The following is a 57,141-nucleotide window of genomic DNA, read 5'->3' as shown; positions in this document are numbered from 1 at the left end:
CGACGCCGGCCAGTCGACGTACACCTGCTTGCCAGCGATCTTCTCGGTCAGCGTGGTGAACGTCGGCACGCGCGGCGCGGACGCGGCGATCCAGCCGTCCTCGGTGAGGTCGTTGTCGACGATGTTGATCCGCACGGACGTCGTCTCGGCCGGGAGGTCGCGCAGGTTGATCCGGGTGTCGTTCCAGCCGTTGGTCCCGGCGCCCGGCGGTAGCACGAACTGGCTGCGGACGACCTTCACCCCTTCGCTGGTGTTGACGCCGTAGTCGAGGCTCACCGACGTCGGCCGCCGGGCCGCGCCCGCGGTGGCGACCACGATCTGGCCGTCGGCTGGCTTCTCGGAAAGGGCGTACCAGTCGCTGCGCAGTCGTCCGGCCCGCGTTTCCGGGTCGAGGAAGCTGCTCCACATCGGGACTTCGTCGGGTTTGAAACCGTGCGGCGGTTCGGCCAGCGGATCCTTGTCGTCGATCGCGCGGGTGTGGAACCCGGTCTGCACGCGGCCGTTGTCCTGCTCGGGATCGGGCAGCGGCGGCGGGGTCTGCCCGGCGGGCGGCTCCTCCTTCTTCACCGGGACCGTCCGCTGTTCGGACTGGGCCCGCAGGATGCTGGTCGCGGCGTCGCGTTCCACCATCACGTGGTCGGAGAGGTTGCAGCTCTTGCCGAACAGGTGCCCGAAGTTCGCGGCGCCGAGGCTGTAGGAACCCTGCTGGTTGTGGATCGCCCACGCCATGCTGACGAACTCGCCCGTGGCCATCAGGCCGCAGACGACCACCAGCGAGAGCGAACCGAGCCGCAGCGACCGGCTCCGCCCTTCCTGCGGTCCCGCCTGAAGACCCGGCCGGTGCGCGCGGACGTTCTCCACGAACGCGTACACCCCGGAGATCGCGGCCGCGACCAGCAGGATCGTCGACAGCGGGATCCCGCCGATCGACGGCGCCACGGCGGTCCACTGCACGCCGAGTTTCGAGACGAACCAGTACGAGTTGGGCCCGGTCGCGGCCAGCGCGCCGACGACGAGCAGCCCGGCGAGGAACGCGGCGCGGTTGCGCCTGGACCTCAGCACCGTCGAACTGGTCGCCAGCGCGGTCAACGCCGCCATCGCCGCGCCGACCGCCGCGAACGCGCCGAAGTGGTGCGTCCACTTGGTCGGCGTCAGCGCCAGCAGCAGGAAGAACAACGCGACCGTGCCGATCAGGCGGCGGCTGGGGCCGAGCGCGGCGCCGGGGATGCGGCCGCGGCGCAGCAGCACCACCAGGCAGGTCCCGGTGCACAGCAGCACCAGCAGTACGGGGAACCGGCGTGGCACGGAGCCGTCCGGCAGGCTTTCGAACAGCAGCTGGTAGCGCGCGAGTTCCTGGAACCACGACAGGTTCGGGCCGACCAGGGTGCGGATCCGGGTCGCCTCCTGCACGGTGGCGAAGGTCTGGTCGGCGAACACCACGACCAGCACCAGCAGCCCGGCGGCCAGCACCGGCGCGAGCACCGGCAGCCAGCCGTTCTCGGCACGCTGGCGGACCAGTTTGTACAGCGGGCGCGCGGCGACCAGGAACGGCGCGACCGCGATCAGCCCGGTCGGCGTCGCGGCCAGGGTGAACCCGGCCGCGGTCAGCCCGAGGCACAGCGGAAGCAGACGGCGGGTCACCAGCGCGCGCTCGACGGCGCAGATCGCCAGCAGCGAGCCCAGCGCGGCGACCGGTTCCGGCCGGACACCGTTGTTGAACGGCATCCACCAGACCAGGAAGACCGCGGCGGCGGCCCAGCCCGCGGCGCGGCTCGTGCGGACCTGCGTGCCCAGGCGCGGCATGACCTCGCGGCTGATCAGCAGCCAGCTCAGCACGCCGAGCAGGAACGACGGGAGCCGGATCCACGGCGGCACCGTGCTGACGTGCGCCATCAGCTGGTACACGTGGTAGAACCAGCCGAACGGCGCCTCGGCGACCCCGAACCACCGGTGGTAGTTCGTCAGGTAGCCGGTCTCTTCGGCCACTCTCGACATCGTGAGGATGTAGCCGTCGTCCGAGGTGACCGGCCCGATGAACACCCACGCGCCGAGCGCGATGATCACCGTCGCGTCGCGGGCGGTCAGCCGCCACCAGCCGACCGGCGCCCAGCGGGGCGCGCGGCGGGCGAACCCGGAGTCCATCCGCCACACCGCGATCAGGCAGCCGATGAACGACAGCGCCGCGATGACGCCGATGATCCACTTCCACACGGTCGGCGAAGTCTGGTAGCGGGTGTCCGGGACGACCGAGACGTGCAGACCGGCGATCGGGTCCTTGCCCGCGTTGATCGACGAGTAGATCCCGACCAGCCGCGGCCGGACGTCGCCCTCGGCGTGGAACACGACCGTTTCGGCGACGGTCAGCGTCATCTGGTTCGCGTCCGCCGAGAGCTTGACGTCGCAGTTCTTCTCCGGGAGGGGCTGCTGGACGATCTGCTGGCCCTGGCTGGAGGCGAGCAGCACGCCGTTGTCGATCCGCAGCTGCAGGCCGACGCCCTTGCCCGCGCGCGGGTCGGTGCGGCCGTCGGGCACGGTGGAGAACAACAGCGCCTGGCCCTGCGAGCGCGCGTCCAGCGACCGGATGGTCGTGCACGGCAGATCGACGCGCAGGTCCTGCGCCCAGTACCCGGTCAAGGGCGCGTTGACGGAGCGGGTGTCGCCGCCCGTTGGCCAGACGACCTCCGCTGTGTCCTGCACCACCGGCAGGAAGGGGAAAGCCAACGCGCACAAGGCGGACAGCAACCCCAGCGTGACAGCGATCAGACGCATCGGCGCAACGCTAACGGGTCTGGTCCGAACGGCTTACGCAGGGCTGCCCTTCGCCGTGCCGCTCAACCAGGTTATAGCGCCCTGAACTGTCGTTACGCTGGCCGTTTCCGGTCGCTGCGGCCGCTGGACGACGACCACCGGGAGGCCGAGCCCGCGAGCCGCCGTGAGCTTCGCCGCGGTCATCTCGCCACCGCTGTCCTTGGTGACGAGGACCTCGACGCCGTGCCTCGCCAAGAGCGCGCGCTCCTTCTCCACCGTGTACGGCCCGCGGTCCAGCAGGATTTCGTGACGGCGGGGGAGTGGCGCCTCGGGCGGATCGACGCAGCGGATCAGGAACCAGAGATCCAGCCCGGCGAAGGCGGCGAGCCCTTGACGTCCGCTGGTGAGGAACACGCGTTCGCCGAGCGCCGGGAGCAGCCGCGCGGCGTGGTGGAGGTCGTCGGCCCAGTGCCAGGTGTCGCCGGGCTGTTCGGTCCAGCCGGGCCTGGCGAGCCTGAGCAGCGGTGTTCCCGTTTCCCGCGTCGCGATGGCCGCGTTCGAGCCGATGCGTTCGGCGAAGGGATGCGTGGCGTCGATCACCGCGTCGACGTCGTTCTCGGTCAGCCAGCGCGCGAGACCCGCCGGACCGCCGAAGCCGCCGACGCGGACTTCGCCCTCCGGCAGCTTCGGTCGCGCGACGCGGCCCGCGAGTGAGGACACGACGTGCTCGCCGCGTGCCACCAGTTCCTTCGCGAGCTCGCGCGCCTCGCCGGTTCCGCCCAGGATCAGCAGCTTCATCGCGTCACGGCCGCGCGCCACCGTTCCAGCGTGCGCAGGTTGGCGAGCGTTTCCGCCCAGGTGAGTTCAGGCGCCTGGCGGTCTTCGAGGTGCGCGGCGACGTGGTCGGCTTCGCGAGCGAAGAGGCCTTGAGTCGCTTCGACTTCGATCGCCTCGGGTTCGCCGCCTTCTGGCGTGAGGACGATCTGCGACGTCTTCGGCTTGCGCATTTCGTGGATCCACGCCGGTTTCGGCACGTACAGCTGCCCTTCCGAGCCGTACACGCGGATGTGGTCGTCCTGCGTCAGCTGGAAGCCGCAGGCCAGCTGCGCGAGGATCCCGCCGGGCAGCCGCAGGAGCCCAAACGCGACTTCGTCGACGCCGTTCTCGTCGAGCCTCGCCATCCCGAGCACCTCTTCGGGCTCGACGACGTCCTGCCCGGTCGCCGCCTGCGAGACCAGCCGCGCGAGTGACGTGCAGTAACAGCCGACGTCGAAGATCCCGCCACCGCCCAGCGCGGGATCGGTGAGCCGGGGTACGGCGAAGTGGTAGCTGAAGGTGACGTCCACGGCGCGGACCTCGCCGATGGCACCGCAGGAGATCAGCTCGGCCAGCCGCCGGATCTGCGGATGCAGCCGGTACATGAACGCCTCCATGAGGAAGACGTCGTTCGCGCGGGCGGCTTCGATGACCTTCTCGGCTTCGGCGACGGACATCGTCAGCGGCTTCTCGCACAGGATGTGCTTGCCCGCTTCGGCCGCGCGGATCGCCCATTCGCCGTGCAGCGGATGCGGCGTCGAGATGTAGATCGCGTCGACGTCCGGATCGGCGAGCAGGTCTTCGTAGGCGCCATAGCATTTCGGGATCTCGAAGCGGCTCGCGAACTCGGCCGCCCGGTCACCGGATCGCGCGGCGACGGCTTCGAGGACACCGTGTTCGCTCTCTTCGACGCCCGCCGCGAACTCGGCGGCGATGGTCCCGGCGGCCAGCAGGCCCCAGCGCAGGTTCTTCACAGCGACTCCGGTTGGTTGGCGCGATCGCGGGTGGCCGAGTACAGGAAACTGTCGGGAAACCCTTCGGCGGCAAGGACTTCCCCGACGAAGATCATCGCCGCGCGGCTGATCCCGGCCTCGCGGGACTGCGCCGCGATGGTGCCGAGCGTGCCGCGCAGCACCTGCTCACCGGGCTGGCTCGCCAGCGCCACCACCGCCGCCGGGCAGTCGTCGGTGTAGAACGGCCGCAATTCGTCGACTACTTGCTCGACGCGGTTGATCGCCAGATGCAGCGCGAGGGTGGTGCCGGTGCGCGCGAAGTTCGCCAGCGTTTCCCCCGGTGGCATGGCGGTGGACCGGGCCTGGGCCCGCGTGACGACCAGGCTCTGGCCGACCTCGGGCACGGTCAGTTCACGCTTGAGCAGCGCGGCCGCGGCGGCGAACGCGGGGACGCCCGGCGTGACGTCGTAGGGAACGCCGGCCGCGTCGAGGCGGCGCATCTGCTCGGCGACGGCGCTGTAGATCGACGGATCGCCCGAGCACAGCCGCGCGATCTCGTGGCCCTTCTCGTGGGCCTCGACCATGCACTCGACGATCGCGGGCAGGTCGAGGTTCGCGGTGTCGATGAGCACCGCGTCGTCCGGGCAGTACTCCAAGAGCGCTGTCGGTGTCATGCTCCCGGGGTACAGGCAGGTCTCGCAGCGGCCGAGCAGGTCACGGCCCCGCACGGTGATGAGGTCGGCCGCGCCGGGACCCGCGCCGATGAAGTGCACTGTCAAGGTTTGCTCCGAAAACTCCATTGTGTGACGACCCGCGCCGGGGTCCAGCCGGTGAATCCACCCAGCGGCGCCGCCTGTTCGACGGCGACGCGGATCAACTCCCCGCCGTGCTCGCCGTACGCGCGGGCCAGGGCCTGTTCGGATTCGAGGGTCACGCCGTGCGCCACGATCCGCGCGCCGGTCGCCAGGCAGGCGTCCAGCACACCGGGCACGGTCAACCCGCCACCGAGGAAGATGGCATGCGGCCTGCTCAGCCCTTCGAGGGCTTCCGGTGCCGCTCCGATCACCACGTCGAGTTCCGGTACGCCGAGCGCGTGCGCGTTCCGGGTGATCCTGGCGGCCCGTTCCGGCGACCGCTCGATCGCGATCGCCCGGTTCAGGGGATGCACGCGGGACCACTCGATACCGACGCTGCCCGCACCCGCGCCGACGTCCCACAGCAGTTCGCCGGGTGTCGGCGCGAGCCTGGCCAGCGCGGACGCGCGGAGGTCGCGTTTGGTGAGCTGCCCGTCGTGCTCGAAGGCGTCGTCAGGGAGGCCGGTCAGCGGCAGCGCGGGTCCGTCGGCCTCGATGGCGAACACGGTCAGCGTGCCGGGGCCGACACGCTCGTCCGGACCGCCGAGGTCGGAGAGCGCGGTGACGCGGCTTTTGCCGTAACCGCGGGCTTTGAGCAGGTCAAGGAGGTCTTCGGCGTTCGCGCCGAGGACGAGGATCTTCCGGCCGGGGGTGAGTACGCGGTTCACCCTGCCGATCGCTCGGCCGACGACGGTGACCACTTCGGTCTCCTCCGCCGGCCAGCCGAGTTTCGCGCGGGCGAGCGTGACCGAGGAGAGCGCGGGCAGGACCTCGACGTCGTAGCCGCGCTGGATCAGCGTCGTGCCGATGCCGGACAGCAGGGGATCGCCGCTGGCCAGCACGCAGACACGGCCTTCCCGCTCGGCGAGGAAGGCGTCCAGGCCGGGAAGGAGCGGGCTGGGCCAGGGTTCGCTTTTCATCCCGGCGGGCAGGTACGCGAGCTGACGCGGCGAGCCCACGACCACGTCGGCGCCGAGCAGTGCTTCCTTGGCCCGCTCGGACAGGCCGGGCCAGCCGTCGGCCCCGATCCCGACGACCGTCATGGGTGATTTTTCGCGCACCTCGGTCACGGTAGATGACGGATTTCCTATGCGATGATCGGCCAGAGGTCGTCGACGACAGGAGAGCTGTGAAGCCGTACCCGTTCACCGCCGTTGTGGGGATGCCGGATCTGCGCCTGGCGCTGGTGCTTTCCTCGATCTCGCCCGCGGTCGGCGGAGTCCTGGTGCGCGGGGAGAAGGGCACGGCGAAGTCGACGATGGTGCGCGCGCTGGCCGGTCTGCTGCCCGGTGTCGACGTGGTGGACGCGTGCCGGTTCTCCTGCGACCCCGTCGAGCCCGATCCGGCCTGCCCCGATGGTCCGCACGCCGAAGGTTCGCCCGCGCACCGCCGTCCCGCGCGGCTCGTGGAGCTGCCGGTCGGCGCGGCGGAAGACCGCGTGATCGGTTCGCTGAACCTGGAACGCGCGCTCACGGACGGCGTCACCGATTTCCAGCCCGGTCTCCTCGCGGCCGCGCATCGCGGGCTGCTGTATGTGGACGAGGTCAACCTCCTGCACGACCACCTGGTCGACACGCTGCTCGACGCCGCCGCCATGGGGCGCGCGACCGTCGAGCGCGAGGGTGTCTCGGTGTCGCACGCGGCCCGGTTCGTCCTGATCGGCACGATGAACCCCGAGGAAGGCGAACTACGGCCGCAGCTGCTGGACCGCTTCGGGCTCACCGTCGAGGTCGCGTCGAGCCGGGATCCCGAACTGCGGGTCGAGGTCGTCCGCCGTCGGCTCGCCTACGAGGCGGACCCCGACGGTTTCGCCGGCCAGTACGCCGCGGCCGACGCCGAGCTCGCCGCGGACATCGAAGCGGCACAACGGCTTCTGCCGTCGGTCAAACTGCCGGACGACGCGCTGCGGCAGATCGCGGAGGTCTGCGCGTCCTTCGAGGTCGACGGGATGCGCGCGGATATCGTGACCGCGCGGACCGCGGTCGCGCACGCCGCCTGGGCCGGGCGCACCGAGGTGACCACCGAAGACGTCCGGGTCGCGGCCCGGCTCGCGTTGCCGCATCGCCGTCGCCGCAATCCCTTCGACGCGCCCGGGATCTCCGAGGAGCAGCTGGAACAGGCGTTGCAGGACGCCGAACCGGAAGGCCCCGGTCCGGACGACGACGGCCCCGGTTCCGGTGCCCCTCCTGAGGGCGGCGAGGCTCCGCAGTCGGAGAGCGGCGGCCAGGAACCGTCGGGCGGCGGCAAGAGCGGCGGCGACCAGAAGCCGGTCGGAGCCGGGGAAGCCTTTCGTGCCAGGCGTTTCGAGGTGAAGGGCACCGGTGAAGGCGCCGCCGGACGGCGGTCGAGGGCGATCACCGACAACGGCCGGACCATCGGCGTCCAGCCCGCCGGGACCAAGGACGGGCATCCGCATCTGCTCGCGACCGTGCGCGCGGCCGCGCCACATCAGCGATCCCGCGGCCGCGGTGGCGCCGGACTCGTGGTGCGACCGCAGGATCTCCGGTTCGCGCGGCGGGAAGGGCGCGAGGGCAACCTGGTGCTGTTCTGTGTCGACGCGTCCGGCTCGATGGGCGCGCGGCAGCGGATGCGCGAGGTCAAGACCGCCGTGCTGTCGCTGCTGCTCGACGCCTACCAGCGTCGCGACAAGGTGGGCTTGGTGACCTTCCGCGCCTCCGGTGCCGAACTCGCGCTCCCGCCGACCATCAGCGTCGATGCCGCCGCGTCCCGTTTGGACGGTCTCGCGACCGGCGGCCGTACGCCGCTGGCCGAGGGACTTCTCGAAGCGGTCCGGGTCCTGCGGATCGAAGCCGTCCGTGATCCGTTGCGGCGTCCGCTGCTCGTCGTCGTCACCGACGGCCGCGCGACCAGCGGTGCCGACGCCGTCCAGCGCGCCCGTCAGGCGGCCGGGTTGCTGGCCGGGAACGTGACCTCGATCGTGATGGACTGCGAGAGCGGGAAAATGCGGCTCGGGCTCGCCGCCGAACTGGCGGAACACCTTGGCGCGGAACATGTCCCGGTCGCCGAGGTCGCCGCGGACACCCTCGCGGGCGCCGTCCGTACTCATCTCTCGGGAAGGGCGGCGTAATGCCACAGGGCAAACCGGAAACGGTGCCGAACGACGGGCTCACCACCCGTCAGCGCCGCAATCGCCCGCTGCTCGCCGTGCACACCGGCGAGATGAAGGGCAAGTCCACGGCAGCGTTCGGGATGGCGCTGCGGGCGTGGAACCAGGGCTGGTCGATCGGCGTGTTCCAGTTCGTCAAATCGGCGAAGTGGCGCGTCGGCGAGGAAGCCGCGTTCCGCGCGCTCGGCAAGCTGCACGACGACACCGGACAGGGCGGCGCGGTCGAGTGGCACAAGATGGGCGAAGGCTGGAGCTGGGCGCGCAAGTCCGGTTCCGAAGAGGACCACGCCGCCAACGCCCGTGAGGGCTGGGCCGAGATCAAACGCCGGCTGGCCGCCGAAACCCACGACTTCTACGTCCTCGACGAATTCAGCTACCTGCTCAAATGGGGCTGGCTCGAAGTGGACGACGTCGTCTCGACGCTGACCGGACGCCCCGGGCACCAGCACGTGGTGATCACCGGCCGGTACGCGCCGCCGGAGCTGATCGAGGCGGCGGACCTGGTCACCGAGATGACGAAGGTGAAGCATCCGATGGACGCCGGGCAAAAGGGCCAGCGAGGCATCGAATGGTGAACCGCGTGGTCATCGCCGCGCCTGGATCCGGGCACGGCAAGACCACGATCGCCGCGGGCCTGATGGCGGCGCTGCGGGCGCGGGGGCTGAAGGTCTCCGGGCACAAGGTCGGCCCCGACTTCATCGACCCGAGCTACCACGCCCTCGCCACCGGACGGCCCCCGCGCAACCTCGACCCGTTCCTCCAGGGCGAGGATCGGCTGATCCCGATGCTGCGGCACGGTTCCGCCGGTGCCGACATCGCGGTCATCGAAGGTGTGATGGGCCTGTTCGACGGGGCGCTCGGCACCGAGGGATACGCGTCGACGGCGCATGTGGCGCGGCTGCTGGACGCGCCGGTGGTGCTCGTCGTGGACGCGTCGGCCGCGTCGCGCAGTGTCGCCGCGACCGTGCTCGGGTTCGCGCAGTACGACACCCGCGTCCGGCTCGCCGGCGTCATCCTCAACAAGCTGGGCTCGCAACGGCACGCGGACGAGATCGTCACCGCGCTGGAGGCGACCGGCGTCCCACTGCTGGGAACGTTGTACCGCAACGAAGAGATCCACGCGCCCAGCCGTCACCTCGGCCTGGTCCCGGCGGCGGAACGGGCGAGCGAGTCGGAACGGCTGCTGCCGGAGCTGGCGGCATGGATCAGCGAGGGCGTGGACCTCGGCGCGGTCGTGCAGGTCGCCCGGTCGGCTTCGCGGCTGTCGGGGGAGCCTTGGCGGCCTCCGTTCGCGTATGACGGGCGCCGTAAGGTGGTCGCCGCGGCGGCCGGTCCCGCGTTCACCTTCCGCTACACCGAGGCCGTCGAATTGCTCGCCGCCGCCGGTGTCGATGTCGTCGACGTGGATCCGTTGCAGGACAAGGAACTTCCCGAAGGCTGCGCCGGGCTGTACTTCGGCGGTGGCTTCCCCGAGGTCCACGCAGAAGAACTGTCGGCGAACGTCCCGCTACGGACCGCGGTCGCGCGGGCGGTCGGTGACGGAATGCCCGTCGTGGCGGAGTGCGCTGGACTGCTGTACCTGTGCCAGGACATCGACGGGACGCCGATGACCGGCGTCCTGGACGCCTCGGCCACCATGACGAAACGCGGAAAGCTCGGCTACCGCAAGGCTTTCTCGCCCGCGGACAGCGTGCTCGCCGTCGCGGGGCAACGCGTCACCGGGCACGAATTCCACCGCACGATCATCGAACCCGGCAGCGGCCCGACACCGGCCTGGGGCTGGGATCGCACTCCCGACGGTTTCGCGTCGGCGTCACTGCACGCGTCGTACCTGCACGTCCATTGGGCGGGCTACCCCGAACTCGCCGAACGGTTCGCCGCCGCGGTGCGCGCCCATGGCTGACTACGACCTCTGGCACCACGGCGATCGCGAGGTCGGTGAAGGTCTCGTCGATCTGGCGGTCAACGTCCGCCTCCCGGCGCCACCCGCTTGGCTGCGCGCTGAACTGGCGGCGGCCCTGGGCGATCTCGCCGCCTATCCGGACGTCACCGCCGCTGTGGTGGCGGTGGCGCGGCGACACGCTTTGCCGGAGTCCCAGGTGCTGGTGACCTCCGGCGCGGCCGAAGCCTTCACACTGCTGGCCACGGCGTTGCGGCCGTCGTGTGCGGTGGTCGTGCACCCGCAGTTCACCGAACCCGAGGCCGCTCTGCGCGCGGCCGGTCATCCCGTGCACCGGGTGCTGCTGTCACCCGACGACGGCTTCCGGTTGGGCGGGGTCCCGGAGGAGGCGGACCTGGTCTTCGTCGGGAACCCCACGAACCCGACTTCCGTGCTGCACCCGGCCGCGGACCTGCTCGCGCTGGGCCGCCCCGGCCGGCTGGTCGTCGTCGACGAGGCCTTCCTCGACGCCGTCCCCGGCGAGACCGAAAGCGTTGCGGGACAACCGGGTTTCGCCGTCCTCCGCAGCCTGACGAAGACGTGGGGGATCGCCGGTCTGCGCGCCGGATACGTACTGGCGGACGAGTCCGTTGTGGACAGCCTGCGCGCGGTCCAGCCCCCGTGGTCGGTGTCGTCGCTCGCCGCCGTCGCCGTGGTGGCGTGCTGTCGTCCTGCCGCGCTGGAGGAAGCCGAAAAGCTGGCGGTGGCGGCGGAAGCGGATCGGGAGTACCTGGTTTCGGGCCTGACCGCGCTGGGGGTCGAGGTGCTGGGGGAGCCGCGGGGTCCTTTCGTGCTCGTGCGGCTCCCTGGCGCCGACGGTGTCCGGGAACGGTTGAGGGAGAACGGTTTCGCCGTCCGTCGGGGGGACACCTTCCCGGGGCTGGACGCGCGGTACTTGCGGATCGCGGTGCGGGACCGGGAGACGGTGGACGCGTTCTTGGGTGCGTGGCGGGTCGTGAGTGACGTTTCGGGTTCTAACCCGAAACGCCACTCACGACCCGCGCACGACAGTGGTTGGATGAGCCGGTGAACTTCGCGATCGGCGTCTTCGATCTCTTCGCCTACACCATCCCCGGCGCGCTGTACGTCGCGTTCTTCGGCTATCTCGGGACGAAACTCCACCTCCTGACCGCGGCGAGCATCGGTGGCGTGCCCACCGTGGTGCTGGTCGTCGTGATCGTGCTGCTGAGCTTCCTGCTGGGCTATTTGGCCTATCCGCTGGGTGAGGCGCTGGAGCGGATCGTGCCGCGACGGCGGAGCCGGGACGCGGCGAAGGAGTTCGTCCGCCGGATGCCCGCGGCGAAGGACCGCCCGTTCCTGAAGGAGAACCCGCATCTCCTGCTGTGCGCGCTGCAACTGCAGGACAAGGAGGTCGCGGCCGACGTCTCGCGGGTGCGCGCGTCCGGTCTCATGGTGCGCAACTGCGCGCCGCCGTTGCTGTTCGGCGCCGTCGCCGCGATCGTCGAGATCTTCGCGGGTAAACGTCCGTTCATCGCCGCCGGGATCGCGGTGCTGCTCGTGTTCGCGTCGCTCACCTTGGTCACGCAGGGACGGAAATTCGGTCTCTGGGCCGGGATGAAGACCTTCGAGCTGTGCTTCTGGTTGCCGGACATCGACGAGAAACTGGCGACGGACACGATCGTGCCGCGAGAAAAGTCGTGACTCGCGTGCTCAGACACGGAACTCGCGTGATTGGAAGCCGCACACGAAGTTCGGTCTCCAAGCACGCGAGTCACGTCTCTGAGCACGCGAGATCCGTCTTTCAGAACGACAAAGCCAGCAAGACCCCCGCGACGGCGACCTCGACGCAACCCCCGAGCACGTCCCCGGTGACCCCGCCCAGCCGCTGAACGCACCGCGCCAGCAACGCCGCCGCGGCCAGGTACCCCAACGCCACCGCGGCGAGCCCTTGCCACCACGGGAGTACCAGCGCCGACGCGCCCACGAGCACGGCGAACACCACCGTCGCCGTCCACACCGGCACCGAACCGGCGACGGTCGCGCCCAGTCCTTCCGGCCGGGCCGAGGGGACGCCGCGCGCGCAGCACAGCGAGAGCACCCCGCGTCCGGCGATGACCGCCGTCGCGACCGCCGCGATCCCGTGCCCGGCCGAGATCGCCCCGGCCAGCGCGCCGGTCTGCACGAGCAACGTCAGCACCAGGGTCGCGATCCCGGTCGGCCCGGAATCGCCGCGCCGCATGACGTCCAGCGCCCGCACGCGGTCGTACGAAGCACCGAGCCCGTCCGCCGTGTCCGCGAGCCCGTCCAGATGAAGGCCGCGGCTGCCCAGCGCCACCGCGCCCAACGCGAGTGCCGCCGACGCGAACGCGGGCAGACCGACCAACTCGCCCAGGAAAACGAGCACCGAGGCGACGGCCGCGAGCGGCACGACGGCCAGCGGGGCGAGCACCATCGCGCCGCCCGCCACCCGCCGGTCGATCACCCCCGGCGCCGGCACCCGGACGGTGGTCAGGGTGCCGACGGCCATCTTCAGCGCGTCGGCGATCAAGCCAGATCCGCCAGCAGGCCCATGTCCGCGAGGATCGCCCGCGCCGCCCTCAGCGTCGGCACCGCCTGCACGGCACCGCTGCCCTCGCCGAGCCGCAGCCCGAGGTCGAGGATCGGCTCCAGCCCGAGCGCCTTCAACGCGAACGCCTGCGACGGTTCGGTCGACCGGTGCCCGGCCAGCCACCACCGCTCGGCACCTGGCGCGATCTCGCGGGCGACGAGCGCCGCGGCCCCGGAGAAGACGCCGTCGAGCAGCACCGGAACCCCGCGGACCGCGGCCTGCACGAGAAAGCCCGCCGTCGCGGCGAGACAAGCGCTGCCGAGCGCGGTCAGCACTGCGAAGGGATCCTTCAGCGCTCCGGCCCGCGCCAGCGCGGCCTCGACGACCGCGACCTTCCGCGCGCGACCGTCCTCGTCGATCCCGGTCCCCGTGCCGACGACCTCTTCCGCCGCCAGGCCGAGCACCGAAGCGACCACGGCCGCGCAGATCGTCGTGTTGCCGATCCCCATGTCGCCGGGGATGAGCAGATCCGCGCCGCCGTCGATCTCCTCGTCCGCGATCGCCAGCCCATGGTCGAACGCCGTCCGCGCCTCGCCCTCGGCGAGCGCGTCCTCGACGTCGATCGCACCGGACCCCCGCCGGACCTTGTGCGCGGTGACCTCGGCGGGCACGTCCGCGCCGTCCCAATCCACCGCGATGTCGCACACCCGCACCGTCGCCCCGGACAGCTTGGCCAGCACGCCGACGCCGCTCTTCCCGGCCAGGAACACCCGCACCATCGCCGCGGTGACCTCGCGCGGATACGCCGACATCGCGGAAACCCCGTGGTCCCCGGCGAACACGACCACGCGGACGTCGTCGAGCGGCCGTGGCGGGACGACGCCGTGCGCGGCGCTCAGCCAGGCGGCCAGGTCTTCGAGCCGTCCGAGCGAACCCAGCGGCTTGACCAGGCCGTCCAGTCTGGTGCGCGCCGCGGCTTCGGCGGCGGCGTCCGGGAGGGCGATACGCATGGCAGCTCCTAAGGCAGGTCGAGCATCCGTCCGGCGACGACCAGCACGGTCCGGTCGGACACGGCGGACACCCGGTTGTTCACCGCGCCCAGCACATCACGGAACACGCGTCCGGACACCGTCGCGGGCACCACACCGCTGCCGACCTCGTTGCTGACCGCGATCACCGGCACGTCGGCCTGCTCCCACGCCGCCAGGAAGTCCTCCAGCCGGTCGTCGAGCCGCCGTTCCCAGCCCTTGCGCTGCTCCCAGGCGCCGACCTCGTCGAGCACCCGGCTGATCCACGTGCCGAGACAGTCGATGAGCAGCGGATGCGTGGCCGTGCGCAGCACCGTGGCCAGGTCGGTGGTCTCCACCGTCTTCCAGTGGCCCGGCCGCCGTGCGCGGTGCGCGGCCACCCGGGCGGCCCATTCGGGATCTTCGGCGCTCGGCGGCAGCCCGGGCGCGATGTAGGTCAGGTGCGGGTGGCGGGACGCGAGCCGCTCGGCGTGGTGTGACTTCCCAGAGCGGACGCCGCCCAGTATCAGCACCTTGCCGTCGTCGCGCGAATAGCGGCGAAGTGCCCGCGCGAGGGTCTCCAGGACCTTCGCGAGGCGATGCGTCAGCTTGGTCATACCCCGCATTCTCGTGCACGCGCTACGGTTCGCCACGTGCCACTCCGACAAGCCGCCACCGCAGCCGGACTCGTGACCGGTTACGTCGCCGACGCAGTGTTCGGAGATCCACGGAGGAGGCATCCGGTCGCGGGCTTCGGGCGGGCCGCGCAAGCCCTCGAACAGCGGGTTTACGCCGATTCGAAGGTGCGGGGCGCGGCGTACACCGCCGTCTGCGCGGGCACCGTCACCGGATTGGGGGTCGCGGCCCAGTTCTTGACCCGGAAGCGTCCGTTCGCGCGCTTCGCGCTCACCGCGGCGTCCACTTGGGTGGTTCTGGGCGGCAAGGGGCTCGCGGCCGAGGGCACCCGCATGGCCCGGTTGCTCGACGACGGCGACCTGCCTGCCGCGCGGCAGCGGCTCTCGCATCTGTGCGCCCGCGACGCCACCGGGCTCGACACCGGACAACTCGCGCGGGCGACCACCGAGTCCATCGCCGAGAACACCTCGGACGCGGTCATCGCGCCGCTGCTGTGGGGGGCGGTCGCCGGGATCCCCGGCCTGCTGGGTTACCGCGCGCTGAACACGCTCGACGCGATGGTGGGCTACCGGTCCCCGAAGTACGCCAACTTCGGCTGGGCGTCGGCGAGGACCGACGATCTGGCGAACCTGGTGCCGTCCCGGGTCGGCGCGGCGCTCACCGTGGCGTCGGCGCCACTGGCCGGCGGTTTCGCCAAACCCGCGTTCCGGATCTGGCGGCGCGACGGGAAGCACCATCCGAGCCCCAACGCGGGCCAGGTCGAGGCCGCCTTCGCCGGTGCGCTCGGGATCAGGCTGGGCGGGACGAACAGCTACGGCGGACGCACCGAACGCCGCGGCGTCCTCGGCGACGGCTGCGAGCCGGAACCGGTGGACGTGCGCCGCGCGGTCCGGTTGTCGAGGGCGGTCGGTCTCGCCGCGCTCGCCGTCGCGGTGGCGGTCACGCGGTGAGCGGCCTGCTCGTCGCGGGGACGACGTCGGACGCGGGCAAGAGCCTGGTCACCGCCGCTTTGTGCCGCTGGCTCGCGCGCCGGGGCGTGCGCGTCGCGCCGTTCAAGTCCCAGAACATGTCGAACAACTCGATGGTGTGCGCGGACGGCGCCGAGATCGGCCGCGCGCAATGGCTCCAGGCGCGGGCGGCCCGCGTCGAACCCGAAGCCGCGATGAACCCGGTGCTGCTGAAACCGGGGAGCGATCGCCGCAGCCACGTCGTCGCGCTCGGGAGACCGTTCGGCACGCTGGAAGCGGGGGAGTACGCCACGGGGCGGGAAGGCCTCGCCGAGATCGCCTTCGACACGTTTTCTTCGTTGCGACGACGCTTCGACGTCGTGCTGTGCGAAGGCGCGGGCAGCCCGGCCGAGATCAACCTGCGCGAAGGCGACTACGTCAACATGGGGCTGGCGCGGCGCTTCGGCCTGCCTGTGGTCGTCGTCGGCGACATCGACCGCGGCGGCGTCATGGCCGCGATGTTCGGCACCCTCGCCCTGCTTTCCGCCGAAGACCAGGCGCTGGTTTCGGGCTGGCTGGTCAACAAGTTCCGCGGTGACGCCGGCCTGCTGCGGCCGGGACTGGAGACGCTGGAAAAGCTCACCGGCCGCGAGGTCTTCGGCGTGCTGCCCTGGCTCGACCAGGTGTGGATCGACTCGGAGGACGCGCTCGCAGCCGCGGGCTGGGGCGCTTCGGGTGGGTCGCTCCGGGTCGCCGTCGTGCGTTTTCCGCGTGCCTCCAACGCGACCGACGTCGACGCGCTCGCCGCCGAGCCCGGGGTCTCGGTCGCGCTGACCGCCGATCCGGACACAGTCCTTTCCGCCGACGTGGTGATCCTGCCGGGTTCCCGCGCGACCGTGGACGACCTGGCGTGGCTGCGTGCGCGCGGCCTGGCGGACGCCGTTCGCGCCCGGGCCGGGGCAGGGCGTCCGGTACTGGGCATTTGCGGCGGGTACCAGATGCTGGCCGCCGAAATCGAGGACGACGTCGAATCCGGCGCGGGAACGGTTCCCGGTCTCGGTCTGCTGCCCACCAGCGTCTCGTTCAGCCCGGACAAGGTGCTGGCCCGCCCGACGGGTTCCTGGCGCGGGCAACCCGTGCAGGCGTACGAAATCCACCACGGCACCGTGACCGCCACCGGCCCCGCCGAGTCCTTTTTGGACGGATACCGGCGGGGCGCGGTGTGGGGCACGATGTGGCACGGAGCCTTCGAGAACGACGGTTTCCGCCGCGCCTGGCTGGGCGAGGTCGCGGACTGGTCACCCGCCGCCGGGGCACCGGGTTTCGGCGCGTTGCGGGAGAGCATGCTGGACCGGCTCGCCGACGCCGTCGAGGAACACGTCGACACCGAGGCTCTGCTGCGGCTGATAGAGAAGGGTGCCGACGGCGGCCTGCCGTTCGTGCCGCCCGGCGTCCCCTGACGCATTTAGTCCTCTGAATGCGGTCCTTGCGCACGCAACTACCGCATTCAGAGGACTAAATGCTAGCTAACCCGCACGGTGTCTTTACGCCCCAACGCCTTCTCGGCCAAGGCGCCGAAGGTCAGGCCGAGCGCGGTCCAGAGCACCACCTGCGTCCCGACCGACGCGAGCCGGAACGTCCACAGCGTGGAACCCGGGAACCCGTCGGGGACTTCGTCGATCGACGGCAACAGCGCCGCCGCCACCCCGATCAGCACTACGTACCCGCCCGCGGCGATCAGGCCGCCGCGCCAGGCGCCGAGCTTGTCGGCCAGCTTCCGGCCGAACGCCGCCGCGAGGATGCCGACCAGCAGCGAAAGCGCGACGAAACCGAAGTACAGCGAAGTCCGGCTTCCGATCGTGCCCGCCTGACCGACCGCGGGCGGATTCCCCGGGTACTTCAGGAACGGCACCAGGAACACGACCACGAAGGCGCCACCGGCGAGCAGAGCCGCGGTCACCCGCGGCCGCAAAGTGCCGAGGCGCCCGTAGACGAAGGCGAACGCGAGCGAGAACAGCCCGCCGACGGCGACCCCGTACAGGCCGACGCCGGTCAGCAGACCCACGGTGCTCTGCACACCACGGGTGACGAGCTCTTCCTCGGCCTCGGCCGGGGCGTGTTCATGGGCACCCGGAGCACTGTGCGAATGAGCGGCGGTGCCTTCGAGACCGATGGCGGTATCGACGGAGGGCTCACCGAAGAAGTACGCGAAAAGGGTCGCCAAGACACCAGCGACCAGGCCCGCGAGCATGCCGCGGACCAGCAAGGTCCTCATCATGGGGCGCGTGCCGCCTAGTGGCACGGGAAGGCCAGCAGATGCCGGCCGTCGTGGACGAACTCGTGGACGTACGAGTTCGCGAACACCGACACCGCGCCCTGCTCGGCGCTGATGAAGTACAGCGTGATCAGCGAAAGGAGGATGACGAGCACCGCCCAGGGCAGGATCTCGCGGACGGGGATCCGGACGGGGACGGGTACTGCGGCTACCGCTTCGGACATGGCGGTGGGACCTCCTCGGGCTAGCGCGGCCTCTTCAGGGGTGTCACGACGGCTCCGGGTCTGGCTTCCCCGATGGCTCGGGGTCACAGTGGCGCGACCGCGCGGATTCTCACCGCGTTCCGGGTGCCGTCGTCTGGCCGACCGAGCGTAGGTCGCCACGAAGCGTCCGGTCAATGTGACGGAACCCGATCGGCGCAGGCTCGTGACGTCACGGGCATCCACCGATCGGTTGATGGGGGCTCCACCGTCGCCCGCCTCAGCCGTGGCCACGCGGTTGATTCGGCGGACCCCCGCCGCGCGGCATGGTCTTCGTATGGCAATCATCGAGGTGGAAGACCTCGTCAAACGCTACGGCGACCACACCGCGGTGAACGGGGTCGGTTTCGCCGTCGAGCAGGGCGAGATCTTCGGCATTCTGGGCCCCAACGGGGCAGGCAAGACCACGACGGTCGAGTGCGTCGAGGGGCTGCGCGTCCCGGACGGCGGGACCATCCGGGTCTGCGGGATCGACCCGCGAAGCGAAACCGGCGAGCTGCGGCAGCTGCTCGGCGCGCAACTGCAGGAAAGCGAGTTGCCGGACAAGCTCAAGGTCGGCGAGGCGATGGAGCTGTACGGCTCCTTCTACCGTGAACCGGCCGACTGGCGGGAGCTTCTCGGCATCCTCGACCTGACCGCCAAGATCGACACCCAGTTCCGCAGGTTGTCCGGCGGACAGAAGCAACGGCTGTCGATAGCGCTCGCGCTGATCGGCAACCCGAGGGTGGCGGTGCTCGACGAGCTCACCACCGGCCTGGACCCGCAGGCGCGCCGTGACGCGTGGGGCCTGATCGAGCGCGTCCGCGACCGCGGCGTCACGATCCTGCTGGTCACGCATTTCATGGAGGAAGCCGAACGACTGTGCGACCGGCTCGCGGTGATCGACGCCGGCCGCGTCGTCGCGCTCGACACCCCGGCCGGGCTGGTCGCCGGCGTCGACGACCGGCAACGCATCCGGTTCCGTCCGTCCGCCCCGCTGGACCACTCCGTGCTGACCGCGCTGCCCGAGGTCACCTCGGTCGACCGCGCGGGCGACCAGCTCGTCGTGACCGGCACGGGCAACCTGCTGCTCGCCGTCACCACCGTGCTCGCCCGCAACCAGGTCACCGCGGCCGGCCTGCGGGTCGAGCAGGCGTCGCTGGACGACGCGTTCGTCGCGCTCACCGGCCGCACCATCGACTCCTGAGGAGAACACCATGTCCGCCCTCGCCCGGCTCACCGTCGCCGAGACCAAACTCTTCTTCCGCGAGCCGATGCTCGTGTTCTTCGTGCTCGCGTTCCCGCCGCTCCTGCTCGTCGTCCTCGGCGCGTTCCCCGCGTTGCGAGAACCCAGCGCGGACCTCGGCGGCGCCAGGGCGATCACCCTGTACCTGCCGATCATCGTCACGATGGGGCTCGCCATGTTCGCGCTCAACAGCGTGTCCCAGCTGCTCGCCACCTACCGGGAGAAGGGGGTGCTGCGGCGCATGCGGACCACCCCGGTCAAACCGCACGTCATGCTCGGCGCGCAGCTGCTGATGTCCACGATCATGTCCGTGGCGACGATGCTGGTCGTGCTGGCCATCGGCAGGGTGATGTACGACGTGGGCCTGCCCCGGCAGCTCTTCGCGTACCTGATCGCCTATCTGCTGGCGGCGCTGGCGATGTTCGCGATCGGCCTGCTGGTCGCCTCCGTCGCGCCGACCGGCAAGAGCGCGGGCGCGATCGGGACCCTGCTGTTCTTTCCGATCCTGTTCTTCGCCGGTCTCTGGGTGCCGCGCGCCGAGATGAACGACGTCCTGCGGACGATCAGCGATTTCACTCCGCTGGGTGCGGGCGTGCAATCATTGCAGGACGCCGCCGCCGGTCACTGGCCGCAACCACTGCAGGTGGCGGTCTTGCTGGGGTGGACGATCGTGGCAGGCGGGCTGGCCGCCCGGTACTTCCGCTGGGAGTGAGTCGTGGGCATCGAAGCGGAGCTGCGTGCGGAGTTCGACCGCTGGGAACGGGTCGAGACGAAGGTCTTCAACGTCCTTCCGTACGTCCTGCTGGCGATCGGCGTGCTCATCGCGGTGCTGCTGCCGATCTGGCGGGTGCCGGTACACCTGCCGACAGTGCTCACGTTTTCGGCCGCGATCCTGGCCTGGACCTTCTGGTTCCACACGCTTCATCCGGAATGGCACCGGAACGGCCCGCTGATGGGCCTGTACTACACGGGCCTGATGGTGCTGACGGCCTGCCTGGTCGCGGTCGCGCCGTGGTACGGCCTGTTCGCCTTCATCGGCTACCCCCAGGCGTTCCATTACCTGAAAGGCCGCTGGCGGTACGCCGGGGTCGCCGCCACGTCCGTGATCTCGGCGGTGGCGTACCTGGGCGGGCTGACCGGGATCCGGGACGAGAACATGTGGGCGGCGTGGGCGGCGCTCAGCGTGATCATCACCGTGCTGGCCGGGGCTTTCTCCCGGATCGCCGAGCAGTCGGACCAGCGCAACCTCAAACAGAAGCAGGCGCTCGCCGAGCTGAACGAGGCGAACACCAGGCTGGAGGCGGCGCTGGAGGAGAACGCCGGCCTGCACGCCCAGCTGCTGGTCCAGGCCAGGGAGGCCGGGGTGCTCGACGAGCGGCAGCGGATCGCCAGGGACATCCACGACACCTTGGCCCAGGGCCTGGCAGGCATCCTCACCCAGCTCCAGGCCGCCGAGCAGACCCTGGACGAGCCTCCGGTGCTGCACCGGCACGTGACGAACGCGATGAACCTCGCGAGGGAGAGCCTGACCGAGGCACGCCGGACGGTGCACGCGGTGCAGCCGGAGCCACTCGCCGAGGGCAGGCTCCAGGACGCGATCGGCGAGGTGACCAGGCGCTGGTCGGAGGTGAACCACATCGAGGCGGTGCTGACCACCACCGGCGACCCCCGGCCGATGCACGCCGATGTCGAGGTGACGCTGCTCCGGGCCGCGCAGGAAGCACTGGCCAACGTGGCCAAGCACGCGAAGGCGGGCCGAGTCGGCCTGACCCTGTCGTACATGGAGGATCTGGTGACGCTCGACGTGCGTGACGACGGTGTGGGCTTCGAACCCACCGCCAAGCGCGCCAACGGTTCCGCCGACGGAGGGTTCGGGCTGACCGGTATGCGGCAGCGCGTGCAGCGCCTCGCCGGCCGCCTCGACATCGAGTCGGAGCCGGGCGGGGGCACCGCGATCTCGGCGTCCGTACCGGCGATCCCGGCCGGAGCGGAGCGGTGATCTCGCTGCTGATCGTCGACGACCATCCCGTGGTACGGGACGGGCTGCGGGGCATGTTCAGCGCAGACCCGCGCTTCGATGTCCTCGGCGAGGCCGGGGACGGCGAGGAGGCCATCACCGCCGGGGTGAAGCTCCGTCCCGACGTGATCCTCATGGATCTGCGGATGCCCCGGATCGACGGCGTCACCGCCATCGAGGAGCTGGCGAAACGCGGGGTGACTTCGCGGATCCTCGTGCTCACCACCTACGACACGGACAGCGACGTGCTGCCCGCCATCCAGGCCGGTGCCACCGGCTACCTGCTGAAGGACGCGCCGAGGGAAGAACTGTTCCGCGCGGTGGAGGCGGCCGCGCAGGGGAAGGCGATGCTTTCTCCCGCCGTCGCGACCCGGTTGATGGGCCAGATGCGGCAGCCGACTTCAGGCCCGCTCTCACACCGTGAACTGGAAGTCCTGGAACTGATCGCCCAGGGCTCGACGAATCGTGAGGCCGCGAAGAGGCTGTTCATCAGCGAAGCGACGGTGAAGACCCACCTGCTGCACGTGTACGCGAAACTCGGCGTCAAGGACCGGGCGGCGGCCGTGGCCACGGCGTTCTCCCAGGGGTACCTGACACCGCGCGGCTGATGGCGCGGCGTCGGCGGAATCCTTGCGGTCCGCGGCGGGGCGCATGCCAAAATCCAGCTATGACACCTGCGGTGGCGGCACTCGATGTCGGCGGAACGTCCATCAAGGCGGCCCTGTACGACGCGGACCTGAAAGACCTCGCCAGCCTGCGCGAGCCGACGGCCCGCGGAGCGGACGGCGAGGCGCTCGCGGACCAGGTCGCGCGGATCGTGGAAACGCTGGGCAAGCAGGCGGGGACCGGGACGCCGGACGCCGTCGGCGTGGTCATCCCCGGCATCGTCGACGAAGTCGGGCGAGTGGCCCGGTTCTCGGCGAACCTCGACTTCCGGAACGTGCCGTTCGGCGAGATGCTCGACCGCAGGCTGGGGCTGCCGTTCGCGTTCGGGCACGACGTCCGCGCCGGCGGGCTCGCGGAGTTCCGCGTCGGCGCGGGCAAGGGCTGCACCGACGCCGCCTTCATCCCGGTCGGCACCGGGATCGCGGCCGCGCTCCAGCTCGACGGGAAGCTGTACGCCGCGGGCGGGCAAGGCGGCGAGATCGGGCATATCGACGTCGGCCACCGGCTGCCGTGCGGGTGCGGCGCGACGGGATGTCTCGAGGCGATCTCCTCCGCTTCGGCCATCGCCCGCCGCTACAGCGAGCACACCGGGCGGCCCGCCGACGGCGCCGAGCAGGTGGTCGACGCCGCCCGGCACGGCGACGAGGCCGCGATCTCCGTGGTCAACGACGCGCTCGAAGGGCTCGGCCACGGCATCAAGACCCTGGTCACGCTGTTGGCGCCCGAAGTCGTCGTCCTCGGTGGCGGCCTGTTCACCGCGGGCGACTACGTCCTCGAACCCGTACGCGCGTGGCTGGCGGCGAACCTGCAGTTCCAGCGGATGCCCGAACTGCGGATCGCACAGCTCGGCGACGAGGCGGGCAGGCTCGGCGCGGCACTGCTGGCGCTGGACCGGCTCAAGCCTTGACCACGCGCACGCCTTCCTCCTCGAAGGCGTGCACCCGCTCCGGATCCGCGCGGCCATCGGTGACGAGAACGTCGACGTCGGTGGTCGCGCAGATCTTCGCGAAGGCGTGACCGCCGAGTTTCCCGCTGTCGGCGAGCACGACGACCTGCCGGGCACGGGCGGCCATCAGCCGGTTCGTGCTCGCGTCGCCCTCGTGATGCGCCTGCGCGCCGTGCACCGGGTCGAAGGCGTCCACCCCGAGGAACACCAGATCCAGCGAGATCTGGTCGAGGAACAGGTGTGACAGCGGCCCGGACAGGTCGAACGACTGCTGCCGCGCGACCCCGCCGGTCACCACGATCTTGATATTGGGCCGGACGGCGAGTTCGTGGGCGATGTTGAGCGCGTTCGTCACCACGGTGAGCGACGGCCCTCCGGTCGGCTCGCCCATGTCCGGCCGGGTCGCGAGCGCGCGGCCCACTTCGGTGCTCGTGGTGCCGCCGTTGAGGCCGACCACCATGCCGGGGTCGACCATTCTGGCCGCGGCGGCGGAAATCCGTTGCTGTTCGGGCGCGTTGCGCGCCGCCTTGTGCCGCAACGGAAGGTCGTAGGCGACGTTGCTCGCCACGGCGCCGCCGCGGGTGCGGACCACGAGATTGCGCCCGGCCAGGTGATCGAGGTCCCGGCGGATCGTCGCGGGGGAGACACCGAGTTCGCCCGCCGAAACCTCGACGTCGACTTTTTCCCGCTCTCCCACCATGTCCAATAATGCCGTGAGTCGTTCATGCCGATTCATCCCCAGCTCCCTCCCCGAAGCCCGATGTCGCTTACCGCACCGGACAAAGTACTACGCGTCGCGAAAGGGGCAGGCTCGGGACGCCGGGGAGAAAGCTAAATGGGCGGGCGCCGGCCACCCCCAGTGTGACCGGCGCCCGCCCGGCGGCCGGTACGCCCAGGACCGGCCCGTTTCGCAGGCTATCTCCGCCGACTCCAAACTGATATCCGCTTTACGCCCGTTTCGGTGACGTTTAGCGGATAACCCGATCAGCCCTTGCCGCCGAGCCCGCGCAGGAACGCGAGCGACGGCATGAAGAAGTAGTCGCCGCCCTTCAGTGTCACCGACTGCGGGATCGGATCCGCGGTCACCGTGCGGTCGCCCGCCCATTCCGTGGTGTAGACGGATTCCGGCCGCGGGCCCTGGCCGATGACCGGGTCGAGGCCCGGCGGCTTGACCCCGGCGGGCGGGATCGGGAACCCCGGGTTGTTCGACCAGGTCGCCTGGGTGAACTCGAACTGGTTGCCCAGCACCGAATTGAACGCCATGAACAGCAGCCCGACGCCGCCGCTGGGCCGGGCCGACGGTGGCAGGTCGGCGTTCGGATCGTCGGCTCGTTCGCCGTAGGGCACGCCCCGTCGCGCCATCAGGTGCAGGCGTTCCTGCGGCGGCTGTTCCGCGCCTCCGCTGCCGCGCGGGTTCGTCTTCCGGATATGGGCCTGGAAGGGGCATTTGGCGCCGGCGGCGTCACTTCCGTAGTCGAAGTTGTTCGGTACCGGACTTTCCGCACCCTCTTCCCGTTGCGTGGTCAGCGGGGTGCCGTCTTCGAAACGGCCGACGATCATCGCGCCCGCCCGTTCCCGGTTTTCGCCGACGAGGCCCAATTGATCCGCCAAATCCTCCTCGGACTGCTTGAATCGCCGCACATTCTGTTCCAGTTTGCGGAAAACGAAGTAGCTGCCGAAATGCACTCCTGGATCGGGGGCGGCGTGATCCGGGACGAGCACCTGGTTCAGCGGAGCGGTCGGATCCCAGACTCCGATGCCGTCCGTTTCCGTCTTTTCCGCGTGGATGTCCTCGACCAGGAAGAGCGGCTGGCTCCGGCCGTCGACGTAGCCGAAATGTTCGATTCCGTTCCCGTTGGCGTTCACCCGCCCGAGTCCGGTTTCCTCGGCGACGACGGAAACCGTCGACGGAATCAGTGCCAGAACCTCGTTCCGGCGCGCGGTCATCGGAGCGTCCTCGGCGTCGCCGATGATGACGACCGCGTGGATCTCGTCGTGGTATCCACCGTCGAACGTGGAGCGCGGCGGGTCGTTCAGCTTCTCGCGGGTCTCCTGCGCACGCATGCCGAGACGGAACGATGCGTCTTGCGGCACCTCGATTTTCAGGAACCGGTAGCCGGCCGCGGTCAGTCCGGTGCCGACGTAGGGCGCCCCCTTCACCCCTTCGGTTTTGAAGCGCTCGACCTCGGTCAGGTGGGTCTTCGCGGACTTCATCAGCGGGACGAGCGACGCGAGGAACTTCATCGCGTCCTGGACCTCCGAAAAACGGAGGAACAGTGCGGAAAAATTGTCGCGAGCGTGTGCTTTGAGGATGTTCGGCTGTAGTTCGTCGAGCATCTTCGCGGCGTCGCCGGTCGCGGTCTTCCATTCCAAGGGCATGGTCAGATCGACGGACATGGCAAGGAACCCCCTCCTTGAGAACCCGTCCGGCGGCCCCGGCAGGTCTGATGCCGGTCGCCGTGCGGGTCTTACCCTTGATACAACCGATACCGAAAGCTCGCTGTCATCACCCGTAACTACACTCTTTCGGCGGTTCTTTCACTCGAAAGGACCAGTGTGCCGATCACGCCCCGCATTTAGTCCTCTGCATGCGGTGGTTGCGCACGCAACTACCGCATTCAGAGGACTAAACGCGAGAGGGAGTAACACGCGTGAAGGCCCCTTCCCCTTGGGTTCAGCCGAGGGAAGGGGGCCTTCACGCGCTAAAAGCGGCCTAGGTGAGCGGCCGGTCGGTCGGCGCGATCGGGGCGGGCAGCACGTCTCGCCCGGTGAGGAACGCGTCCACCCCGGCCGCGGCGGAGCGGCCTTCGGCGATCGCCCACACGATGAGCGACTGGCCGCGGCCCATGTCGCCCGCCACGAACACGTTGTCGACGCTGGTCTTGAAGGACTTGTCGCGGGCGACGTTGCCGCGCTGGTCGAGTTCGACGTCGAGCGACTCCAGCAGGCCTTCCCGCTCCGGGCCGACGAAGCCCATCGCGAGCAGCACCAGCTGCGCGGGCAGTTCGCGTTCCGTTCCGGGAACCGGGACGAACTTGCCGCCCTCGTTGCGCACCTCGACCAGCTTCAGCGCGCGCACGCGCCCGCCGGCGTCGGCCAGGAACTCCTGGGTGTTGACCGAGTACAGCCGCTCGCCACCCTCTTCGTGCGCGGAAGAGACGCGGTAGATCATCGGGTACGTCGGCCACGGGTGCGCGTCCGACCGCGAAAGCGGCGGCTTCGGCATGATCTCCAGCTGCGTCACCGACTTCGCGCCCTGGCGGTGCGACGTCCCGACGCAGTCCGCGCCGGTGTCGCCACCGCCGATGACCACGACGTCGAGGCCTTCGGCGTTGATCGGCGAGACGTCCAGCTCTCCGGCGGCGACCCGGTTGGCGTGCGGCAAGAACTCCATCGCTTGGTGGATACCGGCGTGCTCGCGGCCGGGGATCGGCAGGTCGCGCCACGCGGTCGCGCCGCCGGCGAGGACCACGGCGTCGTAGGACGACTTGAGCTCCTCGACGGTGAGGTCGACGCCGACGTTCACCGAGGTCCGGAACTCCGTGCCCTCGGCCCGCATCTGGTCGAGGCGCCGGTCGAGCCGGTGCTTCTCCATCTTGAATTCGGGGATGCCGTAGCGCAGCAGCCCGCCGATCTTGTCGGCCCGCTCGAAGACCACGACGCTGTGGCCCGCGCGCGTGAGCTGCTGCGCCGCGGCGAGTCCCGACGGGCCGGATCCGACCACCGCCACCTTCTTGCCGGTCTTGACGACCGGCGATTCCGGCGTGACCCAGCCTTCTTCGAAGGCCCGGTCGATGATCGAGATCTCGACCCGCTTGATGGTGACGGGATCGTCGTTGATCCCGAGCACACACGCCGTCTCGCACGGCGCCGGGCAGAGGGTCCCGGTGAACTCCGGGAAATTGTTGGTCGCGTGCAACCGCTCGGCCGCGTCGCGCCAATCGTCACGCCAGGTCAGCGTGTTCCACTCGGGGATGAGGTTCCCGAGCGGGCAGCCCTGGTGACAGAACGGGATGCCGCAGTCCATGCAGCGTCCGGCCTGCTTCTGCAGCTTCGACGTCGCGAAGTCCTCGTACACCTCGCGCCAGTCCATCAGGCGCAGGTCGACGGGACGGCTCTTGGGCGTCTCGCGAGTGGTGGTCAGAAAGCCCTTGGGGTCAGCCATGTGCGGCCTCCATGATCGCCTCGTTCACGTCACGCCCGTCGCGCTCGGCCTCAGCCTGCGCCGCGAGCACGCGCTTGTAGTCCTTCGGCATGACCTTGCCGAACCGGTCGACGGCGGCGTCCCAATCGGCGAGCAGCGCACGCGCGACCGCGGACTCCGTTTCGTCGTAATGCTTTTCGAGCGCCTCGCGCAGGAAGTCCACATCGGACGAATCCAGCGGGTCGACGTCGACCATCTCCGGGTTGATCCGGTGCGCGGGCAGGTCCAGCACGTAGGCGACGCCGCCCGACATCCCGGCCGCGAAGTTGCGGCCCACGCTGCCGAGCACGACGACACGGCCGCCGGTCATGTACTCGCAGCCGTGGTCGCCGACGCCCTCGACGACGGCCAGCGCGCCCGAGTTTCGCACGCAGAACCGCTCGCCGACCTTGCCGCGGATGAAGATCTCGCCGCTGGTCGCGCCGTAGCCGATCACGTTGCCCGCGATGATGTGCTCTTCGGCGTTGTACCGCGCCACCTTCGGCGGCCGCACGATGAGCCGTCCACCGGAGAGGCCCTTGCCGACGTAGTCGTTGCCGTCACCGTAGAGCCGCAGCGTGATGCCCTTGGGCACGAACGCGCCGAACGACTGACCGGCGGTCCCGGTGAAGGTGACGTCGATCGTGTTGTCCGGCAGGCCTTCGCCGCCCCACCGCTTGGTGAGCTCGTGGCCGAGCATGGTGCCCACGGTCCGGTTCACGTTGCGGACCGGCAACTCCAGCCGCACCTTGTCCCCGGAGGACAGCGCGCCCTCGGCGAGCTGGATCAGCGTGTTGTCGAGCGCCTTCTCCAGCCCGTGGTCCTGCACCGTCTGCTGGTGCCGCAGTCCGGCCGGGGCCATGTCGGGCACGTGGAAGATCGGCGACAGGTCGAGCCCGGCGGCCTTCCAGTGGTCGATCGCCTTGCGCTTGTCGAGCATCTCCGCGTGGCCGACGGCCTCGGCGATGGACCGGAAACCCAGCTCAGCCAGGTACTCCCGGACCTCCTGGGCGATGAACTCGAAGAAGTTCACCACGTACTCCGCCTTGCCGCTGAACTTCTCACGCAGCGTGGGGTTCTGCGTCGCGACACCGACCGGGCAGGTGTCGAGGTGACACACCCGCATCATGATGCAGCCGGAGACCACCAGCGGCGCGGTCGCGAAACCGAACTCCTCTGCGCCGAGCAGCGCGGCGATGACGACGTCACGGCCGGTCTTGAGCTGGCCGTCGGTCTGCACGACGATGCGGTCACGCAGCCGGTTGGCCAGCAGCGTCTGCTGCGTCTCGGCGAGCCCGAGTTCCCAGGGGCCGCCCGCGTGCTTGATCGACGACAGCGGGGAAGCACCCGTGCCACCGTCGTGCCCGGAGATGAGTACGACGTCCGCGTGCGCCTTGGACACACCGGCCGCGACCGTGCCGACGCCGACCTCGGACACGAGCTTCACGTGGATACGCGCGGCCGGGTTGGCGTTCTTGAGGTCGTGGATCAGCTGGGCGAGATCCTCGATCGAGTAGATGTCGTGGTGCGGCGGCGGCGAGATCAGCCCGACACCCGCCGTGGAGTGCCGCGTCTTCGCGATCCACGGGTACACCTTCGCGCCGGGCAGCTGGCCGCCTTCGCCGGGCTTCGCGCCCTGCGCCATCTTGATCTGGATGTCGTCGGCGTTGACCAGGTACTCGCTCGTGACGCCGAACCGGCCGCTCGCGACCTGCTTGACCGCGCTGCGGCGCTCGGGGTCGTAGAGCCGCTCCGGATCCTCGCCGCCCTCACCGGTGTTCGACTTGCCGCCGAGGCGGTTCATCGCGATGGCCAGGGTTTCGTGCATCTCCGCCGAAATCGAGCCGTAGGAGATCGCGCCGGTGGCGAACCGCTTGACGATCTCGGAGACCGGTTCGACCTCCTCGATCGGCACGGCGGGCCGCTGCCCGATCTTGAAGTCGAACAGCCCGCGCAGCGTGTACAGCTTCTGAGCCTGGTCGTCGACGGCCTTCGTGTACTCCTTGAAGACCTCGTACTTCCCGGCACGGGTGGAGTGCTGCAGCTTGAACACCGTCTGCGGGTTGAACAGATGCGGCTCGCCCTCGCGGCGCCACTGATAGTCCGAGCCGGTCTCCAGCTCGCGGTGGTTCGCGCGGAAACCGTCGCGCGGGAACGCCCGGCGGTGCCGCTCGGCGACTTCCAGCGCGAGCGTGTCGAAGCCGACGCCGCCGAGCCGGGAAGTGGTGCCGGTGAAGCAGTTCTGGATGACCTCGTCGCCGAGCCCGACCGCTTCGAAGATCTGCGCGCCGGTGTAGGAGGCCACTGTGGACACTCCCATTTTCGACATCGTCTTGCGGACGCCCTTGCCCAGTGCCTTGATCAGGTTCGCGGTCGCCTGTTTCGCGGTGACGCCGGGGATCAGGCCCTGGTCGGCCATCTCCTCGACGGTCGCCATCGCCAGGTACGGGTTCACCGCCGCGACGCCGTAGCCGATCAGCAGCGCGATGTGGTGCACCTCGCGCGCGTCGCCGGCCTCGACGATGAGGCCGACCTGCGTACGGGTCTTCTCGCGCACCAGGTGGTGGTGCACCGCGCCGGTGAGCAGCAGCGACGGGATACCCGCGTGGTCCTCGTCGATGCCGCGGTCGGAGAGCACGATCAGCCGCGCGCCCTCGGCGATGGCCGCGGACACCTCGGCCCGGATCTCGTCGAGCCGCCGCAGGAGCGCCTCGCCGCCGCCGTGGACGTCGTAGGTGCCGTGCACGGTGACGGCCTGGAACTCTGGCAGATCGCCGTCGTCGTTGACGTGCACGAGTTTGGCGAACTCGTCGTTGTCCAGCACCGGGAAGGGCAGCACGATCCGGCGGCACGACGACGCGTCGGCCGTCAGCAGGTTCGGCTGCGCGCCGAGCTGGGTGCCGAGCGCGGTGACCAGTTCCTCGCGGATCGCGTCCAGCGGCGGGTTGGTCACCTGGGCGAAGAGCTGGATGAAGTAGTCGAAGATCAGCCGCGGGCGGCTGGACAGCGACGCGATGGGGGAGTCGTTGCCCATCGAGCCGATCGGCTCCGCGCCGGTGCGGGCCATCGGCTGGAGCAGGACGTCGAGTTCTTCTTCGGTGTAGCCGAAAGCCTGCTGGCGGCGCACGAGCGCGGCGTGCGGCGGGATCTCGCGCTCACGTTCGGGAAGCCCGTCGAGCGGGAGCAGCCCGTCCTCGACCCATTCGTCGTACGGGTGCTCGGTGGCGAGCCGGTCCTTGATCTCCTCGTCCTCGACGATCCGGCCGGCGGCCGTGTCCACGAGGAACATGCGGCCCGGCTCCAACCGTCCTTTCCGGACGATCGTGGACTGCTCCAGTTCCAGCACGCCGACCTCGCTGGCGAGGACGACGAGGCCGTCTTCGGTGACCCAGTACCGGGCGGGGCGCAGGCCGTTGCGGTCGAGCACCGCGCCGATCTGGGTGCCGTCGGTGAAGGAGACCAGCGCCGGGCCGTCCCACGGTTCCATCAGCGTCGAGTGGAACTCGTAGAACGCGCGGCGCGCGGGGTCCATCTCCTGATGGTTCTCCCAGGCCTCCGGGATCATCATCAGCACCGCGTGCGGCAGCGGGCGTCCGCCGAGGTGGAGCAGCTCCAGCACCTCGTCGAAGGACGCCGAGTCGCTCGCGCCGCGGGTGATGATCGGGTAGATCCGCTTGAGATCACCCGGGATCAGGTCGGATTCGAGCAGCGCCTCACGCGCGTCCATCCAGTTCCGGTTGCCGCGCAGGGTGTTGATCTCGCCGTTGTGGGCGACGTACCGGTACGGGTGCGCCAGCGGCCACGACGGGAAGGTGTTGGTGGAGAAGCGGGAGTGCACCAGGCCGATGGCGCTGGTGACGCGCTCGTCGGTGAGGTCGGCGAAGAACTTCTCGACCTGCGGCTCGGTGAGCATTCCTTTGTAGACGATCGTGCGCGAGGACAGGCTCGGGAAGTAGACGTCGTCCTCGACGAGCGCGTGCTCGGCGCGTTTGCGCACCACGAACGCGGCGCGTTCCAGGGCGAGGCCCTCCAGCGCGTCCTGTCCGGCAAGGAACAGCTGGCTGAAATACGGCATGGTCTCGGCCGCGCCGGTGCCGACGTGTTCGGTGTGGACGGGAAGGTCACGCCAGCCGAGGACGCGCATGCCCTCTTCGGCGGCGACGCGCTCGATGGTCGTCATCGCCCGGCCACGGGCGTTTTCTTCCTGTGGAAGGAAAGCCGTGCCGACGGCGTACGCGCCGGGCTCGGGAAGGTCGAAGCCGACGACGTCGCGATAGAACTCGTCGGGGACCTGGATGAGGATCCCGGCACCGTCGCCGGTCTCCGGGTCGGCGCCGCGAGCCCCGCGATGTTCCAGGTTCCGCAGCGCGATCAGCGCTTTGGCGACGATGCCGTGATCGCGTTTACCGGAGAGATCGGCGACGAACGCGACACCGCAGGCGTCGTGCTCGAACTCCGGGTCATACAGGCCTTCGGGGGCCTTGCTGCCCTTGTAGCTGGCATGGTGGGTCACGGCTGGCCGCCTCCCAAGGCGTCGGCGCGACCGGTACCACTCCGTTCGGGTGGTTCGTGCGTGAACCAGTTAACGGAGTGGTCCGGGACCGCGATGGTCAGTCGAGAGGGAACGATCCCGCCCGCGGAAACGGGGGCAGGCCTCGTAGAGCCGCACTGCACTGGGCGGCCGATGCGCATATCGGTACTGCTGTGCACGTGGGTGCCGTCTGGCCACTGTGGTGGGCGGCTGACGGGTACACGTGTTACTCCCGGGTTCGCCGGTCTTATGACGATAGTGTGAAATCGCTGTTATCGACATACGTCGCTTGGTCGGGGTGGGAAATGCCACGCGGGCGTTGACTTCAAACATCATCTGCCCACTGGCTGGAATGACATGTCCACTGAGTGGAGCATCAGCACGTTGACCTGCGCTTATGACTGACAGACTCGTCCAGAAGTGTGACCTGGGTCGCTCGGGAGAGTGGGTTGCGCCGGTGTTGCGATGACCCCGGGTGACCGCCGAATCGCCCGAACGGCAGAGCGACCCGGCCGGTTTGAGAGGCTTGGCCGATGGCGGATCGTTATCTCACCGTGGCGGGCACCGGGGTCCACGAGATCGAAATCCGGCGGTCGCGCTTCCTCTGCGCGCTCGCCCCGGTCACCTCGGAAGAGGCCGCCCGCGAGGTGATCGCCGCCAGGAAGAAGGCCGATCCGGCGGCCCGGCACCACTGTCACGCGTTCGTGTTAGGCGCCGACGGCAGGACTCAACGTTCGAGTGACGACGGCGAGCCCGCGGGCACGGCGGGCACCCCGATGCTCGAGGTGCTCCGCCGCCGGGAGCTGACCGACACCGTCGCGGTGGTGACCCGCTACTTCGGTGGGGTGCTGCTCGGGGCCGGCGGCCTGATCCGCGCGTACGGGCAAGCCGTTTCGGAGGCCGTCGACGTCATCGGCGTCCGGGAGTACCGGCGGCTGCGGCTGGTGGAGGTCGTCGTCGACTACGACCGGGCCGGACGGCTGGAGAACGACATCCGCTCGTCGCCGTACCTGCTGCACGCGACCCGCTTCGAAGACGTCGCGCACTTCGACGTCGGACTCGCGCCCGACCAGGGAGACACGTTCCACGCCTGGCTCGCCGACCTCACCGGCGGGGAGGCCCTCGCCGAGGAGATCGGCGAAACCTGGCTGCCCACCTCGTGAGTGGTAAGGACGGTTCTAACCGTCCTTACCACTCACGAGGCCGACGCGGGCCCGCCACTCCTCCAGCGTGATCGCGTACTCGACCTCGCCCTCCTCCGTGCCGGGGATCGGGTTGTCGAAGTGCTCGTGATAGGTCCGGACGTGCCGCATCCCGATCTTCTCCATGACCCGCCGGGACCCGAGGTTCACCGCCATGGTCGCCGCCCAGATCCGCCGGGCGCCGAATTCGGTGAACCCCTTCTCAACGATCGCCAGCGAACCCTCGGTCGCATACCCCTTGCCCCAGGACGACCGGTTCAGCCGGTAACCCAGCTCGGGATCATCGGTGTGGTGACCGCGCAACGGTCGGAAATGGAACCAGCCCAGGAAATCCCCGCTCGATTTCTCGATCGCCGCCCAGAACCCGTAACCGGGGAAACGCTCGTAGTAACCGATAAAGGCGGGAAGGTCGTGGTTTTCGATCTCCGCCCGGTCGGCGGGTTCGCCCCCATTGAGGTAGCGCATGACTTCGGGGTCGTCGTAGAGCGCGAACAGAGGGTCGACGTCGGTGTCGGTGAACTGTCGCAGCAGGAGCCGCTCGGTCTCCAGAAAGACACGCATCGGCAAAGCGTGGCGACGGCGAGCCGCCCTGGCAACCCGATTACGCGGCCGCTTCGGGGCCCGCGAGGTCGTCCAGCGCCGCCGCCCCGGCCTCGGTGAGCAGGGCGGGAACGCGCTCGCCCCATCGGCCGTCCCTGGCGGGCGCCACCAGGCCGAGATGGGCGAGGCGATGCGCGGTGTGCTGGTCGCAGCAGGCGAGGCCGTCGACGAACAGGTCCGGCTCGCGGCTGCAGCTGATCTCGGCGTGGCCCTCGGCCACGGCTCTCAGGGTGGCCCGCTCACGATGGTTGAGGTCCGTCCGAAGGTCCATGGCGTGCCTCCTTTCCGTCCCGCACTGACCAGTTAAACCCATAGCCCCGACAGTTTCCGTCTCCTTGGCTGCGAAGTCCGGGATTTCGGGCGGACTGAAGGGCGGCGAGTCGTCCACTAAGGGGTATCACCCGGTATTCGCGGCGGAAGCGGTTCCAGTTCGGTCTTGCGCAGATGCCGGAAAATGATCGAACTGCGGAAGCCGATGATCTCCTTGCGCTTCGCCAAGCGATCCACGAGGAATGCGTGGAGCTGATCGACGTCCTGTGCGGCGACGTGGATCAGGAAATCGTCGCTGCCGGCGGTGACGAAGACCGAAAGGACTTCCGGCAATTCCGCGACCGAACGCTGGAAGGAGTCGATCACCTCCCGGCTCAAGGGCCGCACCTGCGCCGAGACCATCGCCTGGACGCCGCGGTTGAGGCTGCGCAGGTCGATGTCGGCGTGATAGCCGCGGATGACTCCGCGCTCCCGCAGCAGCCGCGTCCGTTCCAGGCAGGTCGACGGCGCGACGCCGACCTTGCGGGCGATGTCGCGGTTCGACTGCCGCGCATCCGCCTGGAGTTCCCGGATGATCGCCGAATCAAGTTCGTCCACGCCCACTCCTTGACCTCGTTCGCCGAATAACGTTCGGCAACTCCCCTGTAAGCCTGGGAATCAGCCTAGCTTCAGCGCAATCAGCCGACTAAATGCGTGGGAGGAAGCGAGATGTCCGTACAGGAGTTGGTCGTCCGGAGGGGACAGCGGTCCGGAGTGACCACGATGGTGGCCGTGCATTCGAGCGCCCTCGGCCCGGCCGTCGGCGGCTGCCGGTTCAAGGTCTATCCGCGTGTCCACGACGCGATCGACGACGTCCTGCGGCTGTCCGCGGCGATGACGCGCAAATGCGCGGTCGCGGGCTTGGACTTCGGCGGCGGCAAGAGTGTCGTCGCCCTCGACGCCGTGCCGACCGACGAGCTGCGGCGCGAGATCCTGCTCGACCACGCCGACCTCATCGAGTCACTCGACGGTGCGTATCTCGCCGGGCCCGACGTCGGAACCGGTCCGGAGGACATGCTCGTGCTGAGCGAGCGGACCCCGCACGTCTTCTGCCTGCCCGAGGAGCACGGTGGCACCGGTTCATCGAGCGGGCCGACCGCTGTCGGAGTGCTCGCCGCCCTGCGAGCGGGCGCTCGGGCGGTCTTCGGTGACGACGACATGGAAGACCGCAAGGTGGTCATCAGCGGCTACGGCTCGGTCGGCGCCCACCTGGCCGCCACGCTGGCCACGCGGGGCGCCGAGGTCGTCGTGTCCGATGTGGACGAACGACGCCTCGCCGCGGCCCGCGCACAAGGCCTGAAGCCGGTGAGGCCGGATCAGGTGCTCGGCATCGACGCCGACGTCCTGATCCCCGCGGCCGTGGGCGGGGTCTTCGGCCAGGGAACCGAGGTCGCCGCGCCGCTCGTCGTCGGCCCGGCCAACAACCAGCTCACCGACGACACGGTGGCCGACGACCTCGCCGCCCGGGGTGTCCTGTGGATCCCCGATTTCGTCGCGAGTGCAGGGGGAGTCGTCTACACGCTCGGCCGTGAGAAGGGGAATCTCACCCACGCCGAGGCGCTCGCCCGCGTCGAAACCCTGGAGGAGACCACGCGAAGGATTCTCGACGCCGCTTCGGCCAACGGCACCACACCGTTGGCCGAAGCGGACGCACTCGCCGAAGCGAGACTCACTTCTGGTGCGGAGCCACGTACTCTTTCGCCTCGGGAGCCTCGAACAGCGGCTTGACGTAGCGGACCCCGCCCTCGGCCGACGCGTCCGGTGTCGCCGCGTACACCTGGCGTGTCGCCGGGGTACCCGCCTTCGAGAAGTCCAGCGCCGCCACCAGGTCACCCGTGCTCGCCGACGTGGTCTGCTTCAACGCCGCGGCGATGCCGTCCCGCGTGAGGTCCTTGTTCTCGCAAGCCTTTTTGAGCACCGTGCCCCAGACTTCGCCGACCGCGTAGCCGTAGGGGATCCCGCCGTTCGGTGTCTCCTTGTACGCCGCCTTGTACTTCGTCGCGACGTCCTTGGCCTTGGGGATGTCGGCGGAGAACGGCACGCTGCTGGCGACGATCGTCAGCTTGTCCAGCGCGTTCGCCGCCGGGCTCTTCAGCAGCACCGGGTCGAACACCGGGTTGTTGCCGAGCACGGGGACGTTGAGCCCGAGCGCCTTGTTCGCCGCGAGGGCGGAACCGGTCTGCGCCGGCGTGGTGGTCAGGACGATGGCCTTGACGCCGTCGCCCTTGAGCCCGGTGACGATGTTGGTGAGGTCGTTGTCCGTGGAGGTCACCTTGACCTCCTTGACCGTCAGATTGTGCTTCTTCGCGTAGAACTGCGAGCCGCGCAGGCCGTTCTTGCCGTACTCGCCGTCGATGTAGACGTGCCCGATCGTGTCGCCGTCCTTCACCAGACCCTGTTCCTGGAAGTACGACAGCCCGTCGATGATCTCCAGGTCGTAGGTCGTCCCGACGATCATCACGTACTGGTTGTCGAGCAGTTCCGAAGACCACGACGCGGGCGCGGCGACGGTCTTGTCCGACGCGATGTTCTGCTTCAGCGCGGCCACCACGGGCGAGCCGAGCAACTGCACGAAGCCGAGGACCTTCGGCTCGATCTGCGGATACAGCGTCTTCGCCGTGTCCGCCTTGTAGCCGTGGTCGACGGTCTCCAGTTTGACCTGACGGCCGCAGGCCCCGCCCGCGGCGTTGAAGTCCTTGGCCCACAACTCGTTCCCCTGTGTGATGCCGAGCCCGAGGTTCTTGAACACCCCGGTCTTGTCGGTCATCACGCCAAGGGTGATCTCCGACGCCGTCACTCCTTTGTCGGTCTTGACGCCCGAACCGTCCGCCCCCGAGGACCCCGAGTCGCCCGCCTTCGTGCTGCACGCCGAGAGGGCGAGGACCGCCGCCAGCGCGACGGCCGGATATGTGTGCTTCATTTGTCTTGCTCCTCCGGGAGATGAGGTTTCCTTGCTGACGTGATCCGGCGACCGATCGCGGCGAGCCCGCCCGGTTCGAAGAGCACCACGAGGATGATCGCGGCGCCGTAGACGAACGAGCTGACCAGGATCGGGGTCAGTGCGCCGTCGCCGGTTCCGGAGAACCAGCCGAGATCGGCGGAGTACAGCGAAAGCACCTGCGGCAGCCCGTTGACGATCAGCGCGCCCACCAGCGCGCCGGGCACCGAGCCGAGTCCCCCGATGATCACCATGGCCAGGAAGGCGATGGAGATGTTGATGCCGTACGTGCCGAACTCGCTCTCGTCGGGTTTGAGGATGTCGAACCACAGCACGGTCATCGCGCCCGCGAGCCCCGCGTACGCCGACGAGACGGCGAAAGCGCCGGCCTTGGCGCGCGTGACACTGACGCCCATCACGGACGCCGCGGCCTCGTTGTCCCGCACCGCGCGCCACGACCGGCCGACGCGGCTGCGCACCGCCGCCTTGGCGACCACGAACGCGAGCACGGTCAGCAGCAGGAACAGGTACCAGAGCCGTTCCGCCTGCCGGATCGGCACGCCCATCAGCTCGATTTCGGGGCCGTCGTTGGTGAACGGGAAACCGAACAGCGAGAACGGTTCGGGGCTGCGCCCGGTCGACGTCCCGCCGGTCAGTGTCTCGGCAGACTGTCCGAAGTAGAGCCCGAGGAACACCAGCGAAAGCGACGCGACACCGAGATAGATCCCGCGCAGCCGTCCGGAAACCGGCGCGAACGCCAAGCCGAGCAGCGCGGCGATGACCACCGCGCCGACCAGCGAAAGCCCGGGATCGAGGCCGAGCCCGAACACGCGCTCGTCGTCGACCGGTCCGGAAAGGACGGTGTACCCGGTCGCGCCCGCCAGCAGGAAGAACGCGTGCGCCAGGGACAACTGCCCGGCCTGCCCGACCAGCATGGTCAGCCCGATCGCGCCGACCCCGCCGATCATCATGTACTGCCCGGCCTTCAGCCAGGCGGCGTCGAGGTACAGCGGGATCGCGAGCAGGACGACGAGCAGCGCGATCCAGGCCAGCGCCTTGAGCAGCCGTCCCCGGTCGCGTTTCGCGGGCGGTGTCGGCGGGGCGGCGGGCGGGGCTTTCACGGCGGTGTCAGACACGGGTGCTCTCCCTCGTCCCGAACAACCCCGACGGCCGCACCACCAGGACCACGAGCATCACCAGGAAGACCGCGCTCTTGGAAAAGTCGAACGACACGTACTGCGCCGAAAGCGCCTCGACCAGCCCGACGACCAGGCCGCCCACCACCGCGCCCGCCGTCGAGTCCAGCCCGCCGAGGATGGCCGCGGGGAACGCCGCGAGCGCGATGGAGTGCGTGCCGCGGGACAGGCCCGCGCCGGAGAAGTCCTGCGTGGCGATGAAGAGCACCGCGACCCCGGCGAGCACGCCGGCGACCACCCACGCCGTCGCCGTCACCCGGGAACTGCGGATCCCCATCAGTGCGGCGGCTTCGCGGTTCTCGGCCTGTGCCCGCATCGCGACGCCCCAGTTGGAGTACTTGAACGCCAAGGTGAACGCGGTGATCAGCACGACGGCGACGAGCAGCGCCACCAGATGCGTGCGGAACAGGGTGATCCCGCCGATCTGGAACGGCTGCGCGTCCCAGGCGTCGCCGAGGAACGGCAGCGTGACGCCGAGGCGCCGCACGATCTCCTCGGTGATGATCACGTCCACGCCGATCGTCAGCAGCGCCAGGCTGTTCGCGTCCGCGTGCCGCGAGCGGGACAGCAGGAACCGTTCCAGCAGGAGCGCGAGCAGACCGGCCGACACGATGCCGACCAGTGAGGCGCCCGCCCAGCCGAGCGATTCGCGGGTCACGACGACCAGGTAACCGCCGAAGAGCACCAGTGAGCCGTGCGCGAAGTTGACCACTTCGGTTGCCTTGAAGATGATCACGAAACCCAGCGCCAGCAACGCGAACACCGCGCCCTTGCCGAGTCCGTTGACCACGAGTTGCAGGAAAGTGTTCACGCCGTGGCCTCCGTGCCGAGATATGCCCTGATCACGTCCGGATCCGACTGGACCTCGGCCGGTGTGCCGTCGGCGATACGCCTGCCGAAGTCCAGGACGGTGACCCGGTCCGCGATGCCCATCACCAGTCCCATGTCGTGTTCCACCAGGAGAATCGAGATGCCGAGCTCGTCGCGGACGTCGCGGATCGTCCCGGCCAGCTCGGCGGTCTCGGTCGCGTTCATGCCCGCCGCGGGTTCGTCGAGCAGCAGCAGGACGGGTTCGACGGCGAGCGCGCGGGCGAGGTCGACGCGTTTCACCGCGCCGTAGGGCAGCGCGCCGACCGGGAGATCCACCAGCGCGCCGATCCCGAGGAAGTCGCAGATCTCCCGCACCCGCGCGGAATGCCGTCGTTCGGCGCGGACCGTCCACGGCAGCCGGAGCCCGCAGGCGAGGAAGCCGCCCTTGGTCAGCGCGTGCCGTCCGAGCATTACGTTGTCGAGCACGGTCGAGCCGGGAGAGAGGGCGGCGTTCTGGAACGACCGGCCGACGCCGAGGCCCGCCAGCCGGTGCGGCGGGAGTCCGGAAAGGACGGCGTCGCCGAGTCGGATTCTGCCGGTGTTCGCCCGGTAAAGCCCGCTGATCACGTTGAAACAGCTGGATTTGCCGGCGCCGTTCGGCCCGATGAGCGCGTGCAGCGAACCGGAACCGACGGTGAAAGAGACGTCGTCGAGCGCCCTGATCCCGCCGAAGCGCAGGGTCACGCTCTCGACCTGCAGCTCGGGCGGCGTCATCCGGCCCACCTCGACAGGCTCCGGCCCGCGAGCTGCTTGCGGGCGTCGGCGGCTTCGGCTTCGGCGGTGGCCTGCGATTCGGCGTGACCGCCGAGGTAGAGCCGCTGGACCTCCTCGCTCGCGGCGAGTTCGGCCGTCGTCCCGGCGAGCGCGACCCGGCCCACCTCCAGGACGATCGCGTGATCGGCGACGCGCAACGCCATCACGGCGTTCTGCTCGACCAGCACCACGGCGGTGCCCTGTTCGTGGATCTCGCGGATGATGTCGCCGATCCGCTCGACGATCTTCGGCGCGAGACCGAGCGAAGGTTCGTCGAGCAACAGGAGCCGCGGGCCGGACATCAGCGCGCGGCCGATCGCGAGCATCTGCTGTTCGCCGCCGGAGAGCAGGCCCGCGCGCTGTTTGGCCCGTTCGGACAGGACCGGGAAGAGCTCGTCGACGCGTTTGCGCGCGGCGGCGCGCTGCCCGGGGGAGCGGGCGCCGATCCCGCCCGCGCGCAGGTTCTCCTCGACCGTCATCCGCGCGAAGACCTGACGGCCCTCGGGGACGCCGACCACGCCGAGACCGACGATGCGGGCCGGGTCCAGTTTGGTCAGTGGTTTGCCGTCGTAGCGCACCTCGCCGGCGGAAACCGAGCCGCGGTGCATACGCAGCGTGCCGGAAACCGTACGCAGGAGGGTCGATTTCCCGGCGCCGTTGCTGCCGAGGACGGCCAGTACTCCATCAGGTGAAACGTCGAGGTCGACCCCGTGCAGTGCGGCCACCGATCGGCCGTACCGCACTTGAAGATCACGGACACTCAGCAAGCCGCCTCCTCCATCCGTGTGACCCGAGTCACGATCGGTGGCGGTCATCCTGCGTGGGCACCCTCCGCCGCGTTACCCCCACCTGGAGACCCACACGGCTACAAAACGGACACAGCGCGTTTCGTCCTCTGAATGCGGTACTTGCACGCGCAACTACCGCATTCAGAGGACTAAATGCGTCAGAGCAGGCCGGCTTCGGAGGCCTTCCCGATGGCCTCGACGCGGTTCCTGGCGCCGAGTTTGTGCAGCGCGGACTGCAAATAGGTCTTCACGGTGTTCCGCGCCAGGCCGGTCGATTCCGCGATCTCCGGATTCGTCTGCCCCTGTGCCGCCAGCCGCAGGACCTCGTACTCACGCCGCGTCAGGCCGCTGCGCGCGAGCGCGTCGGACCGCTGGCCGTCGTCGGGGAAGATGCGCGGATCGACGACGCGCTCACCCTTGAGCACCTGCCGCAGCGCCGCCACCAGATCCGTCCCTGCGACGTCCTTGAGCAGGCAGCCGTGCGCCCCGGAGTCCAGCGCGGCCCGCACACCCTGATGGTCGCCGTGCGCGGTGAACACCACGATCCGCGCGGCCGGGTGCACGCGCCGGAGCTCCGCGATGACCTCGGGCGCGAGCATGTCCGGCAGCCGCAGGTCCAGCAGGATCAGCGCCGGCTTCAGCTCACCCGCCCGCCGGATCGCGGACCGGCCGGTCTCGGCCGAGCCGACCACGGTCATCGCCGGGTCGTAGCGCAGCAGCAGGCTCACCCCGTCGCGGACCACCGGATGGTCGTCCACGACGAGGACCGTCACCGGCGACGGCACGGTTCCGGCACCCAGGCGCGCAGCGTGCACCCGTCGTCCTCGTCGCGGACCAGGCTGACCCGGCCGCCGAGCCGCGCGGCGCGCTCGGCCAGCGCGCGCAGGCCCATCCCGGTCCCCGGCTCGGGCTCCTCGTCTTCGGAGCGATGCCCGGTCCCGTCGTCGGCGACGACCACCTGCACGCCGTCGTCGCTGGGCAGCAGGCTGACCACGACGGACAGCGCGTCGGCGTGTTTCTCCACGTTGAGCAGGCCTTCCCGGACGGCCGCCACCAGCAGGCCGGTGCGTTCGGCGTCCAGCCGCGGCACCGGGGCGAGCTGGACGAAGCGCGCCGGGACGCCGCAGCGGGCCTGGAACGAGCGGCAGTGCTCGGCCAGTTCCACCGGCAGCGCCCGCTCCGGACTCGACTCCGACAGCGCCAGCAGCGACTCGCGCAGCGCCCTCGACGCGGCCGACACGTCGCCCTCCAGCCGCCGCAGCCGCGATTCGAGCGCCGGGTTGTCGCTGATGTCCTCGTGCAGGTTCCGGACCTGGACGCCGATGGAGAACAGCAGCGCGCCGACCGAATCGTGCAGCGCGCTCTGCATCCGGAGCCGCTCGGCGGACAGCGCGGTCTCCCGGTCGGACTCGGCGACCGACGCCAGTTTCAGCGCCCGGCCGGCCTCGGTGGCGATGTCTTCGAGGGACTCGACCGCGTCGTCGCCGAAGTCGCGGCGCTCGCGCATGGCGGCGTACGCGATGGCGACGGTCTCCGTGCCGCTGACGATCGGGACGGCGATCATCGCGGCGAGGCCCTCACCGCGTACCTGCGCGTCGAACTGGTGGGTGATGCTCGGCGAGTTGACGTAGTCGTTGACCCTCACCGGCTTGCCCAGCGCGAGCACTCGCCCGCCGATGCCCTGGCCGATGGGCACGGCGAGGTCCTGCAGCGCGTCCGTGCGGGTGCCCGACATCCACCGGATCACCGCCTGTTCGGGCCCGGTCAGCTCGGCGACGAAGCCGGAATGGGTGCCGATCGACTCGCGGATCAGGCGCGCGGTGCCGTTGAGCGCCGCGACCCGGTCGAGGGTGGCGAGCAGCTCTTCGCGCTCGCGAAGAAGCCCGCCGAGCACCGCGCCGTGCTCGGCGGCGAGGTCTTCAGCGGCGTGCCGTCTCGCCGTCACGCGCTCACGATCGCATATCCGACGTGGTTTCCGACACACCCGTCCGGAGAGGTTCGCCGATGCGTTCTCGCCCGCGGTTGTCTTGAATGGACCCGTGGAGATCCTGGCCGACGCCGCGACACTGGCGCTGTACACGACCGACGCCTCCAACTACCGGCACGTGCCGAAGGGGGTGGTGCTGCCGCGGAGCGTCGACGAGGTGATCGCGGCCGTCGCCGCCTGCCGGGAGGCCGGGCTGCCGGTGATCGCCCGCGGCGGCGGCACCAGCGTCGCGGGCAACTCGTGCGGGCCGGGCGTCGTGATCGACACGTCACGCCACTTCGGCGGCGTCCTCGACCTCGATCCGGAGGCACACACGGCGAGGGTCGCCCCCGGAACCGTCCTCGACGACCTCCAGCGGCTCGCCGCGCCGCACGGCCTCCGGTTCGGCCCCGACCCGTCGACGCACTCGCGCTGCACGATCGGCGGGATGATCGGCAACAACGCCTGCGGATCGCATTCGGTGGCCTGGGGTCGCACGGTCGACGTCGTCCGGGAGCTGGACGTGCTGCTCTACGACGGCACCCGGCTCACCGTCGGGCCGACCTCGCCGTCCGAAGTGGACGTGCGGGCGGCCATGCCCGGCACGGAAGGCCGGGTCTTCTCGGAGCTGCGCGCGCTCGTCCACGACAACCTGGCGTTACTGCGGACCGAGCTGTCCTCGTTCAGCAGGCGGGTGTCCGGGTACGGGCTGGAGCACCTGTTGCCGGAGAACGGCTTCGACGTCGCCAAGGCGCTCGTCGGCAGCGAGGGCACGTGCGTCACGGTGCTGGAGGCGACGGTTTCCCTCGCCGAGGTGCCGCGCCGCAAGGTGCTCGCGGTGCTCGGCTTCGAGTCCGACATCGCCGCGGCCGACGCGGTCCCGGCGATCCTGCCGTGGTCGCCGCTGACCGTCGAGGGCGTCGACGCGGACCTCGTCGCCCTGCTGGAGCCCGGCCGCGCCGACGGGCTTCCGCCGGGCGGCGCGTGGCTGTTCGTCGAGATGGCCGATCCGGAAAAGGCGCGCGGGCTGATCGACGGGCTCCGCGGCGCGCTGACCGGATCCGCGCTGCTGGACGACGCGGCCGCGCAGAAGCGGCTGTGGCGGATCCGGGAGGAGGGCGCCGGTCTCGCGACGCGGCTGGCCGGGGGCGAGGAGGCCTGGCCCGGCTGGGAGGACGCGGCCGTCCCGCCCGCGCGTTTGGGTGCCTACTTGCGGGAGTTCAAGCAGCTCATGCGCGAGCACGGCCGCAAGAGCGTCGTCTACGGCCACTACGGCGAGGGCTGCCTGCACCTGCGGCTGGACTTCGATCTGCTGTCGTCGCGAGGGATCGCCGGGTTCCGGTCGTTCCTCGAAGAGGCGGCGGACCTGGTCGCCGCGCACGGCGGTTCGCTCTCCGGGGAACACGGCGACGGACAGGCCCGCTCGGAACTGCTGACCCGCATGTACAGCCCCGAAATCCTCGCGCTTTTCGCGCGGTTCAAGGGAATCTTCGATCCGGCGGGCATGATGAACCCGGGCATCCTGGTGAACCCCAGGCCGGTCGACGCCGATCTCCGCGTCCGGCGCGCGCCACTGGAACTCGAAGACGTCACCGCGCTCGCGTACCCGGAGGACCGGGGGAGCTTCGGGCAGGCGATGCGGCGCTGCGTCGGCGTCGGGAAATGCCGCAACACCACCGGACCGGGCGTGATGTGCCCGAGCTACCGCGCCACGCGGGAGGAGAAGCACTCGACGCGGGGACGCGCGCATCTGCTCGCCGAAATGGTGAACGGCGAACTGATCACCGACGGCTGGCGCTCGGAAGAAGTCGCCGAGGCGCTGGATCTCTGCCTGTCGTGCAAGGGATGCCTGTCCGATTGCCCGGTCGACGTCGACATGGCGACGTACAAGGCGGAATTCCTGCACCAGCACCACAAGGGACGGCTGCGCCCGGCGTCGCACTACTCGATGGGCTGGCTGCCGCTGTGGCTGCGCGCGGCGTCGCTGGCGCCCCGGCTGGCGAACACGATGTCGCGCCGGTTCTCCAGGCTGCTGAAGAAATTCGGTGGGATCGCGCCGGAACGGGACCTGCCGACGTTCGCGAGGGTGCCGTTCACGCGGCGCCGCGACGATCTCAAACGCTGGGCGACCGGTTCGCGGCCCGTGGTGCTGTGGCCCGACTCCTTCAACAACTACCTCACCCCGGACGTCCTCGACGCGGCGGCCGAGGTGCTCACCGCCGCCGGTTACGACGTCGTCCTGCCCGATCGCGGCGTCTGCTGCGGACTGACCCTGGTGTCCACCGGACAGCTCGACGCGGCGAAGAAGGTGTTGCGCCGCACACTTTCCGTACTCGAACCGTACCTGCGCTCCGGCTACCTGGTGGCCGGTCTGGAGCCGAGCTGCACGGCTCTTTTCCGCGGTGATCTCCCGGCGCTCCTGTCCGGCGACCCGGTCGCGGAACTGCTCGCCGAACGGACCAGGACCTTCGCCGAACTCGTCGAGGACTCGCCGCTCGAATTCCGGTCGCTGGACGTCGAAGTGCTCAGCCAGGTGCACTGCCACCAGCACGCCGTGCTCGGCTTCGACCCCGACGAGGCCGCGATGCGCGCCGCGGGTATCCACAATTCCACAATGGACTCCGGATGCTGTGGACTGGCGGGCAACTTCGGCTTCGAACGCGGGCATTACGACGTTTCCGTCGCCTGCGCCGAAGACCGCATGCTGCCCGCGATCCGTGCCGCGGCCGAGGGCACCGAAGTGGTCGCGGACGGCTTCAGTTGCCGGACGCAGATCGAGCAGCTCGACGGACGGCGGGCGCTGCACCTGGCGGAACTGTTGAGGCGTGCGTTGCCGTAGCCGCTCGTGAGTGGTATGGACGGTTCTGGCCGTCCTTACCACTCACGAGACGTGACAGTTGCTTCCGCATCATGACCAGGTCGCCCCAGCACGACTTCTCGTCGATCGGTTCGACCGAGCAAGTGGCGGCCACCGGGCCGAACAGGTTCTCGGACTTGGCGAAGGTCCGCCCGGTGAGGCTGTGCCCGCGGTCGACCATCGCCTGGCGTCCGCCGCTGTCGATCCGCGGCCCGGAAGCCGTACCGGTGACGTGGGCTACCACCAAGCCCGGCTGAGGCTCTCCAGAGTCGGTTCCTCCGGCGCCGGAAGAACCCTGAAGTACCAAGTGAAATTGCTGTAGACGTGCAAAAGCGCGTACGCCAGGCAGCGCCGGGAGAATTCCTCGTCCGGCTCGACGCCGTATCCGGCCAGTAGCCGCCGCAGGAAGTCCTTGTTCCCGCCCGAAACGAACAGGCCGACGGCGACGAAGTCGTACTCGGCCGCACCCCGCATCGCCGGTTCGAAATCGAAGAGCCCGGTCAGCCGCGGGTGTTCGCCGTCATGGGCGACGATGAGGTGGTCACGCATGAATTCGGTGTGCAGCGGGACGACCGGCGGGCTGCCCAGATCGACGGAGTCGAGGAACGCCGGAATCCGGCTGATCCAGGCCTCGTCGAGGCCGGTCCGGCGGTGATGCTCGACGACCTTCGCGCGCTGCCCGGCGACGAACGCGGCCCAGTCCGGCGGACCGAGGACGTCGAGCCGCGGGTCGTGCAGCGAATGCAGGGCGGCCAGCGCCTCGCCGAGTTCTGGAGCGAGCCGGTGCTTGTCCTCTGTGGACAGTTTCGGCCAAGCGTCCTTCAGTGCTTCGCCGCGCAGGCGCTCCATGAGCACGTAGCCCCAGCCGTCCCGCTCGCCGGCGTCGTGCACGGCGGGGGTCGGGATCGGCAGCTTCCCGTGCAGGACCTCGAGCATCGTCCGCTCGGTCGGGAGTTCGTCGCGATGCACCGGCGGGAACAGCTTGAGCACCAGATCTTCGCCGACGGCGTAGACCGGGAGCGAGCCTTCGGTGAACGGGACGGCTTCGCCGAGGCCGAGCGACCCGGTCAGCGACGTCACCGCCGGAAGAAGGTCTTGCCTGGTCAGCGCGTCGAACTCGGCTTCGGTGCCGGCGGGCGGGAACGGGATCACGGCACGACCGTAGAGCAGTGAGCCGTGGACGGCGACGTAGTTACCCGCTGCGCTCCAGCAGCGTCCGCGCCGCGCCGAGCACCAGACGGCAGACGTCGTCGGGATCCGCGCTGGCCAGTGGTTCCTTGCCGGTGATGTCGCGGACCAGGCCGATCCCGAGCAGCCAGGCGAGGACGAGGTCCGCCCGCAGGTCCGCGTCTTCGGCGTCGGTCAGCGTGGCGAGCACCTTGGCGTACTCCTCGCCTAGCTGCCGCCGGACCGCGGCGGCGGCGCTGTCGTGCCCCGTCGAGCGCAGGTACGCGTCGAGGGTGCGGTCGCGGCCGGTGTCGGATTCCAGCATGCTGCGCAACGCCGTCCCGAGCAGTTCGTCCGGTGGGGTGGTGGCGATCTGCTCGCGTCCGCCGCGCGCCAGGACCTCCTCGAACAGCGCGTCCTTCGAACCGAAGTAGCGGAACAGCAAGGCCTGATTGACTCCGGCGAGTTTCGCGATGTCGCGCACGGTCGTCCGGTCGAAACCGCGTTCGGCGAAGAGAGCCGCCGCCGCGTCGAGCAGGGCAGCCCTGGTCGCGGCCGCGTCGCGCTTGCGGACCTGCGGTTCTTCCGTCATCGCCAAAGGCTAGCCGTACGTCGCACGGTAGGCGCATTGACGCTCACCGTGATCATGGTTAGCGTTGTAAGCAGTTGCTTACAAACCGCCGAGCCGGGGGGTTTCCGGACAAATGACCACCACAGACACCGAATTCGTCTCCTATCCCTTCAACGAAGACGCCGGGCTCGAACTCAACGAGGCGTACGCGGCGGCCCGCGCCACCAAGGGCATGCTCCGGGTCCGTCTTCCGCACGGTGAGCCGGCGTGGCTGGCCACCCGGTACGCCGACGCGCGGTTCGTGCTGGGCGACCGGCGCTTCTCCCGCGCGATGGCGGCGGAACGGGACGAGCCGCGGATGGCGCCGGGCAGGCGGCCCGGCGGGATCCTGAGCATGGACCCGCCGGATCACACCCGGCTGCGCACGCTGGTCGCGAAGGCGTTCACCATGCGCCGCGTCGAACTGCTGCGGCCGCGCGTCGCCGAGCTGGCGTCGGGCCTGATCCAGGACATGAAGGCCAAGGGGCAGCCCGCCGACCTGGTCGAGGACTACGCGCTGCCGATCCCGGTCGCGGTGATCTGCGAGCTGCTCGGTGTCCCGGTCGAGGACCGGCCGAAGTTCCGCGTGTGGAGCGACGCCGCGCTGTCGACCAGCCCGCTGACCACCGAAGAGATGATGGCCAACCAGGACGAGCTGCGGGCGTACATGCACGTGCTCGTCGAGCAGCATCGCGCCGAGCCGCAGGACGACCTGATGACCGCGCTGATCGAGGCGCGCGACGTCCGCGACAGGCTCAGCGAGCTGGAACTGGTCGACATGTGCATCGGCATCCTGATCGCCGGGCACGAGACCACCGCCAGCCAGATCCCCAACTTCGTCTACGCCCTGCTCGAACAGCCGGACCGGCTCGTCCGCCTCCGCGCGGACCTGGACCTGATCCCGGCCGCGGTCGAGGAACTGCTGCGGTTCATCCCCCTGGGTGCCGGGGCGGGGTTCGCCCGCTACGCCACCGAAGACATCCAGGTGGGTGACGTGCTCGTGAAGGAAGGCGAGCCGGTGATGGTCGCGATCGGTGCCGCGAACCGGGACGCGCTCCAGTTCACGTCGGCGGACACCCTCGAATTCGGCAGGGAGTCCAATCCTCACCTCGGTTTCGGGCACGGCGTGCACCACTGTCTCGGCGCCCCGCTGGCGAGGCTGGAACTGCAGGAGGCCTTGCGGGCGTTGCTGCGAGATCTCCCCGGACTGCACCTCGACGGCGATATCGTGTGGAAGACGCAGATGCTGGTGCGGGGGCCCCGCTCCATGCCGATCGGATGGTGAGCATGAGCTGGAAAGTCGACGTCGATGGCGATACGTGCATCGGCTCGGGGATGTGCGCCGCGCTGAAGCCGGAGGTCTTCGCGCTCGAAGGCGCCACGGCGACGGTGGTCACGGGAGAGGTGGAGCCGGACGAGACGGTGCTCGACGCGGCGGATTCATGCCCCGCGATGGCCATCGAGGTGACGGAAAAGGGTGAGGTGATCGGGCCGCGGCCCTGATGACCGCTCTTTAATGCGTGGCGGTCGTCGGTGAAGAGGCGTACGACGACAGGGTGAGCGATGACGGCTTGACCCTCCGCACCCTGACCACCGACGACCTGCCCGCGTTCGCCACGATGCTCGCGCGAGCGTTCCTCACCGACGACACGGAAGGCATGCGGTTCCGCGAAGCGCTGGTCTTCGAACCCGAGCGTTCACACGGCGTCTTCGACGGCGACGACCTCATCGGGACAGGGGAACTGCTCACCCGCAAGATCACCGTTCCCGGTGCCGGGCAGACGCCGCTCGCCGCGGTGACGTCGGTCGCCGTCGCGCCGGGGCACCGCAGGCGGGGCGCGCTCACGCGGGTCATGCGGGCGCAGCTGCACGGCCTGCACGAAGACGGCGGTGAACCGATCGCCGCCCTGTGGGCCTCCGAAGCGACCATCTACCCCCGCTTCGGCTACGGGCTCGCGGCGCAGTTCCATCGCGCGAAGGTGCGCGCGAAGTCCGCCTTCCGGCCCGGCGTCGAACTCGAAACCGAGCGGGTGCGGGAAATCACCCGTGCGGAGGCGATCCCGCTGATCAAAGCGATCTACGAGAATGAGGCGCCGCTTCGGGTCGGCGCGCTCGACCGGCCCGAATCGGCATGGAACTTCAACCTCGACGACCGCGAGGTCCGGCACAAGGGCTCGTCGGGGATGAAGTTCGCCGTCCTGCCGGACGGTTACGCGATCTACCGGGTGAAGAGCGATTGGGACGAGGAAGGTCCGTGCGGGACGCTGAGCCTGCAGGAACTCGTCGCGACCACGCCGCGGACGTACGCGACCTTGTACCGCTTCCTGCTCGACTATGACCTGATCGGCACGATAGAGCTGAACGCGGCGCTCGACGAGCCGCTCGTCCATCTGCTCGCCGACCCCCGAAAGATGACCAGGTCGGCCGGTGACTCCTTGTGGCTCCGGCTGGTCGACGTCGACCGTGGCCTCGTCACCCGGCGCTACGGAGTTCCGGTGGATCTGGTGTTCGGCGTCCGCGACACCTTCTGTCCTTGGAACACCGGGAACTGGCGGCTCGTCACCGATGCCGTCGGGAACGCCGAGGTGACGCGCGTGGAGGACGCGCCGGATCTCGAGCTGGGCGTGGACGACCTCGGCGCGATCTTCCTCGGTGGCACCAGGCCCAGCACGCTGGCCGCCGCGGGCCGGATCAAGGAGCGGGCCGCCGGCGCGGTTTCCCGGGCGACGGCCGCGTTCGCCACCGACCGCGAGCCGTCCTGTCTCGAATCCTTCTAGCCGGCATTACCTGGCGGGTAATCGACTTCGCGTGGTCGCTCTTGCCAAGGTGACCTGGTGCGAAAGATCAAGAGATTCCTTGGTGTGGCGGCGGTTCTCCTCGGGGCGACGGTGATGGGAAGCGGGGCGGCGGTGGCTGAGACGACCGAGGACTGCTCGATGCCGAAGCAACTCGCAGACCTGGTCGAAGGCGCGGTGTCGCCGTCCGCCTGCGCCTTCATCACCGAACAGACCGAATTCGGGGCGATGCGTTCGGACACCCCCGAAGCGCGGGAAGCCCGCGTTCGTTTGTACGGCACCATTTTCGCCGCCGACGGCACGCTCGCGGAATCGGGCAGCGCCGCGCCGATCCAAGGCAGGGCGAATATCGAGAACAACCTGCGCACCCTGCTCGGCGCGTTCCCGACGTTCCGGTTCACCCCGGTGAAGATCGTGGTGAACGGCGACGCCGTCTTCTACGAGGCGGCCAACGAAGCGGTGATCCACGGCCGGATGGTGCGGTACCCGGCCGTCTACCGGGTGGTGCTCGAAGACGGCGAGGTCACCCAAGGCCGTCGCTATCACGATCGGACGGAATGGTTCCGTCCGGTCGAAAACGACGGCCTTCGTGAGCTTTTCGCCGGTATCGGCGACAACTGTCCTCGACCGGGCCCGGCCTTCGCCGGCCCGGGGCTGACCGCGCCGGTGACGGACCCGGTGTGCCATCTCGCCTACCTCGGCAGGCTTTCGGGCGCGATGACCGACGTCCGGCTGGTACCCGATCAGGCGGCGGCGGGTCCGCACACGAAGTTCCAGGAGTACCGCGGGACCGTGCGGGCGAAGGGGCGGACGATCGACTTCGGAATGGTCGTGGGCACCGGATCCGGCCCTCTCCGCTACTACTTCGACACGCTCCCGCTGAGCTACGACGACGCGGAAACGGCCGCTCTGTTCACCAAGCTGCTCACGGGCGCAGCACCCCCTGCTCCGTGACGACCGCGGTGACCAGCTCGAACGGCGTCACGTCGAAGGCCGGGTTGAACACCTCGGCGCCTTCGGGAGCGACCTTCGTGCCACCGAAACCCAGGACCTCGCCGGGATCGCGCTCCTCGATCACGATCCCGGCGCCGTCCGGCATCGCGTTGTCCACAGTGGACGATGGGGCGACGACCACGAACGGGACTCCGTGGTGCTTCGCCGCGATCGCCAGCCCGTAGGTGCCGATCTTGTTGGCGACGTCGCCGTTGGCGGCGATCCGGTCGGCGCCGACGAGCACGCAGTCGACCAGGCCGCGGCTCATCGCGGCGGCGGCCGCGCCGTCGGGCTGGATCCGGTACGGGACACCGGCTTCGGCCAGTTCCCACGCGGTCAGGCGGGCGCCCTGCAGCAGCGGCCTGGTTTCGTCGACCAGCACGGACTCGACCAGGCCACGTGCCTGAAGATGCCAGACGACGCCGAGCGCGCTGCCCCAGGCGACCGTGGCGAGGTGGCCGGCGTTGCAGTGGCTGAGCAGCCGCAACGGCCGCCGCCCGCAGTGTTCGAGCACCACGCCGGCCGCCAGCCGGGAGGCTTCGTGATTGATCCGCTCGTCCTCGTCGAGGATCGCCAGCGCTTCGGCGAGGACGGCTTCCGGTCCGTCCGGGAGCTTCGCGAGGGCGCGGGAGACACCCCAGCTCAGGTTGACCGCCGTCGGCCGGGCCTGGGCGACGCGGTGCGCCTCGGCCTCGACGTCGCCCCCGGCGCGGGCCGCGAGCACGACACCGAGCGCCCCCGCCGCGCCGAGCGCCGGTGCCCCGCGCACCGCCAGCCGCTGGATGGCGTCGACGAGTTCGCCGACCGTGCGCAGTTCGAGCACGCGATACTCGGCGGGAAGGACGGTCTGGTCGATGATCGTGACCGCGCCACCGGTCCAGTCGATCGTTCTGCGCATGGCTCTCCCGTGAAATCCGGTTGTCCCGTCGCGACCGCCTCGGTGAGGATGCGGCTCGTGACCATTCAACGCCACCATCCGCCCGGTCTGCACCCCACGCCCACCTACCACCACGTGACCATCGTCGAAGGACGGCGGGACATCCACCTCGCCGGCCAGTGCCCGCTCGCCGATGACGGCAAGGTCGTCGAGGGCGGCGTGCTCGCCCAGGTCGACCAGGTCGTCGCGAACACCGCCGCCGCGCTCGCCTTCGCCAAGGCGACCCCGGCCGACGTCGTGCGCACGGTGATCTACGTGGTCACGCCGGACGCCGACGTGCTCTCGGCCGTGTGGGACCGGTTCGTCGAGTCGGAGATCGGGGAGGCCTTCACCACCGCGAGCACCCTGCTCGGCGTCGCGCAGCTCGGGTATCCCGGGCAGCTCGTCGAGCTCGACGTCACAGCCGCCACGGCCTGATCTCGCCGGCTTTGCGAAGTTCCGTGAAGGGCCCCTTCTTTACCCTCAGGGTAGTCAAGGAGGCCTTCACGGACCGCTGCCTTCGTCAGGTGATGATCGTGACGACAGGCTCTCCGGCCTTCGCGGCCCCGGCGAAGAAGGTCACCAGTTCGTCGTAGTACCCGCGCACGTAATCCAGCGCGTCGGGCTCGTCCCAGATCGACGGGTAGACCCCCTCGGCCTCGAGATCCGACAGCTCGACGCCTTGCGAGAGCCGATCGAACCCGGTCCGCGCCATCTCCGCCGAGATCGTCCGCACTTCCTCCGCGCTGAAATGCCGCGGCGGCCCGTCACTGTCCGCTTCCCCCAGCAAAGTCCCGCCCAGTACGAAATCGACTTCGAACCCGGCGCGCCCCGCCAGGAACCACAGCGCGTTCCACGCCTTGTCGATGTCCACCGCCCGCTCGGTTCCGGCGGCCTTTTCGGCATACGCCCAGTACCGCTCGGGCTCCTCGGTCAGTTCACGCAACTCGTCCGGCGTGACCCGCAGGTACGCCCCGCACATGCCCATCGGTCAGAGACCCGCCATCAGGTCGGTCTCGGTGATGCCCGGCCCCTGCCCGGCGCGGATGAACCACTCGACGCCGAACGCCTGCGCGAAGGCCTCGTCGGGCATCGCGAGGAAGAACGAATCCTCACTGATCTGGCTGGCGTGCGCGCGCATCGCGGCACGTTTGTACGGCAGGTACGCGGTGACGTCGACCCTCGCCGTCAGTACGGCTTCCGGCTTGCCGAACTCGGAACCGTCTTCGAAATCGGGAAGATCCTCCGCCTTCATCTGCCCGGTCCGCACCGCCTCCTCCATGCCGCGGCGCATCTCGTCACTGTTGCTGGTCGCCTCGTAGACCCGCGGCGTGCCCGCCAGCTCGGCCGCCCGCATCCCGACGCGATGCACCTGGATGTGATCCGGATGCCCGTAGCCGCCGTTGTCGTCGTAGACGGTCAGGACGTCGGCCTGCTCCTCGCGCAGGATCGCGGCCAGGCGCTGCGCGGCCTCCTCGACGTCGGCCTGCCAGAAGGTGCCGGGCACGTCGTTGCGCGGCTCGCCCATCATGCCGGAATCGGTGTACCCCAGGAACTCCACCCGCTTGGCCCCCAGGACCTCGGCGGAAGCGTGCGTCTCCTGCACGCGGCGCTGCCACAGCTCCTCTCCGTCGTCGAGGAAACCGTCCGGCACCTCGCCGACCTCCCCCCTGGTCGCGACGACGAGCACGACACGGTGACCTTCCTCGAAGGCTTTGCGCATGACGCCGCCCGCGACGATGCACTCGTCGTCGGGGTGGGCGTGAAAACTCACCAATGTGGCCATGGTGGTGAAACTACCGGGAGGCACCGACATATTCCGGAGATCGCCGGCCATCTGTGGTGCGGATCCGGCCGTCGGCGCGAGCTCACGCGGGGAAGGTCCGCCCGAGGAACTCCAGCGTCAGCGCCCAAGCCGCCGCGGCGGGCTCCGGCTGATGGAACATCGGCGCCACATGGTTGTGGAACGCGTGCCCCGCGCCCTCGTGGATGTGGATCTCCGCCCCGTCGTGGGAAGCCACCGCCTCGGCCAGCTTCCGCACCCCCTCGACGGGAATGTAGGGATCCGCGCCACCGAACTGGAACTGGATCGGGCAGGTGATCTCGTCCAGGAAGGGAAGTTGCTCCGGAACGCGCGAGCCGTAGTACGAAACCGCGACGTCCGGGTCGCCCTCGGCGGCGGCCGCGAAGGCCATCGAACCGCCGAGGCAGAAGCCGAAGACGCCCGCGCGGCCCTCGGTTTCGGGCAGCCCGCGCAGCGTCGCGAGTGTCGCGAGCACGTCACCGACGGCGCGTGCCGGGTCGAGTTGGCCGGCGACGGCCATCGAGGCCGAGATCCCGGCTTCGTCGTGCGTGGCCGACCAGCCGGGGGAGATCCGCCAGAACAGTTCGGGCACGGCGACGACGTAGCCGAGGGCTGCCAGGTCGGCGGCGACCGACTTGAGGTAGTCGTCGAGACCGAAGATCTCCTGGATCAGCACCAGACCCGGGCCGGAGCCGGATTCGGGCAGCCAGAGCGGGGCGTCGAACGAGCCGTCGGCGACGGTGACCTTGGTCATCGGGTTCCTTCCAGTGCGCGCACGAGGCAGTCCGCCACCAGGGCGGCCTGTGTGCCGTCGGGGTCGAGGTCGGGATCGAAGATGGTCAGCTCCAGCCCGGTGGCGCCGGGGATGGCGAGCAGGCCGCGGAGCAGTTCGACGAGCTTGTCCGGGCTGAGCCCGCCGGGATCGGGACTGTCCACAGCGGACACGAATTCCGGATCGAGCGTGTCGATGTCGATGTGGATCCAGAAACCGTCCAGCGGCGCGAAGATCTCGCGGGCGGCGGCGAGCGCGCCGCCGGTGCCGGACGCCATGATCTCCTGGCTCGTGACGACGCGAAGCCCGGCTTCCCGCGCCTCGGCGGACTCCTCCGCACGGACTCCGAGCACGAGGACGTCTTCGTCCCGGACGTAAGGACCCAGACCGTCCACATCGGCCAGTTCCGGCTGGCCACGGCCGGTGACGACGGCGAGGGCCTCACCGCCGACCGAGGCGACGTGGTCGGAATTGCCGAGATGCCGGAAGTCGTCGTGCCCGTCGAAGTAGACGATGCCGAAGCGTCCTTCGCGACGCAGAGTCAGCATGGCGGCGAGCGCGATCGAACAGTCGCCGCCGAGTACCACCGGGAAGCCGCCGTCCGCGCGGATCTTCGCCAGCCGTCCGGCGAGGGCCGCGGTGTAGGTCGCGATCCCGGCCGCGTTGCGCACGCCGCTGCCGGGCGACCAAGCGGGCAGATACCGCGGCGGGGTGACGACCCCGCCGTCCCTCGCGCCCAAACGGGTGAGCAGGCCGTGGTCACGCAGCGCGCCTGGAGCCTTGTAGCAGCCGGGGACCACACCTTCGGCGGGCGGGCGCAGTCCGAGATTGGACGGTGCGTCGAGCAGTACGAAATTCCCCATGCCCCCACCGTAGTAGTGACGCCTGGTGCGACGCCGTCCGTCCCTTTAGGTTGAAGGGGACGGACAGAGGAGGCTCAATGGCGGAGCGGACGAAATACATCCTCGACGAAGCGGACATGCCGACCAGGTGGTACAACGTCGTCCCGGATCTGCCGGAGCCGCCACCGCCGCCGTTGCATCCGGGCACCCGTGAACCGGTCGGCCCGGACGATCTCGCGCCCCTGTTCCCGCAGGCGCTCATCGCCCAGGAAGTCAGCACCGAACGATACATCGACATCCCGGAAGAGGTCCTCGACGTCTACCGGCTCTGGCGGCCGTCGCCGCTGTTCCGCGCGAGGCGGCTGGAGAAGGCGCTCGGCACTCCCGCTCGCATCTACTACAAGTACGAGGGTGTCAGCCCGGTCGGCTCGCACAAACCCAACACCGCGGTCCCGCAGGCGTTCTACAACGCGGCGGAGGGTGTCACGAGGCTGACCACGGAAACCGGCGCCGGGCAGTGGGGGAGCGCGCTCGCGTTCGCGTGCGCCACTTTCGGGCTCGAGTGTGAGGTGTGGCAAGTCCGCGCCTCGTTCGACCAGAAGCCGTATCGCAAGCTGATGATGGAGACCTTCGGCGCGACGGTGCATCCGAGCCCGTCCGAGCTGACCGAATCCGGCCGTGCGATCTTGGCCGCGGACCCGGACTCGACCGGGAGCCTCGGCATCGCGATCAGCGAGGCGGTCGAGCAGGCGGCGCGGGCGGAGAACACGCGTTACGCGCTCGGCAGCGTGCTCAACCACGTGCTGCTGCACCAGACGATCATCGGCGAAGAGGCGCTCAAGCAGTTCGAACTGGCCGGGGACACCCCGGACGTCCTCGTCGGCTGCACCGGCGGCGGATCCAACTTCGGCGGGCTCGCCTTCCCGTTCCTGCGCGAAAAACTCGCCGGGCGGATGGACCCGGTGATCCGCGCGGTCGAACCGGCCGCCTGCCCGACCCTCACCCGTGGGAAGTACGCGTACGACTTCGGGGACACCGCCGGGTTGACGCCGTTGCTGAAGATGCACACGCTCGGCCACGACTTCATCCCCGACCCGATCCACGCCGGCGGCCTGCGCTACCACGGGATGTCGCCGCTGATCTCGCATATCTACGAACTCGGGCTGATCGACGCGGTCGCCATCGGGCAGGAGGACTGCTTCGCGGCAGGCGTGCGGTTCGCCCGCGCGGAGGGCATCATCCCCGCGCCCGAGCCGACTCACGCGCTCGCCGCGTGCATCCAGGAAGCGTTGCGGTGCAAGGAAACCGGGGATGAGAAGGTGATTCTTACCGCGCTGTGCGGGCACGCGCACCTCGACCTCCCGGCGTACGGCGCGTACCTGGCGGGCGACATCTCCGACCACGCGCTGTCCGACGAGGTTCTCGAGAAGTCCCTCGCCGGCCTCCCTTAGTCCTCACGCGGATGTCATGAAAGGGTCGTTCCTGACGTTTTTCGTCCTGAACGACCCTTTCCTGACACTCGAAAGTGAGTCAGCCGGTCACCTCGTGGCCCGACGTGAGCCGACCGTGTCCTGATTGTCCACAAGAGACACTATTCCACGCTGGAATGCCCGGTTCATGTATATGTGTACCTTTCGTGACTGAGGTCGTGAGTGATGAAGAGCGTTGGAACCCAATGCCACGGAGCTTAAGGTGATCTTGGATGGAGCCGACTGCGCCTCTCAGTGTCCACCAAGGACATTTTCGCTGACTCAATGTCTGATTGATGCCCGGATGGTCGATTTCACGAGGGGGTCGTGGGTGGCGTTTCGGGTTAGAACCCGAAACGCCACTCACGACCAACCCGACCCACGACCAGGGCCTTCACCCATCTGCCGACCTCGCCCAAGATCAACTTAAGCTACGTGACCTTGCGTTGGAACCCTCTTTATCACTCACGACAGTGAAGAAACCGCGAACTGTCCAAGTGGAGCACTGTCATCTCAGGTGTGTCCCCTGTGGACAGTCGAGCAGGCGTGTCAGGTCTCTTAGGGGTCCTAACAGAATGAGTGGGCTTTGAGTCGGCGCCAGCAGATAATGGCGCAGCCGATGGTGAGGAAGGCTTCGTGGAGGTCGTCGCGGACC

Annotated in this window: 53 protein-coding genes (1 of these 53 only partly in view); 22 read left to right on the top strand and 31 right to left on the bottom strand. The window is 69.6% G+C overall.

Annotated elements, in window-relative coordinates:
- The 5 genes in view from AC069H_RS34115 to cbiE are tightly spaced (at most 33 nt apart) and all read right to left on the bottom strand, a layout consistent with a single transcriptional unit that may run on beyond the window.
- Nucleotides 1–2,769, bottom strand: partial view of an arabinosyltransferase domain-containing protein gene (locus AC069H_RS34115; protein WP_478235075.1) — the 5' portion only. It extends 336 nt beyond the left edge of the window; the window shows 2,769 of its 3,105 coding nt (coding positions 1–2,769); its start codon is at nt 2,767–2,769; the stop codon falls past the left edge of the window.
- Between the two features lie 33 nt (nt 2,770–2,802).
- Nucleotides 2,803–3,546 carry a cobalt-precorrin-6A reductase gene (locus AC069H_RS34110; protein ID WP_478235146.1) on the bottom strand — a complete coding sequence of 248 codons (744 nt, stop codon included), beginning with the start codon at nt 3,544–3,546 and terminating at the stop codon, nt 2,803–2,805.
- Nucleotides 3,543–4,538 carry a Gfo/Idh/MocA family protein gene (locus AC069H_RS34105; protein WP_478235074.1) on the bottom strand — a complete coding sequence of 332 codons (996 nt, stop codon included), beginning with the start codon at nt 4,536–4,538 and terminating at the stop codon, nt 3,543–3,545. Before AC069H_RS34105 ends, AC069H_RS34110 begins: the two co-directional genes overlap by 4 nt.
- Nucleotides 4,535–5,296 carry a precorrin-4 C(11)-methyltransferase gene (cobM, locus tag AC069H_RS34100; protein WP_478235073.1) on the bottom strand — a complete coding sequence of 254 codons (762 nt, stop codon included), beginning with the start codon at nt 5,294–5,296 and terminating at the stop codon, nt 4,535–4,537. Before cobM ends, AC069H_RS34105 begins: the two co-directional genes overlap by 4 nt.
- Entirely contained in the window at nt 5,293–6,441 is a 1,149-nt protein-coding gene (gene cbiE, locus AC069H_RS34095) for a precorrin-6y C5,15-methyltransferase (decarboxylating) subunit CbiE (protein WP_478235072.1), read from the bottom strand. Before cbiE ends, cobM begins: the two co-directional genes overlap by 4 nt.
- A gap of 59 nt (nt 6,442–6,500) precedes the next feature.
- Here cbiE and AC069H_RS34090 point away from each other — a divergent pair, with 59 nt between their 5' ends.
- From AC069H_RS34090 to AC069H_RS34070, 5 genes are read left to right on the top strand one after another with little or no spacing between them, the layout of a single operon-like run.
- A complete protein-coding gene (locus AC069H_RS34090) occupies nt 6,501–8,459 on the top strand; it encodes a putative cobaltochelatase (protein ID WP_478235071.1) in 1,959 nt (652 codons plus the stop codon).
- Nucleotides 8,459–9,073: a cob(I)yrinic acid a,c-diamide adenosyltransferase gene (gene cobO, locus AC069H_RS34085; RefSeq protein ID WP_478226535.1), complete on the top strand. Its 615-nt coding sequence runs from the start codon at nt 8,459–8,461 to the stop codon at nt 9,071–9,073. Before AC069H_RS34090 ends, cobO begins: the two co-directional genes overlap by 1 nt.
- Nucleotides 9,067–10,401, top strand: a complete 1,335-nt coding sequence (locus AC069H_RS34080; protein WP_478235070.1) for a cobyrinate a,c-diamide synthase — start codon at nt 9,067–9,069, stop codon at nt 10,399–10,401. The genes cobO and AC069H_RS34080 overlap by 7 nt, the downstream gene beginning before the upstream one ends.
- Entirely contained in the window at nt 10,394–11,467 is a 1,074-nt protein-coding gene (cobC, locus tag AC069H_RS34075; RefSeq protein WP_478235069.1) for an Rv2231c family pyridoxal phosphate-dependent protein CobC, read from the top strand. The genes AC069H_RS34080 and cobC overlap by 8 nt, the downstream gene beginning before the upstream one ends.
- Complete coding sequence (locus AC069H_RS34070; RefSeq protein WP_478235068.1) at nt 11,464–12,099, top strand: hypothetical protein; 636 nt, start codon at nt 11,464–11,466, stop codon at nt 12,097–12,099. Before cobC ends, AC069H_RS34070 begins: the two co-directional genes overlap by 4 nt.
- A 100-nt stretch (nt 12,100–12,199) precedes the next feature.
- On the opposite strand, the gene AC069H_RS34065 is transcribed toward AC069H_RS34070, so the two are convergent.
- Genes AC069H_RS34065 through AC069H_RS34055 form a run of 3 tightly spaced genes read right to left on the bottom strand, consistent with a single transcriptional unit; the run spans nt 12,200 to nt 14,570 of the window.
- Entirely contained in the window at nt 12,200–12,946 is a 747-nt protein-coding gene (locus AC069H_RS34065; protein WP_478235067.1) for an adenosylcobinamide-GDP ribazoletransferase, read from the bottom strand.
- Nucleotides 12,943–13,956 carry a nicotinate-nucleotide--dimethylbenzimidazole phosphoribosyltransferase gene (cobT, locus tag AC069H_RS34060; RefSeq protein ID WP_478235066.1) on the bottom strand — a complete coding sequence of 338 codons (1,014 nt, stop codon included), beginning with the start codon at nt 13,954–13,956 and terminating at the stop codon, nt 12,943–12,945. Before cobT ends, AC069H_RS34065 begins: the two co-directional genes overlap by 4 nt.
- Nucleotides 13,957–13,964: 8 nt before the next feature.
- Nucleotides 13,965–14,570, bottom strand: coding sequence for a bifunctional adenosylcobinamide kinase/adenosylcobinamide-phosphate guanylyltransferase (locus AC069H_RS34055; RefSeq protein WP_478235065.1), 606 nt, complete (start codon nt 14,568–14,570; stop codon nt 13,965–13,967).
- A 36-nt stretch (nt 14,571–14,606) separates the two neighbouring features.
- Between AC069H_RS34055 and AC069H_RS34050 the strand changes: the two genes are divergently transcribed.
- Together AC069H_RS34050 and AC069H_RS34045 are read left to right on the top strand one after the other, a co-directional pair.
- Nucleotides 14,607–15,539 (top strand): cobalamin biosynthesis protein, encoded by a 933-nt coding sequence (locus AC069H_RS34050; protein WP_478235064.1) that lies wholly within the window; start codon nt 14,607–14,609, stop codon nt 15,537–15,539.
- Entirely contained in the window at nt 15,536–16,996 is a 1,461-nt protein-coding gene (locus AC069H_RS34045; protein ID WP_478235063.1) for a cobyric acid synthase, read from the top strand. Before AC069H_RS34050 ends, AC069H_RS34045 begins: the two co-directional genes overlap by 4 nt.
- A 62-nt stretch (nt 16,997–17,058) precedes the next feature.
- Here AC069H_RS34045 and AC069H_RS34040 read toward each other — a convergent pair whose 3' ends face one another.
- Together AC069H_RS34040 and AC069H_RS34035 are read right to left on the bottom strand one after the other, a co-directional pair.
- Complete coding sequence (locus AC069H_RS34040) at nt 17,059–17,814, bottom strand: CbtA family protein (RefSeq protein WP_478235062.1); 756 nt, start codon at nt 17,812–17,814, stop codon at nt 17,059–17,061.
- A 14-nt stretch (nt 17,815–17,828) separates the two neighbouring features.
- Nucleotides 17,829–18,035: a CbtB domain-containing protein gene (locus AC069H_RS34035; RefSeq protein WP_005162643.1), complete on the bottom strand. Its 207-nt coding sequence runs from the start codon at nt 18,033–18,035 to the stop codon at nt 17,829–17,831.
- A 313-nt stretch (nt 18,036–18,348) separates the two neighbouring features.
- Between AC069H_RS34035 and AC069H_RS34030 the strand changes: the two genes are divergently transcribed.
- The 5 genes from AC069H_RS34030 to AC069H_RS34010 all read left to right on the top strand — a co-directional run bounded on the left by AC069H_RS34030 (nt 18,349) and on the right by AC069H_RS34010 (nt 22,886).
- Nucleotides 18,349–19,257 (top strand): ABC transporter ATP-binding protein, encoded by a 909-nt coding sequence (locus AC069H_RS34030; protein WP_478235061.1) that lies wholly within the window; start codon nt 18,349–18,351, stop codon nt 19,255–19,257.
- A 10-nt stretch (nt 19,258–19,267) separates the two neighbouring features.
- Nucleotides 19,268–20,008 carry an ABC transporter permease gene (locus AC069H_RS34025; RefSeq protein ID WP_478235060.1) on the top strand — a complete coding sequence of 247 codons (741 nt, stop codon included), beginning with the start codon at nt 19,268–19,270 and terminating at the stop codon, nt 20,006–20,008.
- 3 nt (nt 20,009–20,011) lie between these two features.
- Nucleotides 20,012–21,295: a sensor histidine kinase gene (locus AC069H_RS34020; RefSeq protein WP_478235059.1), complete on the top strand. Its 1,284-nt coding sequence runs from the start codon at nt 20,012–20,014 to the stop codon at nt 21,293–21,295.
- Nucleotides 21,292–21,921, top strand: a complete 630-nt coding sequence (locus tag AC069H_RS34015; RefSeq protein ID WP_478226523.1) for a response regulator — start codon at nt 21,292–21,294, stop codon at nt 21,919–21,921. The genes AC069H_RS34020 and AC069H_RS34015 overlap by 4 nt, the downstream gene beginning before the upstream one ends.
- Nucleotides 21,922–21,992: 71 nt before the next feature.
- Complete coding sequence (locus tag AC069H_RS34010) at nt 21,993–22,886, top strand: ROK family protein (protein WP_478226670.1); 894 nt, start codon at nt 21,993–21,995, stop codon at nt 22,884–22,886.
- Here the strand turns inward: AC069H_RS34010 and AC069H_RS34005 are convergent.
- The 4 genes from AC069H_RS34005 to gltB all read right to left on the bottom strand — a co-directional run bounded on the left by AC069H_RS34005 (nt 22,876) and on the right by gltB (nt 31,621).
- Nucleotides 22,876–23,661 (bottom strand): DeoR/GlpR family DNA-binding transcription regulator, encoded by a 786-nt coding sequence (locus AC069H_RS34005; RefSeq protein WP_034312927.1) that lies wholly within the window; start codon nt 23,659–23,661, stop codon nt 22,876–22,878. The genes AC069H_RS34010 and AC069H_RS34005 overlap by 11 nt on opposite strands.
- A gap of 248 nt (nt 23,662–23,909) precedes the next feature.
- Nucleotides 23,910–25,322: a Dyp-type peroxidase gene (locus tag AC069H_RS34000; RefSeq protein ID WP_478235058.1), complete on the bottom strand. Its 1,413-nt coding sequence runs from the start codon at nt 25,320–25,322 to the stop codon at nt 23,910–23,912.
- A 316-nt stretch (nt 25,323–25,638) separates the two neighbouring features.
- Nucleotides 25,639–27,090: a glutamate synthase subunit beta gene (locus AC069H_RS33995; RefSeq protein ID WP_478235057.1), complete on the bottom strand. Its 1,452-nt coding sequence runs from the start codon at nt 27,088–27,090 to the stop codon at nt 25,639–25,641.
- On the bottom strand, nt 27,083–31,621 hold the full coding sequence (gene gltB / locus AC069H_RS33990; protein WP_478235056.1) for a glutamate synthase large subunit: 4,539 nt from the start codon (nt 31,619–31,621) through the stop codon (nt 27,083–27,085). The genes AC069H_RS33995 and gltB overlap by 8 nt, the downstream gene beginning before the upstream one ends.
- A 551-nt stretch (nt 31,622–32,172) precedes the next feature.
- On the opposite strand from gltB, the gene AC069H_RS33985 reads away from it, so the two are divergent.
- Nucleotides 32,173–32,802: a YigZ family protein gene (locus AC069H_RS33985; protein ID WP_478235055.1), complete on the top strand. Its 630-nt coding sequence runs from the start codon at nt 32,173–32,175 to the stop codon at nt 32,800–32,802.
- A 15-nt stretch (nt 32,803–32,817) separates the two neighbouring features.
- On the opposite strand, the gene AC069H_RS33980 is transcribed toward AC069H_RS33985, so the two are convergent.
- From AC069H_RS33980 to AC069H_RS33970, 3 genes are all read right to left on the bottom strand, one after another.
- A complete protein-coding gene (locus AC069H_RS33980) occupies nt 32,818–33,402 on the bottom strand; it encodes a GNAT family N-acetyltransferase (RefSeq protein WP_478226518.1) in 585 nt (194 codons plus the stop codon).
- A gap of 40 nt (nt 33,403–33,442) precedes the next feature.
- Nucleotides 33,443–33,712, bottom strand: coding sequence for a hypothetical protein (locus tag AC069H_RS33975; protein WP_478226517.1), 270 nt, complete (start codon nt 33,710–33,712; stop codon nt 33,443–33,445).
- Nucleotides 33,713–33,828: 116 nt separating this feature from the next.
- Nucleotides 33,829–34,308: an Lrp/AsnC family transcriptional regulator gene (locus AC069H_RS33970; protein WP_125681177.1), complete on the bottom strand. Its 480-nt coding sequence runs from the start codon at nt 34,306–34,308 to the stop codon at nt 33,829–33,831.
- A gap of 111 nt (nt 34,309–34,419) precedes the next feature.
- Here AC069H_RS33970 and AC069H_RS33965 point away from each other — a divergent pair, with 111 nt between their 5' ends.
- The gene (locus AC069H_RS33965; RefSeq protein WP_478235054.1) at nt 34,420–35,478 is read left to right on the top strand and encodes a Glu/Leu/Phe/Val dehydrogenase dimerization domain-containing protein; all 1,059 of its coding nucleotides are present in this window, start codon (nt 34,420–34,422) and stop codon (nt 35,476–35,478) included.
- Here the strand turns inward: AC069H_RS33965 and AC069H_RS33960 are convergent.
- From AC069H_RS33960 to AC069H_RS33930, 7 genes are all read right to left on the bottom strand, one after another.
- Nucleotides 35,420–36,670 (bottom strand): ABC transporter substrate-binding protein, encoded by a 1,251-nt coding sequence (locus AC069H_RS33960; RefSeq protein WP_478226515.1) that lies wholly within the window; start codon nt 36,668–36,670, stop codon nt 35,420–35,422. The genes AC069H_RS33965 and AC069H_RS33960 overlap by 59 nt on opposite strands.
- The gene (locus tag AC069H_RS33955) at nt 36,667–37,824 is read right to left on the bottom strand and encodes a branched-chain amino acid ABC transporter permease (RefSeq protein ID WP_125681183.1); all 1,158 of its coding nucleotides are present in this window, start codon (nt 37,822–37,824) and stop codon (nt 36,667–36,669) included. Before AC069H_RS33955 ends, AC069H_RS33960 begins: the two co-directional genes overlap by 4 nt.
- Nucleotides 37,817–38,695, bottom strand: a complete 879-nt coding sequence (locus tag AC069H_RS33950; RefSeq protein ID WP_478235053.1) for a branched-chain amino acid ABC transporter permease — start codon at nt 38,693–38,695, stop codon at nt 37,817–37,819. Before AC069H_RS33950 ends, AC069H_RS33955 begins: the two co-directional genes overlap by 8 nt.
- Entirely contained in the window at nt 38,692–39,468 is a 777-nt protein-coding gene (locus AC069H_RS33945; protein ID WP_478226512.1) for an ABC transporter ATP-binding protein, read from the bottom strand. Before AC069H_RS33945 ends, AC069H_RS33950 begins: the two co-directional genes overlap by 4 nt.
- Nucleotides 39,465–40,274 carry an ABC transporter ATP-binding protein gene (locus AC069H_RS33940; protein WP_478235052.1) on the bottom strand — a complete coding sequence of 270 codons (810 nt, stop codon included), beginning with the start codon at nt 40,272–40,274 and terminating at the stop codon, nt 39,465–39,467. The genes AC069H_RS33945 and AC069H_RS33940 overlap by 4 nt, the downstream gene beginning before the upstream one ends.
- Before the next feature lie 179 nt (nt 40,275–40,453).
- Nucleotides 40,454–41,110, bottom strand: coding sequence for a response regulator (locus AC069H_RS33935; protein WP_478235051.1), 657 nt, complete (start codon nt 41,108–41,110; stop codon nt 40,454–40,456).
- A complete protein-coding gene (locus tag AC069H_RS33930; RefSeq protein ID WP_478235050.1) occupies nt 41,065–42,240 on the bottom strand; it encodes a GAF domain-containing sensor histidine kinase in 1,176 nt (391 codons plus the stop codon). The genes AC069H_RS33935 and AC069H_RS33930 overlap by 46 nt, the downstream gene beginning before the upstream one ends.
- 94 nt (nt 42,241–42,334) lie before the next feature.
- Here AC069H_RS33930 and AC069H_RS33925 point away from each other — a divergent pair, with 94 nt between their 5' ends.
- On the top strand, nt 42,335–45,100 hold the full coding sequence (locus AC069H_RS33925) for an FAD-binding and (Fe-S)-binding domain-containing protein (protein WP_478235049.1): 2,766 nt from the start codon (nt 42,335–42,337) through the stop codon (nt 45,098–45,100).
- Nucleotides 45,101–45,171: 71 nt separating this feature from the next.
- Nucleotides 45,172–45,375 (top strand): hypothetical protein, encoded by a 204-nt coding sequence (locus AC069H_RS33920; RefSeq protein WP_478226507.1) that lies wholly within the window; start codon nt 45,172–45,174, stop codon nt 45,373–45,375.
- On the opposite strand, the gene AC069H_RS33915 is transcribed toward AC069H_RS33920, so the two are convergent.
- Together AC069H_RS33915 and AC069H_RS33910 are read right to left on the bottom strand one after the other, a co-directional pair.
- The gene (locus AC069H_RS33915) at nt 45,356–46,270 is read right to left on the bottom strand and encodes a phosphotransferase family protein (RefSeq protein ID WP_478235048.1); all 915 of its coding nucleotides are present in this window, start codon (nt 46,268–46,270) and stop codon (nt 45,356–45,358) included. The two genes, AC069H_RS33920 and AC069H_RS33915, sit on opposite strands and share 20 nt — an antisense overlap.
- A 40-nt stretch (nt 46,271–46,310) precedes the next feature.
- Nucleotides 46,311–46,877 carry a TetR/AcrR family transcriptional regulator gene (locus AC069H_RS33910; RefSeq protein WP_340681519.1) on the bottom strand — a complete coding sequence of 189 codons (567 nt, stop codon included), beginning with the start codon at nt 46,875–46,877 and terminating at the stop codon, nt 46,311–46,313.
- Nucleotides 46,878–46,989: 112 nt separating this feature from the next.
- On the opposite strand from AC069H_RS33910, the gene AC069H_RS33905 reads away from it, so the two are divergent.
- From AC069H_RS33905 to AC069H_RS33890, 4 genes are read left to right on the top strand one after another with little or no spacing between them, the layout of a single operon-like run.
- On the top strand, nt 46,990–48,180 hold the full coding sequence (locus AC069H_RS33905) for a cytochrome P450 (RefSeq protein ID WP_478235047.1): 1,191 nt from the start codon (nt 46,990–46,992) through the stop codon (nt 48,178–48,180).
- A 2-nt stretch (nt 48,181–48,182) separates the two neighbouring features.
- Nucleotides 48,183–48,398, top strand: coding sequence for a ferredoxin (locus AC069H_RS33900; RefSeq protein ID WP_465422237.1), 216 nt, complete (start codon nt 48,183–48,185; stop codon nt 48,396–48,398).
- A 17-nt stretch (nt 48,399–48,415) separates the two neighbouring features.
- Nucleotides 48,416–49,672 (top strand): GNAT family N-acetyltransferase, encoded by a 1,257-nt coding sequence (locus tag AC069H_RS33895; protein WP_478235046.1) that lies wholly within the window; start codon nt 48,416–48,418, stop codon nt 49,670–49,672.
- Nucleotides 49,673–49,729: 57 nt separating this feature from the next.
- On the top strand, nt 49,730–50,644 hold the full coding sequence (locus AC069H_RS33890) for a nuclear transport factor 2 family protein (RefSeq protein WP_478235045.1): 915 nt from the start codon (nt 49,730–49,732) through the stop codon (nt 50,642–50,644).
- Here AC069H_RS33890 and mtnA read toward each other — a convergent pair.
- On the bottom strand, nt 50,616–51,581 hold the full coding sequence (mtnA, locus tag AC069H_RS33885; protein WP_478235044.1) for an S-methyl-5-thioribose-1-phosphate isomerase: 966 nt from the start codon (nt 51,579–51,581) through the stop codon (nt 50,616–50,618). The two genes, AC069H_RS33890 and mtnA, sit on opposite strands and share 29 nt — an antisense overlap.
- Before the next feature lie 57 nt (nt 51,582–51,638).
- Between mtnA and AC069H_RS33880 the strand changes: the two genes are divergently transcribed.
- Entirely contained in the window at nt 51,639–52,037 is a 399-nt protein-coding gene (locus tag AC069H_RS33880) for a RidA family protein (RefSeq protein WP_478226501.1), read from the top strand.
- An 85-nt stretch (nt 52,038–52,122) separates the two neighbouring features.
- On the opposite strand, the gene AC069H_RS33875 is transcribed toward AC069H_RS33880, so the two are convergent.
- The 4 genes from AC069H_RS33875 to AC069H_RS33860 all read right to left on the bottom strand — a co-directional run bounded on the left by AC069H_RS33875 (nt 52,123) and on the right by AC069H_RS33860 (nt 55,038).
- Nucleotides 52,123–52,587, bottom strand: coding sequence for a YfbM family protein (locus AC069H_RS33875; RefSeq protein ID WP_478226500.1), 465 nt, complete (start codon nt 52,585–52,587; stop codon nt 52,123–52,125).
- A gap of 3 nt (nt 52,588–52,590) precedes the next feature.
- Nucleotides 52,591–53,385, bottom strand: coding sequence for a PIG-L family deacetylase (locus tag AC069H_RS33870; protein WP_340681514.1), 795 nt, complete (start codon nt 53,383–53,385; stop codon nt 52,591–52,593).
- Nucleotides 53,386–53,467: 82 nt separating this feature from the next.
- On the bottom strand, nt 53,468–54,157 hold the full coding sequence (locus AC069H_RS33865) for a dienelactone hydrolase family protein (protein ID WP_478235043.1): 690 nt from the start codon (nt 54,155–54,157) through the stop codon (nt 53,468–53,470).
- The gene (locus tag AC069H_RS33860) at nt 54,154–55,038 is read right to left on the bottom strand and encodes an arginase family protein (protein ID WP_478235042.1); all 885 of its coding nucleotides are present in this window, start codon (nt 55,036–55,038) and stop codon (nt 54,154–54,156) included. The genes AC069H_RS33865 and AC069H_RS33860 overlap by 4 nt, the downstream gene beginning before the upstream one ends.
- A gap of 77 nt (nt 55,039–55,115) precedes the next feature.
- Between AC069H_RS33860 and AC069H_RS33855 the strand changes: the two genes are divergently transcribed.
- Nucleotides 55,116–56,468, top strand: coding sequence for a TrpB-like pyridoxal phosphate-dependent enzyme (locus tag AC069H_RS33855; RefSeq protein ID WP_478226496.1), 1,353 nt, complete (start codon nt 55,116–55,118; stop codon nt 56,466–56,468).
- Nucleotides 56,469–57,141 lie beyond the last annotated feature (673 nt).

Source organism: Amycolatopsis sp. NPDC043887 (assembly GCF_056435665.1).
The sequence above is the reverse complement of the archived record's forward strand: the minus strand, read 5'-3'. Positions and strand labels throughout refer to the sequence as shown.

Coding starts and splice junctions, on each gene's coding strand:
- AC069H_RS33905 (WP_478235047.1), top strand. CDS start 46,990: ATGACCACCACAGACACCGAATTCGTCTCCTATCCCTTCAACGAAGAC.
- AC069H_RS33945 (WP_478226512.1), bottom strand. CDS start 39,468: ATGACGCCGCCCGAGCTGCAGGTCGAGAGCGTGACCCTGCGCTTCGGC.
- cobT (WP_478235066.1), bottom strand. CDS start 13,956: ATGCGTATCGCCCTCCCGGACGCCGCCGCCGAAGCCGCGGCGCGCACC.
- AC069H_RS34000 (WP_478235058.1), bottom strand. CDS start 25,322: ATGTCCGTCGATCTGACCATGCCCTTGGAATGGAAGACCGCGACCGGC.
- AC069H_RS34080 (WP_478235070.1), top strand. CDS start 9,067: ATGGTGAACCGCGTGGTCATCGCCGCGCCTGGATCCGGGCACGGCAAG.
- AC069H_RS34035 (WP_005162643.1), bottom strand. CDS start 18,035: ATGTCCGAAGCGGTAGCCGCAGTACCCGTCCCCGTCCGGATCCCCGTC.
- AC069H_RS33865 (WP_478235043.1), bottom strand. CDS start 54,157: ATGACCAAGGTCACCGTCGCCGACGGCTCGTTCGACGCCCCGCTCTGG.
- AC069H_RS33875 (WP_478226500.1), bottom strand. CDS start 52,587: ATGGGCATGTGCGGGGCGTACCTGCGGGTCACGCCGGACGAGTTGCGT.
- AC069H_RS34110 (WP_478235146.1), bottom strand. CDS start 3,546: ATGAAGCTGCTGATCCTGGGCGGAACCGGCGAGGCGCGCGAGCTCGCG.
- cobC (WP_478235069.1), top strand. CDS start 10,394: ATGGCTGACTACGACCTCTGGCACCACGGCGATCGCGAGGTCGGTGAA.
- AC069H_RS34040 (WP_478235062.1), bottom strand. CDS start 17,814: ATGATGAGGACCTTGCTGGTCCGCGGCATGCTCGCGGGCCTGGTCGCT.
- AC069H_RS33995 (WP_478235057.1), bottom strand. CDS start 27,090: ATGGCTGACCCCAAGGGCTTTCTGACCACCACTCGCGAGACGCCCAAG.
- AC069H_RS33965 (WP_478235054.1), top strand. CDS start 34,420: ATGTCCGTACAGGAGTTGGTCGTCCGGAGGGGACAGCGGTCCGGAGTG.
- cobO (WP_478226535.1), top strand. CDS start 8,459: ATGCCACAGGGCAAACCGGAAACGGTGCCGAACGACGGGCTCACCACC.
- AC069H_RS33900 (WP_465422237.1), top strand. CDS start 48,183: ATGAGCTGGAAAGTCGACGTCGATGGCGATACGTGCATCGGCTCGGGG.
- AC069H_RS33860 (WP_478235042.1), bottom strand. CDS start 55,038: ATGGGGAATTTCGTACTGCTCGACGCACCGTCCAATCTCGGACTGCGC.
- AC069H_RS33855 (WP_478226496.1), top strand. CDS start 55,116: ATGGCGGAGCGGACGAAATACATCCTCGACGAAGCGGACATGCCGACC.
- mtnA (WP_478235044.1), bottom strand. CDS start 51,581: ATGCGCAGAACGATCGACTGGACCGGTGGCGCGGTCACGATCATCGAC.
- AC069H_RS33985 (WP_478235055.1), top strand. CDS start 32,173: ATGGCGGATCGTTATCTCACCGTGGCGGGCACCGGGGTCCACGAGATC.
- AC069H_RS33910 (WP_340681519.1), bottom strand. CDS start 46,877: ATGACGGAAGAACCGCAGGTCCGCAAGCGCGACGCGGCCGCGACCAGG.
- AC069H_RS33920 (WP_478226507.1), top strand. CDS start 45,172: ATGACCAGGTCGCCCCAGCACGACTTCTCGTCGATCGGTTCGACCGAG.
- AC069H_RS34025 (WP_478235060.1), top strand. CDS start 19,268: ATGTCCGCCCTCGCCCGGCTCACCGTCGCCGAGACCAAACTCTTCTTC.
- AC069H_RS34005 (WP_034312927.1), bottom strand. CDS start 23,661: ATGAATCGGCATGAACGACTCACGGCATTATTGGACATGGTGGGAGAG.
- AC069H_RS33980 (WP_478226518.1), bottom strand. CDS start 33,402: ATGCGTGTCTTTCTGGAGACCGAGCGGCTCCTGCTGCGACAGTTCACC.
- AC069H_RS33870 (WP_340681514.1), bottom strand. CDS start 53,385: ATGGCCACATTGGTGAGTTTTCACGCCCACCCCGACGACGAGTGCATC.
- AC069H_RS33960 (WP_478226515.1), bottom strand. CDS start 36,670: ATGAAGCACACATATCCGGCCGTCGCGCTGGCGGCGGTCCTCGCCCTC.
- AC069H_RS33975 (WP_478226517.1), bottom strand. CDS start 33,712: ATGGACCTTCGGACGGACCTCAACCATCGTGAGCGGGCCACCCTGAGA.
- AC069H_RS34030 (WP_478235061.1), top strand. CDS start 18,349: ATGGCAATCATCGAGGTGGAAGACCTCGTCAAACGCTACGGCGACCAC.
- AC069H_RS34055 (WP_478235065.1), bottom strand. CDS start 14,570: ATGACCAAGCTGACGCATCGCCTCGCGAAGGTCCTGGAGACCCTCGCG.